Consider the following 57,671-nt stretch of genomic DNA (forward strand, 5'->3'; position numbering starts at 1 on the left):
GCTTACCACTTTCATCAACGGCAACGTAGTTGAATGTCGCGCCACAAACTTTGTAACGATCTCCGATACCATGATCAAGTACAGGCTTAACCCATACTTCTAGATCGATATTCATCGAGCTACGACCAATCTTAGTACAGTCACCATAAACACACACCACATCGCCCACTGAAACAGGCTGTTTGAACTCAATACTCGATACTGAAACAGTGACTATCTTGCCGTTAGAGATCTCTTTCGCCAGTATGCCGCCAGCAAGGTCAAGCTGAGACATTATCCAACCACCGAATATTTGCCCTGCCGCATTGGTATCAGAAGGCATCGCTAAAGTGCGAAGAAGTAAAGAACCAATCGGGTTCAAAGTTGATTGAATAGTCATTGTCGTACTCTTAATGGTATTGATTGTTTTATATAAAAATAGATGTGTTTACGAGACTCGCGGTGGTCGAATTTTTAATGTCGCCACCGAACACAAATAATCAGTGGCCAATGATCTCGAGTATCATTGGCCACTGTTAAATCGCATATTGATAATAATTATATCAAAAAGGGGATGAGGACTCATGCCCAAGGGTTATTTCTCGTCGGTATTTTTACCTGAGAGCTCTTGTTGCTTATCGTTTTCTGGAATTTGGTCTTTTTGCTGACGCGGTTCTTTTGACTCAAGCTGCTCTTTTGGTAAATGTTTATAGATATAAACGCCCGTTAGCAAGGTAAATGCAAAAGTAGCGATGAGAAGGCCAAACACTTTGAAGTTGACCCACACATCCAATGGCAGGTTGAAAGCAACGTAAACATTGAGGATCGCACACAATGTGAAGAACAGAGTCCAAGCCCAGTTGATCTTGCCCCATACCGCTTCAGGAAGTGAGATCTCTTTACCTAACATACCTTTAATTGCTGACTTGCCCATGATGTGACTGACCGTCAGACCAATCGCAAACAGGGCATAAACGATGGTGACTTTCCATTTTATGAAGTTGTCATCGTGCAAGAATATGGTCATGCCACCAAATACGGCAACCATTAGAAAGGTGATGATCTGCATTTTTTCTACTTTCTTGTAGATAACGTACGTCAGAACGATTTGAACAGCAGAAGCAACAATCAAAGCACCGGTCGCGGTATAGATGTCGTACATCTTATAAAGCGCAAAGAAAATAATGAGAGGAATGAAATCAAGGATTTGCTTCATGAGACACTGACTATCCAGTTAGTTGAGTTGCAGACAGTCTAACCAAAACTGTCTCGATGCTAAATAGCCCGAGACAATTGGGTGCCAATTAATTACATCTAACCGCTTATCGTGTTTGGCGAGCTCTAACAGGTTAACGCATTGACGAGGTTTGGTAGCGAGGTATTAGCTTCTTGATATCTTCAAGGTAACCTTCGCTCTTTAAGCTGTCTAAGGTGTTTTCGAGCTCTTGCTCACTCATGGCAAAACACGTCGATTTGCCTGTCGTTAGGTCGAGATACTCGTGATATTCACGTTCTGTGAAGTGGCCAATTCTGTCCATTAATAGAGTTTTAATTCCATGGTGAATCAAGCCGTAATACGTATGTCTTTGTAAGGTCATAGCCTATCCTCCGTGACAAGCTGCAGCGAAAATGATGCAACCTGCTGTATATTGGTTGGGTTATCTATGACAAAGCAATTCGAATGCCATTTTATCCAATTGAACAGAACAAGTTTCCTACAAAATAGAATTGAATTTCTTTTCAAACAGTTAAAGGAAGGTGCGTTCTGTTCTATGACAGCCAATACGTCACAGAGATAAAATAGTTTCATTTTGAGAATGTTGAAATTCTCAAAATGACGCTCGACTATCGCTTGTAGTACGTGCCTACCAATGATGAATGCCGTTAATCAACAAGCCAATCTACCAGAGTAGATAATGATGCATTTTGACGATTCTTGGGTTGCAGCAAGAAGTAACCATTTCCTGAGAAGACGCTGCCTTCACTCACTTTCACCAACCTACCTAAATCGATATCTTGCTTCGCTAGCGTGATATCGCCTATGGCTATCCCAAACCCTTGAATGGCAGCATTCATGGCTTGATCGAGCGTGGCAAACTGTTGGTTATTCTTGCTTGAAAGGTCGTGGCTGCCGATGTGTTCTAACCAAAGTCGCCAATCACTCTGCTCATTATTGGCGTGTAGCCAAGTGTATTGGGCAAGCTTGTGTGGCTTGATGATGGTCGACGCGTCACTTACAAGGTGGCTTTGCGTAATGCTTTGCGCTTGGCAAACGGGCGCCAGTTGCTCGTTGAACAAGAGTTGGCTGATAATCGATTGTTGGTTTGGCTTCTTACCATAGGTAATAACGGCATCAAAAGGGTCAAAGCTTGGCTCGAAAACGTGTTTTATTGTTGAGGTCAACTCTACATCGATTTCTGGAAAAGCTTGTTGAAATGACATTAGCTTGGGCAATAGCCAAGAGGTGATACAACTTGGTGCGTTGAGTTTGATCTTCGATGGAGAGCTGGCAACCTGATTAAGCGCTGATTGCAGCTGCTGAATGGTATTTTGAATCAGCGGAACTAACTCTTCTCCCTTAGGAGTTAATGACAGCCCGCGAGCATGTCGGTAGAAAAGGTCACATCCAAGGCTTTCTTCAAACGACAATACCTGACGGCTTACTGCACCTTGCGTAACATTGAGCTCATGTGCAGCGCGTGTAAAGTTGAGATGCTTAGCTGTAGACAAGAATGCGAGCAATGTTTTTGTGGAAGGGAGAGTTTTATTCATACATCACCTATGACTTTTTATCATGGCTATTATGTGATTATTTCGATTCATTTATCAATAGTGTTCTGTTTGAATGTAAATACTTAATCATCATTTGTGATTCAATATGTGTATAAATTGCATTTTTTGAATATAAAGGCAGTGGTGAAGACATTGTGATTTTGTGGAAGGGATAGCTTCTTGACATCTTTTATTGATAGCTTAGTACCTCAGGCTGTAAAAAAATTAATACCTTATCAATCGGCAAGAAGAATTGGTGGTGATGGACGTGTCTGGCTAAACGCCAATGAATTGGAAAGCTCGTTGTTTCAAGGAGAGGCGAGTCACAATCGATACCCAGACTTCTTACCACAAGATATTGCTAAGGCTTACCAAGGTTACTGTGGCACTGATGCAGCGACGGTTGCTGTTCGTGGCGCAGATGAAGCGATTGATTTGCTGATCAGAACATTCTGTAAGCCGGCGAGCGACAACATACTTATCTGTTCTCCAACGTATGCTATGTATGAGTTTTGCGCCGATGCATTGGCGATAAATACCTTGGACTCCCCATTGCAGGAAGACTTCAGCCTGAACGTCGCTGATATTGTGAATAAGGCGGAACTGGTCAATCTTGTCTTTCTTTGTTCACCAAACAACCCGACGGGCAATGTAATTCCAAAAGCCGACCTCATTGAGGTACTGGAAGGAACGGTGGGTAAATCGTTAGTCGTGGTTGATGAAGCGTATATTGAATTTGAACCTCAGACATCGGCTGTGAGCCTTATTGAGCGTTATCCGCATCTAGTCGTGATTCGCACTTTATCAAAGGCGTTTGGATTGGCTGCGGTTCGTTGTGGCTTTATCTTAGCGAGTCAAAATGTGATGCAGTATGTCGCGAAACTGGTTCCCCCTTATCCGATGCCAGATTGCTCATCTCAAATAGTGCTAGACGCATTGTCTGATGAACGAGTCTCGGTGATGGAAGATACGGCGTTAAAGTTGGTCGAATTACGTAATTGGTTTGCCTGTGAGTTAACTCAGTTTGATTTTATCGAGTCAGTTTACCCTTCATCGACGAACTTCATTTTGCTGCGTCAAAAACCTGGGCATCATATATTCAGCGTATTGGCGAAGGATGGCATTGTGACAAGAAACCAAAACCACGAACCTGCTTTGCGTAACTGTGTACGAATCAGTATTGGTAGCCAAGAGAGCATGCTAGAAGTGATAACGTCACTAACACGCTACCAAACCGAATTAGAAAAGAATCAACAAGGCAAACAATCTCAGCATAAAGAAACTCAATCTCAACTCGATAAAGATCATATCTAGGATGGCAATGATGAAAAAGATAATACTAGGACTCGCTTGTGCGGCCGCTTTACTTGGTACCACGGTGCAGGCGAAAGAAATCCGCTTGGCGTCAGACTTTACCTATCCGCCATTCAACTATAAAAACAGTGACGGTGTGCCTGTCGGGTTTGATATTGAGATAGCTGACGCTTTGTGTGAGCAAGCTAAATTAGACTGTACTTGGGTTTCACAAAGTTGGGACTCGCTAATTCCAAGTTTATTGGCGAGAAAGTCAGATGTGATTATGGCTTCGATGCGTATTACTGAAGAGCGTAAGCGCAAGATTTTGTTTACTGACAAGTACTACCAAACTCCAGCCGTGTTTGTTGCAGCTAAAAGCGTGGAGTTCAGCGTAGATGAGGCAGGCTTAACAGGCAAAACCATCGGTGTTCAGCAAGGTACGATTCACGATCGCTACGTAACCGACAAGTTTGGCGATGTGGCAAACATTAAGCGTTATACCGGCCAAGATGAAGTGTATTTGGATCTGCAAAACGGTCGTCTAGATCTAACCTTTGGCAATTCAGATCAACTTTCATTGGCTTTCTTAGATAAGAAAGAAGGTGAGGGCTTTGAATTCAAGGGTAAAGCGGTAACAGACAAAGCCTACATTGGCGAAGGTACGGCTTTAGCACTAAGAAAGCAGGATTCAAAACTGGCGAAACAATTCAATGCCGCGATTGAAGAGATTAGAGCAAACGGTACCTACGACAAGATAGCCTCTAAGTACTTCACTTTTGATATCTATGGCGCTGATTTGTAATTCGCCTAGCATCTGAAAGTAGAACACCAAAAAAATCCGAGGGCTGTGAGGCTCTCGGATTTTTTGTTTCTTAAAACTGTCATTATGGGTTTTGAGGTGTTTAAACTTGGGTGAACGATTGCGTTAAACAGAAGTTCCATATTGTTCAGTGCAAATTGGTGAGTCGAGACTGTGAATAAGATATAAGGTGCACTAATTAATAAAACTCTAGGTTATTCATGTTCCGCGCTTTTAATCTACTTTCTCTAATTATCCTGGCTTCTTCCGTATCTTTTTACGTTAAGGCTAGTGGTTCGATTACAATCGGAGTTCAAACCTCAGGATTTTCTCCGTACGTTGTTGTCCAAGAGGGGGAGGTTTCGGGATTATTACCTGAATTGACCGGTTTCTATGCAGAGCGTGAGTTGAATGGCTTGGAGTTTGTCGGTTTTCATTCGCCGTCGGATCTAAATAACGTACTTAAAACTGAACAAGTTGATGCCATTATTACGGCTGAACAAAATGTTTCTAGTAGCGGTGTTATTTACTCTAAACCTATCTTATCTAGTCGAATGGTTAGCCTAAGTAGTGAGCCTATTGAAAGCCACTTATTAATGAAGGGACGAAACCTAGCTTATTTTGAAGACTCGAGTAACGCGTCTTCTGTGAAATCGCTTCTCCCATTTTCTTCTTTTAAGTCATATTCATCCTATCAAACCGCGATTGCTGCTGTAGCTCGAGAGAACGCGTTAGCCATTGTTGATGATGGAGTGTTACTGCACAACAAGTTAATGAATAGCCCCTATGAGTTATTTTTGTCGGTCAACTTACATGATGGTTTACCCTTAAATAATTATGTTATTGCCTTGCTGGATACGACTGAAAATAGGAAGTTGCTGGGTATTATCAACAACGCTATAAACCAAGATAACTCAAGCAAGCTTGTTAATATTCGCAAAAAGTGGTTGAACGAAATACAAAGGCGTCTTCTGTTAGTCGTTAGTAAAAACAAGCTGCTATTAACTGAAAAAGAACAGCAGTTCCTGCTTCTTAATCCGAACATATATGTATCATCGACGGCAGACTCTAAGCCTATATCTTTCATGAATAGTGAAGGTAAGCCTGATGGTATTTCGATTGATATATTGAGTGAAATATCCCGACTTACGGGGTTAAACTTTATTTACGACAACGACCTCGATTTACAGGGTAACCAAGCTCATCCAGTTTCTCTTCCAGTAATTCATACTAAGGCGACACCTTCTACTGGTGACGATGAGCATCACCTCTATTCTAAGCCTTTCATGGTTGAGCCGTGGGCACTGGTTGGTAAAAGTGATACGAGTAAATTGGCGGTATTCGGTGAGTTAACGAAGAGCTCCGTTATTGGAACTATAAACGACAGTGTCGGAATAGAGCTTGTGAAACGCTATTGTGAGGCTTGCCCAATTAAGACCTATAGCTCTGAGTTGCTTTTGCTCGATGCCGTGGATACAGGAGAGGTAGACTCAGCGATGCTTTCGCTCTATTTAGCGTCTCCTCTATTACAGGGCCAGTATTCAGGGTACTTACGCGTAACAAGCCTGCTATCTAAAGACAACGATATTCCAGTCGCCTACAGTGTCGAAGCCGACCAAGAAGTGCTGAACAATATTATTAACAAAGCGCTGTTCGCCATACCTCATCACAAGTATCAGCAGATCAAGAAGCATTGGTTGGATGTGTCTTATGAATCAGGCGTGGATACGGCAGATGTTATCTTGGGTGCTGCCATTTTAATCTCTGTCGCATCGGTGCTCATTATGCTTGTAATGGCATGGAGCTGGAAACTAAGACGTGAAGTTGAAGATCGAAAGCGAACTGAATCCGCTCTCAAACATCAAGTGGAGTTCGAGCGTTCATTGTTGGACGCAATGCCGTTTCCTATTGTTGTGCGTAACTTGGATAACCAGATAATCAGTCTGAACAGTGCCGCGCAGCAGCTTACTGGTTTTGAGTTGATCGAAGGAAGCATCGTTAATAACTCCGATGAAGACACAATGATCCATCACGGGGTTGTTTTACCTCGCTTAGAAAAAGAAGTCGTTTCGCCGCAAGGCAGTAAACACTACGCGTATTGGAAGTGCCCTTATATCTCCAACGGGAATATCGAAGGCTCAGTGACCATTCTTGATGATCTTACTGAGCTTTACGAAGCGAAAAAAATTGCAAAAAGTGCCGATGACCGAGTACAGAAACTGGCGAACAATTTGCATGGCGCGGTTATACAGCATATTCAGCCCAAACGAAGTCTTCACGATATTGAATTCGTCTTTATTAGTAATGGGGTAGAGGAGCTTTTAGGGCTTACTCCTGCTCAATTGCGCCGCTCTCCAATTAGTTTTTTCGCACCGCTTAATGCTCAGGATCGTCGAACCTTAATTAAGAAGGTACGTAGTGGAAATAAAGAGGGAAAACTAAGCCTCGATATTGGAGTGAATATTGATAACCAAAACCGATGGCTCAATTTGCAGAGTAAGATTTCTGATCTTGGTGATTATTATGAATGGGACTCTGTTCTTACTGATATCACTGAGCTAAAACAACAGCAAGAAGAGCTAACACAAGCAAGACAAAGTGCTATCGCTGCCACAGAGGCAAAGTCTCGATTTTTGGCAAACATGAGTCATGAAATCCGAACTCCATTGGGAGGGATTGTTAGCTTGTTGGAATTGTCAGAGCAATATGAAGTTGATTATGAAGTTCAAAAAATCCATACAACGCTGAGCCAATCTGCGAATAACCTACTGCATATTGTTAACGATATACTCGATTTCTCGAAGATTGAAGCCGGTAAGCTGACCCTAGATTATCAGCCTGCAAGCCTAGATACATTGACTCTTAGAGTGACTCAGTTGCAGGCGAGGCAAGCTCACGCCAAAGGGTTACAGTTCAAATTTTGGTTAGACCCTGAGTTGAATGATTTAGTCTTAATGGATGACATTCGTATTGGGCAAGTTCTGAATAATTTGTTGAGCAATGCCATTAAATTTACAGAATATGGAACCGTAGGTTTAGCGGCAAAGTTACTCGACCTGGATGGTGAACAGCAACAAATTTGTTTCGAGGTGTTTGACAGTGGTATTGGCATCAGTGAAGAACACATTCGAAACCTATTCCAACCTTTTGTTCAAGCCGATGAAGGAACCACGAGGAAATATGGTGGTTCAGGCCTTGGTTTGACTATCTCGAAGCAACTTATTGAACAAATGGGTGGCAGTCTTAACGTAACGAGTAAGATCAACATTGGTTCAACGTTCTCTATTACGCTGCCGCTTAAAACGCTCGCTGAAAATAACAGAGCGGACATGAATGGCAAGGTGGCGCTACTTACCAAAACGTTCATGCAGCAATCTGAATTAGAGAACTATCTAACCTCTTGGGGTATTAAGGTTATTTCAAAGAATGTTCAGGTGACTAAAGAGCTCGCATACTGGGTCGATACCATTGAGCCTGATTTTGTGTTTATTCCTCATGAGCTAGATCAGAGCATTGATACGTTCGCCGAAAGCGTGCAGTTTATTTGTGTCAGTGAACAAGGAATGCTTTCGCCTGCTCCATGCAAATTGGGCTGGAATCTGTCAGCAAACCCATTGTTGCCTTCGCAGTTGATGCACTGTTTGCACAACTGTCCTGCGTTTGTGGAAGATGTTGTCCAAGATGATAATAATCTGAAATTGAGTACTGAGTCGCGCGAGTCTGCCAAACAGAATCAAAGACTTATCTTAATAGCGGAAGATCACCCAATCAATCAACAGATAATTCTTCAACAAATTGAGCAATTAGGTTTCCATGCCGACATGGTAGATAACGGCAAGGAAGCACTTGTTGCCTTAGATAATGAAGATTATGGGCTGCTAATTACCGATTGCCACATGCCTGAGATGGATGGCTACGAATTAACGAGGCAGATCCGAGTAAAAGAGCAGACCCAAAACCAACCTCGTCTTCCGATCATTGCGTTAACCGCAAACGCTGTGCAAGGGGAAAATGATAAGTGCTTTGAGATTGGTATGGATGACTTCTTATCAAAACCAACCAAATTAAGGGTGATTGGCGACACCATAATCAAACATCTTGATAAGGTGCAATCTGTTGTCGATAAGCCTTGTATTAGTTCCTCGGAGCCTAAAAGTGAGCCGAGCTCTGCTCCGATTGATCTCGCCAACTTAACCGAATTGTTTGGTGACCAAGATCTCGTCATGCAGATCATCACTGACTTTATCAAGAGCCATCAAGCTGACATGCCTCTGCTTCAAGCTGCGTGTGAACAGCGAGATCTCGAAGCCATTAAACAGGTAGCTCATAAGATGAAGGGAGCTGCAAAAATGGTAGGCACAGAGGACATTGCCAATCAATTGCAAACAATGGAATTGGTCTCCTTAAGTGACTTAGATGGTATTCAAGCACATTACGATAACCTCGAACAGCTGACGAACCAATTGAAGACTTATTGTTCAGAATCAATCAAACCATTTAAGGAGCTACCATGAACCAGCATGTTGTAGTGATAGAAGATCACCCTTTTCAATTGAATGTAATGGGGATGGTTTTAAAGAGTTTGGGTATGGAAAATATCCAACCTTTTGAATGTGGATATAAGGCTCTAGAGTTTATTGAAGCCTCTTCTGTCGATTTGATCTTATGTGATCTGAATATGCCGATGATCGATGGTATCGAACTCCTAAAACGCCTTGCTGAGGCCGATTTTCAAGGCAATATCATCATCACAAGTGCGGAAAGCAAAACAGTGCTCGATGCCGCAAGGAAGATGTGTAAAGCGTTTAACCTGAATTTGCTTGGTGTTCTTGAGAAGCCAATAGCAAAAGAGTCGCTGTCAAAGTTAATTAACCTTAACTCTACAAAAGAAGCGGCTGCTTCCAATTCTAATAGCGACATCGTTATTACGGATGAAGACATAGCAAAAGCGGTAAGCAACCAAGAGTTTATGTTCTATTACCAACCGATAGTGTGTATCCATAGTGGTGAATGGCGAGAAAGTGAATCGCTAATTCGATGGCAGCACCCTCGTTATGGCGTACTCAGCCCTTTTTTCTTTTTGTCTCGGTTACTTGAGTCAGGAAAAATGGGAGAGGTGATGAAGTATTTAATCAATCAAGCGATCAATGAGAAGTCATTTCTCGGAGAGCGGAGATTTGCAATAAACCTGACAGCTAAAGATATTATTGACGGTGATATTGTTGATTATATCTTCGCTTTGATCGACCAAGGTGAACTTGAGACAGAGCAGATAAAATTGGAATTAACAGAATCTGATTTAGTTGAAAGTGTCGCTCTTGCTTTAGCGTCCACCACGAGGATCTGCATGCGTGGTATTCCCCTGGCGATTGACGACTTTGGAACAGGTTACTCTTCACTCAAGCAATTAGATGACCTGCCATTTTCAGCACTGAAACTGGATATCGACTTTGTGAAAAACATTCAGAGCAGTCGTTCAAGCCATGCCATTGTTCGCGCTACTCTCTACTTGGCTCACTTATTAGAACTGAGTACGGTTGCTGAAGGGGTTGAGGATCATTCTCTTTGGATGGACATTCGTGAAATCAGTAATGTCGACACATTGGTTCAGGGCTATTTTATCGCTCGTCCAATGCCTGCTCGTAAACTATTAGAGTGGAAAGAAGACTGGGACAGAAAAATTAAAGAGCTGAACTTAATTAAAGAAATTAAATAAGCGGGCTTTGAACATAACGGTAAATTTGTTTAGTGAATGTGTTCGCTATTAAATATGAACAAACGTTACCATCAGCCACAACCAGCGCTAATGAAAAAACCTTATGCTATTGTCTCGCTATATCAACATTAAAGTACAGTTTATTGTACTGCTCTCAATAATATCTCTTAGCCTAGCTGCCATTATCTCGATAAATGTCTTTATTCATAATGATAATAGTCAGCGCCTAAAGCAGTTAGAGTCAAGTTACTACCCTGCACTTGAGCATGCGACGAAAATATATTCTCTTTTACCTAACGTGAAGCAACAGTTCGAAGCTGCTGTCGTGATGGAAGATGAGCAAGCTCTCGATTTTGCACGTCAAATTTCTTCTGAACTTCAAATTGAAGCGAGTCGTGGTGCCGATGTTTTACCTTCACAAGCGACAGCTTTTAATAAACTGTCACAACAACTAGCAAGGTACACGGATTCTGCGTACGCGCTGAGCGAAGATTTTATTAATCTCAATGACTCTTTCGAGAGCCTGACCTCCAGAGCGAACCAACTTAGCACTGAATATGATTCATTAGTTGCGTTAAGCGAGACGTTACGTGCATCCGCGAGTCAGAAGGTCGTAGACACTATCTTGCACTCTGAAAAAGCCGCTAACGACGCTGCTAATCAATCTATTTGGTTAGGTGTGTTCTTTTTGATGTCTGTTATTTCTGTTGGTTACGCAATATTCAAGTCGGTTATTAGCTCAATATTGCTTGTGACAGAAAAGATGAAGGCGATTGCGACAGGGGATGGTGACTTAACGGTACGCATCGACTACGCAGGAAAAGATGAGATATCAACACTTGTTGAGAGCTTTAATCAATTTATTGAAAAGCTACAAGGCATTATCGCGAGTACGTTAAGCATTGGACACGAGCTCGAGGTTGTCAGCGACAAGATTCGTAGCGAGTCGAATCAAACCTTGGCTCTAAATAGCACTCAACGTGATCACATCGAAGAGGTTACCGAGGCGGTCAATAACATCATCGACCTCATAGAACAAGTTGTTAACTTTGCATCGCATGCAGATTCTCAAGCACAAAAAGCCAACTCTAGTGCTCAAACAGGAACACAAGTGGTTCTTAAAACGAGTAAAGAAATTGAAGAGCTTGCGACAAACATCCGTGATACGGCCTGTAAGTTGAAAGAACTCGATCAGAATGCAAGCAATGTTGGCTCAATACTAAACACAATACAAAGTGTCGCTGAGCAAACGAATTTGTTAGCACTAAATGCTGCAATTGAAGCTGCGCGAGCTGGTGAACATGGCCGAGGCTTTGCTGTTGTGTCCGACGAAGTGCGCGTGTTAGCGAACAATACTCAACAATCCGCAACAGAAATTAATGCCTTGTTGGTCGACCTTAAGTCCGGCTCTAACGCTGCTGTTGGCGCTATGGACCAAGGCTTAGCGAGCTCGTCACAGGCGGTTGGAGACGCGCAAAACGCGGGTGACTATCTATTAGAAATTAGTGGCCAGGTAGAAGAAATTACCGAGCTCAACAAACAAATTGCAAGTACTACAGAGCATCAAGCTCGTGCTTCAAAACAAATCCACACCCATATGGATGATTTTAGACAGTGCTCTCATCAAGTGTCTCAGTCGACAGATCAACTCGAAGCTCTAAGTCACCAACTGAGTGGCATCGTTACAGAGCTGAGTAAATCAACATCACAATTTAAAGTATAACGGAGAACAACAATGACTAACTCCTCTTTTCGCTTATTGCCGTTAGCGGTAGCACTTGCGACTTCATTCGCTGCACACGCTACAGATGAGCAAAAATTGGCTGAGCTTGAAAACAAGGTCGCTATTCTTGAAGCAAAAGAACTAAATTCAGTCGCTGATAAATTTAGCTTCAATGGTTTTGCGTCTTTGAACATGCAACTTGGTAACAATAGCCATGGTTTCATGAAGTCACAAAACAAAGTACGCTTTGATGAAGGTTCTCTAATTGGTTTGCAAGGTGAGTTTGAAGTTAACGACTCTACTTCAGCTGTAGTGCAAATGGTTGCGCGCGGTAACAAGAAAGAAAACTGGACACCGGATGTTGAGTGGGCATTTCTAAGCCATAAAGTAACACCAAATTTGACAGTCCGTGGCGGTAAGCTACGTCTTCCTCTGTTCATGTACTCTGACTACCTAGAAGTGGGTTACGCTCAAACAAGCGTACGCGTACCTAGCGAAGTTTACGGTTCTGTGGTTCTTACTTCACTTACTGGTGGTGATTTCATCTATGACGTTGAGTTAGACGACAGCACAGTATCATTCCAAGGTTTCGTAGGTTCACAAAAGCTTTCAGCGTCTAAGCATAGCTACAATGCTGATACGCAGTTTGATGATATCGCTGGTGGTGTGATCAACTGGACAGATGATACTTGGACGCTACGTGCGGTTTACGCTCAAGCAGTAGTGAGCTCAACAACAAACTGGAACACAAACAACAAGTCTCTTCTAAACACAACGTTTAACGATGAGAAAGCGAAGTTCTACGGAATTGGTGGTCGATACGACAACGGTAACCTAGCGCTAGTTTCAGAAGTCACTCGTACCACGGTTGAAGGCTTCTACCACGATGTAGATTCTGCTTACCTAACAGCGGCTTACCGTGTGAACGAATTCACGCCTTACGTGACGGTTGCGCACATGGAAACGACGGATGATTCAGAGCGTAACAACCAAGTAAAACGTGCAGGTGCTAATTACAAACAAAAACCTACGCTATCAGCGGCTTATGCTTACGGTTCTGCTGTCAAGGTTGCGAGCAACATGAATATCCAGCGCACAACTTACAGCATTGGTACTCGTTGGGATTTCATGCCTAATATCGCGCTGAAAGGTGATGTTAGTTACCTAACTAACTTTGGTTCAACTAATGGTGGTGTTAACGCGTCTTACAAGAACGAAGACAACATCTTGTACACGGTTAAAGTCGACGCTGTATTTTAAGGAAGAGAATTATGTTTAAAAAAGCATTGGTAGCCGCTGCTCTTCTTAGCAGCATGAACGCTTTCGCTGGTTTGGTTGTTGTTGGTAATCCATCAATGAGTGAGCTGGACGCTTCAACAGTTAAAAAACTGTATCTAGGTAAAGCAAAGTCTCTACAGATTGAAGCGGTAGACTTGGAAGACGGTCACCCACTTAAGGGTACTTTTCACCAAGCAATTACAAAGAAGACAGAAGCACAGCTTCAAGCTTACTGGGCAAAGCGAGTATTTACGGGTAAAGGTCAACCACCTAAAGCTGTAGGTCAAGAAAGCTTAGCGAAAGACATGGTCGCTAGCTCTTCAAACAAAATTGCTTATATCGATGACTCTTTAGTTGATAGCTCAGTTAAGGTTCTTCTAAAACTCTAATCTTGAACTACATAGCACAAGAATGAGCTATAAAATAAAAGTTTGAGCTGCAAAGTAAAGGCTTTTCGTGTGGCGCTCTAATAGGGCGCCACTCTTACATTGGCTTACATACTGCTCGAACTCTCTAACTTACCGCTTACACTCGCTTGTCAATTCCCTATCCTATTGTTTCATAAGGCAATCTTGCTGGTTGTTTTTTGTTCTATTTTCTAAAAAATCCAAATTTTTTATATTTTTATTCATTTAGTTTGTTTGATATAAAAATGGGCATGTTGAGATTATTTGGTTGAGTTATAGAATGCGCGGGTAATATAAACAAATAGGTGAGGATACAATCTGATGCTAAATGACAAAAGAACAAAAATCTTGAGCTCAGCAGAAAAGCTATTTATTTCTCAGCCTTATAGTAAAGTTTCAATTCGGTCTATTGCTAAGTCTGCGGGTGTAAGCCCCGCGTTAATTCTTTATTACTTTAATAACAAAGAGCAATTGTTTGATCAGCTCATCGAAGAGCATACAAGTCGCTTTCAAGACCAGTTCTCAAAGTATCAGAGAGTGGATGGAATACAATTACAACACTTACTTTCTGAACTTATCGAGTTTTGGGAAGCTGCGCCTAACATCTTTTTATTATTCACTTTTGGCGGTAGCTCTTATAACTACGACAATGTTCAACGACTCAAAGAGTCTAAGTTTGGTTACACCTACAATAAGACTCTTGAAAATCTTCTTTATTTAGTTGATGGCTGTAACGAGTCAAACTTTCATTATTACCAGATGTTGGTTACGTCGTTAGTGTCTCAACCATATTTAGCAAGTAAGCAACAAAAATATAACAATGACAACTCTACGTTTAACCTTATGCAATACCAAGAGGTTATAGCTAGCTTATTTAAAGAAGAGACTCGCTTTGCTTATTAAATAACTGCTTATTAAATGAATTATTCGTAAGTTACATTTTGGGGTTTTAAGTCTTAACTCCTAATTCCTCAAAAACTGACACGAAAAAACGCCGCTCATTTGAGCGGCGTTTTTGTTTATGAGAAATACAGAAACAAATACTAATTGGTTTGATCCTTGAGTGTCTGGAATCCAAAGTAAATTCGCATGAACGTAGTTAGCCAGCACGCGGTGCCAAAGGTGTAGGCGATAACAGCAAAGTGTTGAGGCCAAATACAGAAGGCAATGAAACAGGCGATGGTTTCTGTGCCTTCGGTTAGCCCCGACATGTAGTAGAGAGACTTATGTTTATAGACTGGGTTTTCGATGCCTCGCTTGCCTGCCATAACCGCAAACGCTAAAAAGCTGCTGCCTGTACCGATAAAAGAGAAGATCAAAAATGCACCGGCAATGGCGTTGTGTTCTGGGTTCGCAATGACAAATCCAAAAGGTATCAGCGAGTAGAATAGGAAATCTAGGCTGATATCGAGGAAGCCGCCCGCATCGCTGATGCCTTGGATTCGAGCCAAAGCCCCATCAAGCCCATCACATACTCGGTTGAATACAATGAAACCTAGCGCCCATTCATATTGTTGAAATGCCAACGCTGCAAATGCTAAACACCCGACCAGAAAGCCAAATAAGGTGGTTTGATTAGCTGTGATACCAAATTGGTTCAGTAACTTAGCTGATTGGTTTAATGGCCACTTAATGACCTTGATGGAGTACTTATCCAGCATGATGACTCCTCCATGGCCAAGACAGCACTTGCGCCCCTTGAGGTACGTCAGCTTCGTCGTGCGTGACCATTAATGTTGGGATATTTGCTTTTGTCAGCTGTTCGAAGACCCAATCGCGAAATTGTGCTCTTAACTCTTGGTCTAACTTACTAAACGGTTCGTCGAGTAGGGCGAGCTTCGGCTTCGCCAATAACATACGAGTTAAGCTGATTCTTGCACGTTGACCGCCAGATATTTGATCCGGGAAAGACTCTGCCAAGTGAGTTAGTTCTATGTCTTTTAGTGCAGCCATCGCTTGCTGTTGACGAGCGGAGCCCTTAATTGAATTAGGCAGAGAGAACGCCAAGTTTTCCCATACCTTGAGGTGAGGGAACAACAAGTCATCTTGAAATAGAATACCGACTTCACGCTGATGTGAAGGCAGGTCATCCAGCTGAATGTCGTTCAAAATAACGGTGCCAGAATACGAAAACTCATCATTTAAGTGCCCAGCTACGGCGTCCAACAAGGTCGATTTTCCGCAGCCGCTCGGCCCCATCAAAGCCAATACTTGGCCTGATTCTAATGTTACGTTTAGCGCTGAAAACAGCGATACACCATCGTTTTTACGGATGGCGAGGTCGTTGAGGTGCAGACTCATTCGTTAGAAAACCTTTAAAAGTAAGACGGCGATATCTGAGTTGAAGTCGGCTGACTAATATCGCTAAAGAGAAAAAGAACAGAGGCAATAAGGCTTGCCAGATAGCATAAATTGCAGTCACCCTGCGGTCGAAACCACTGGTAAGGGCAACGGCTTCTGTGGTGATTGTGCTAATACGGCCCGCGCCGAGCATCAAGGTGGGTAAGTACTGAGCCAAACTTACGCTGATCCCGACCGCCCAAGCAAAGGCAATTGCGGGTAGCAAGATAGGCAGCTTGATGGAGTACCAACTCTGAAATGGCGATTTACCTAGGCTAAGTGAGGCTTTAATCAACCTATCATTGAAGCTTTTCCACGGGCCGTCCAAAGACAGATACACAAACGGGAAAGCAAAGAAAACATGCGCCCAAATCACCCAGAACTCATAAGCACTACTGCCAACGTAGAGTGTGGTGACCTGCATACCAAACAATACCGAGAGTTGAGGTATCAACATGGGAATCGCGATAATGAAGCCCGGAACTTGCCACTTGTATTTGATTCGGTATTCATGAGCAACCAGCGCGAGTAATAAAGCAACGGAAGCAGCAATAAGGCCAATCCATAAGCTTTGTCCGACGGTACTCATGATGCTATCCCACTCAAACTCCCAAAAACGCATGCTATAGCGACTTGGAAGTAAATCAGGGAAGCGCCACCGCTGAGCAACACTCCAAATCCCCATTAGCGGAATGATCAACAGTGACAATGTCGCAAGCACTGCGAAGATCGTTTTCCCTGGAAGGTTTGTACCTGTTCTGCCTGAATATTGCCAAGTTCGAAAGTACTTCAAAACCGCCCATTCGATTAAACGCGCTAAGGCGATGATCAACGAAGCCAAACCAAATAAAATGATGGCGCCAGCTGCAGCTCGTGGGAGTAGGTTAAGGTCTGGGTCGTTAAACCATTGCCATACTAAAACGGCAAAAGTTGGCGGGTTGGTTGGGCCAATGATCAGAGCAATGTCGACAACCGACACGCTATAGGCGAGTACCGCCAGCATTGGGAAGCGAAGCTTAGTAAACCATTGTGGGAAAATACACTTCCACCAGATCTGAGCACGGCTGTAACCGAGTGAGGCACTGACCTTAGTGATGCGTTCAACATCGATTTGTTGAAGTATCGATATGCTCATCAGCAATAAGAACGGGACTTCTTTGAGCGCCAACATGATGATGAGGCCAAACGCGTAAGGATCTTTTATCAGCAAAGCCAATTCAGAGCTTGTAGCTGATTCGCCGAGCAAGTGATGTACGGCTCTTGCGCCAAGCCCGGTTGGGCTAAATAGAAAAGCAAAGCCGATAGCGAAAGCCACATGCGGAATGGCAAGCATTGGCGATAGCGTTAACTCAATCTTTCTCCAAAACTTGTTTCCCCAAGAGGCTTGAAGAATACAAAAAGTCAGGAAGCAGGCGATATAGCTGCTTGCAATTGCTGACCCTAGGCTCAAACCAATAGAGTGCCAAGCCCCTTCCCATTGAAAGACTTGGTTAAAACCGTTGAGTGTTGGTTCCTTTAAACCTAGGGGCGGGATGAAACTCAGTGACGAGGCCACTACTCCCGCTACCCCAGGAATCGTAGGGACAATGCACACAGCTATAACAACAAAATATAGAGCGCGTAGCATGAATTTTAGTTACCGTATCGCTTAAGCCACTCTTTCTCGAGCGCGTTTTGCCAGCTTGGGTGTGGTTCATCAATTGATTTAAATTGTTGGGTGTTTTTAGCGCTACCTGTTAAGTACTTGCTGCTCAACACTGAAGGATCGCCCCAAACATTGAGGTCGCCTTTGCGTGATTGTGCTTCAGGGCTCAACAAGAAGTTGATGGTTACCTGAGCGCCAGCACTTGCATTAGCATTCCAAGGAATCGCAAGGAAGTGGATGTTAGATAGAGCCCCGCTTTTTAATGCATAAGCCTTGGTGGTTTCGGCTAATCGGCCACTCGCTTGTGCTGAATACACAGAGTTTGGATTAAAGGTAATGGCTAAATCGAGCTGACCATCATCCAGAAGTTGGATACTTTCAGATGTGCCTGCTGGGAATTGTTTGCCACCACGCCATGCCACTTTATGAAATTTATCTAAGTAAGCCCAAAGTGGTGCCGTAACTTCTTGGAAGTTGTCTTCAGACACAGGCTTAGCAAGTGCAGGGTTGTTGTCTGTTAGCTCAATCAGTAGAGACTTGATGAAGCTGGTGCCGTGAAATTCAGGTGGGCGAGGGTAGCTCAAGCGGTTAGGGAAAGCTTGAGCGTAGCTCAACATCTCTGAAAACGATTGTGGCGGATTGTGCAGCGTTTCTTGGTCATGGATGAACACAAGTTGTCCAACGCCCCATGGTGCTTCTAGGCCTTCTGTCGGTTCAGAGAAGTCGACATCAATCGGTAAAGATTTATCAACGTACTGCCAGTTTGGAAGTGATTCTGTGAATGGTCCAAACAACAGCGCGTTGTCTTTCATCGAACGGAAGTTTTCACCATTAATCCAAACGATATCGACACTGCCTTCGGTGTTCTTGCCTGCCGCCTTTTCTGCAAGTAAGCGAGTAGTGGTTTCGGCAATATCAGTGACTTTGACATGCTTTAAGGTAACACCGTAGTCACTCTGTAACTTCTTGCCTGCCCATTGTAGGTAACGATTGATCTCTTGGCTTCCGCCCCAAGCGTGAAAGTAGACAGTTTCTCCCTCTGCCTGCTGTTCAATTTGGTTCCAGCTATCGGTTGATGTTGCTTCATCAGCATAAATGGTTGCGCTGTATGCAACGGTTGCCATGATTCCTAACGTACTTACTATCTTGTTCATAAACTTTTCCATTTGGTAGTGAACGGGTAAGAGCATTGTATTTTCAAACTCCCTACAGTTATTCTATCTGTTTCTGAAATAATTTCTAATTCAACAGTAAATTCAATCAATTACTTAAGGGCTCTTACCATCCTAGCAACAGACCGTTGAACTGATGAATTTATTGCACTCAAATGATAGATTTTTTAGGTTTATTGGGGTTTGGTACGAAAAGTAAGCGATGCGTGTCAGTTTTTAAGGAATCATGAGTGTAAGAAAGCAATAAAAAAGGAGCCACTAGGGCTCCTTTAATCAATATTTGGTTTCGATGACGGATTAGTTTACCCAGTCACGAATTGTGTACGTTAGCGTGTGTACATCGTTTTTCAATACTAGCGTATCGTTTGTTAGTGTTACGTCGCTCCACTCGCTTAGAGTCGCTGAAACCGATTGTTCGATTTCCATCGCAGAGCCGTGACACATTTTCATGGTCATGCCCATTTGCTTAATGCGGAATTGACCGTCTTTTAGTTCGCCTTGACCGAAGAAGTTGTTACAACCAGCCATGCCGTTTGCCGTCATCTTTTCGCCGATCTCTAGACGAGGTGTCGCTTGGTGTTCGCTTTTCTCAATGTTCTTGCCATCAATTTGAGCAAGTTCCCAATTATGGTGCTGTAGATCGGTTGGTGTTACTTGCATCGCGTTATCACCTGTTGTTGTGCATGCTGCTAGCATCATAGGTAAAGCGGCTACTGCTAGTAATTTTTTTGAACTAAACTTCATATTATAAGGCTCCAAAGGAAAGAACGAAGTTACTGAATATGTGTAACTTGATGGGTTCAAAGTATAGTTTACAAAACACTATATGTGTCAGTATAAGGTCATAGTTTAGTATGGATTTAATCGGTCTGGCGACAAATTAATCGCTTATTTTTGAATTAGTAAGCTTAATTTCGATGTGTAAGGAGACAGGGTGGAGCAGTTAGAGTTTTTCCAAGTTCCAAGCCCTTGTGTTGGGGTTTGCTCAAGCGATGAAAAAGGCTATTGCCATGGCTGTATGCGCAAAAGAGAAGAGCGCTTTAATTGGATGTCGATGACATCTGCGGAGCAGTTGCATGTCATAAAATTATGCCGTCAGCGCTATAGAAGAAAAATAATGAAGCAAAACAACTTGGTTGGTAAGCCTGAAGAAGAAGAGGGAAACACAAGTCCCCAAAGAGATCTTTTCGGCTAAACAATAACTATTGAGTTTTTATTTAACTCCGAAGTAACTATTACTTTACATAATGGTTGGGGTGTAATATTAAGGTAGGTACCTTTGTACCAGAAGGAGTGGTGTCGGTATGAATAAAAAGGACGTGAAAATCAAAAAAAAACCAGTCAAAGCACTGGATAAAAAACCTATCGGGGCGAAAGATGACCCTGAAGAGAGCCCGCGTGATTGGCATTCGATGTCAGAAGAAGAGCGAATGGAAATCCTTTCTCACCTTTCGGACATGCCTTTTCAATAACATCACTGGTTCATCAGAGTCTTTCTCAATAGTCACATTTTCGTAAGCCAACAAGCTCTTAAATGAACGTCTTCTTAAACAAACATGTGATTCGCTTTCGTTACACCACGATGGTAAGTGCAAAATGTATCATCGGCCTCGGTGGTCTTACTATGAATCTTAATGTTGATGATGACTTCGACAGCCCCTGCATCGTAACAAGCTTGCTCAGCCTTTTTAACGATCTCGAGTAATTGGTTAAGCTCACCTTTCATTGTGGTTTCCATCGCACCAATTTGAAAAGGAACATCAGCTGCTTTCACTACTTCAATCGCTTTATCAACCACTTCGAAATTGTTGCCTTCTTTAACGCGAGGGATCACTTGGAAGGCAACCATCACTTCTTTTTCTCTTTTTAACTCAGACACTTTCTGCTTACTCAATGAAGGGAAATTGTTGCAGATAATAGGTTAATGCGGAGATAAATTCTACAGCGGTTATGCTGGCTTATTCGCTTATTCGCTTATTCGCTTATTCGCTTATTCGCTTATGAGCTTATTGCCTTTGGCCTACTTACTACCCCAGTGGTCGCTAACCCAACCGCCTATGTGCTCATCGAAATGACTGCCACTGAATCTGTGGTTGCGTTCAACAGAACAGTCACTCTCGTCTTTGTTATCTATTAGGTTTTGTATGTAGTTTGCCATCGGGTCATTGGAACACTGACGATCTCGGCGAGTTGCCACTTCCTTAATCAGTTGCAATCGATATGTAGAGCTAGCACGTTTCATTTCAATGACCTCCTGTTTTAGACACTAATAGAAAAATCTAGTTGCCAGATATAAGGGCGTCAACGTGATCAGAAAGTATTTTTTTTGAGCAACCAAGAATCAATACGTTGGCATCATAATTCATAAAAGTGTCATTTAACTTGGTGTGATTAAGCGGTCTTTTTCAGGTTTAGCTGTCAGTTTTTCTTTGAATAAAAAAGCCCAGTTAATACTGGGCTAATCGATTTTCTATGGTTATTTTGAAGAACTGGTTATCTCGAAGAATTTGGCTTGTTCTTAAATTGCTTAACACTCTTCTTTTTTGCCGTTCTGCGATTGGCCATTTTGTCTTTTGGTGGACGTTTCCTCGCTGTTGCTTCAGATGCGGGTTTATCTGTTACCGGAAACCCTTCTAATGACTGCAACGAAAGTGCTTTGTTGGTGAGAGTTCGAATTGCGTCTAAATGCTCAGTTTCACCGTGGCTCACAAGGGAAATTGCGAATCCAGTGCTTCCTGCTCTGGCTGTGCGTCCGACACGGTGTACGTAAGTGGCTGAGTGAGATGGCAAGTCAAAGTTAATTACGACAGGTAGTTGGTCTATATGTATGCCTCTAGCCATCACATCAGTTGCGATTAACACTCGTGTTTCACCATTTTTGAAACTTTCTAATGCTTGCGTTCTTTCTTCTTGGCTTTTGTTGCCGTGTAAGGCACTTACGCTAATTTTTGCTTTATTCAATCGCTTGGTTAGTGAGTCTGCATTGTCTTTGGCACTGATGAAAACCAATACCTGTGGCCACTGATGTTGGTTCAGTAACGCGATCAGTGCTTGAGGTTTGCTTCCCTTATTCACTAGGTAGAGCGTTTCTTCAATGGCTGAAACGACACTGTTCTCTTGGTGCGTCGTGATCTTCACTGGATTAATAAGAAGCGCCTCAGCCTGACTGACCAGCTCTTTTGGCAACGTAGCCGAAAACAACAGTGTTTGATGCTTTTTAGGAAGAGAAGAAATAATGGTTTGAACATCGGGCCAAAATCCCATGTCGAGTAAACGGTCTGCCTCATCAAGAACTAAAGACCTGCATTGGGTTAGCTCGAGCTTGTTCTCTTGAATAACGGCAAGTAGGCGGCCAGGAGTTGCGAGCACGAGTTGTGGCTTTTCTAACAATTGCTGTTGCTGGCTATCTATATCAACTCCACCAGTCAGTGTCACTGTTTTGATATCAAGTGCGGTTGCGATGGGTTCTAGAGCTTTAGCTACTTGAGAGGTAAGCTCACGGGTTGGAACAATGATGATCGCTTGCAGTTCGTGAATTGCAGCATTGATGTTATTTAATACAGGTAAGCCAAACGCCAATGTTTTCCCACTGCCTGTTTGGGCTAAGGCGAGAACGTCTTTGCCCGAAACAATATGGGGAATAGCCGATTGCTGCACCTCTGTAGGAGTCTGGAGGTGGGTGGGGATCGCAGCAAGAGTTTGATCGTTTAGAGTTAGGCTATTAAATGACATAAATGAACCAAGTATCAAAAGGGAGGTGGAGTCTAACAGGGCTATAAATGTTAGAGAATGAGTTTTGCAGTGTTACAAAGTAAACGGGCGAATTATACACGTTAAATTTAAGCGTTATCCATACAAGTGAACTAGACAAGCATAAGCTAATAAACGTTTGGCATATTGTAATGGTGTTGAATGGACGTACAATATCCGCCCTAAAACGATCAAGTATGATTAGGAAGCTTTAAGGAAATGAGAGCGAAATGAGTTGGGAAAGTATCTGGCTGTTTATTGTCATCGTGTTTTTTATTGCCATTATTCCAGGCCCAAATGCTCTGTTGGTATTGAGCACGGCTTTAACCCAAAGAAAGCTGTTTGCGTTTATTAACGTGTTGGGTGTGTCATGCGGGTTCTTTTTTCATGCGTTTGTTTCTGCGAATGGTATGAGCTTACTGTTATCTCAGACCCCAATGGCGTTTGAAGGGCTTAAGTGGCTGGGCGTCTTGTACTTAATCTGGCTTGGTTATAATCACTTTCGTGCGGCATTGCGAGCTCAAGAGGGCGTGCTTGCTGTGGTGAGCGCATCGGGAAGTAAGCTTTATCATCAATTTGTGAAAGGGTTATTGACCAACTTACTCAACCCTAAAATCGTTCTGTTTTACCTCTCAATATTCCCTCAGTTTGTTTCTACGAACAACATTGTATCCGACAGCTTAATGTTGGGCGCGATACAGGCGACAGTGGTTGCTACATGGTTTTTGGTTGTCATTCTGATGGCTGATACGTTTAAGAGGTTGTTAACTCAAAAGCGCACTTCTCAATGGATGAACATTGTGTGCGGGTTGTTGTTTGTTGGCTTCAGCATTCAATTGGCGCTGTTTCAGCTTTAGGGTTCATCGCTAACAATCGAGCTCCTAACATATCCGACTCACATCTCACTTTTTACTGAATGCTCAGCAATCCTTGTTTCTCTGCATAAATCTCTAAAGCATTAGCTCGTAAAGTCGATATAATAATCAGCTATCAATTTGTTGAATGTGTTCGTTCAAAATCCAATTGAAGCTAAAAGCTATTGCTTGACCGAATAAACAGAGACAGGGAGTCACAGATGAGTGAAGAGTCATTCACCCAGAAACGCAAATATTACCGCTTGAAGTACCCAAAAAAGGCACGTCCAGTGATGCGAATTAAGGATGAGCTTTTTCATGTCAGTGAAGTGTCTGAAAAGGGTGTGCGCTTGATGATGCGTAATATCATTCCTGTTTATCGAGGCTTCTCAATGGCAGGCAGCTTAAGATTGCACGATAACAACACCATTGATATTAGTGGTGCAGTGCTGCGACAAGAAGGCGATGAAGTGATCGTTCAGTTGTTACAAGGACCAAGCTTCAAAGATATGGTGTCAGAACAAAGACACATTAGGCAAAGGTACCCGGTGTTTTTTGCTAGCCTCAGAGTGGCATAGAACGCATTTAAAGTTAGATGCCTTAAAACCCAAGTCACTCATTTAGATCCGATATTAAAAAGCCCAGCACTTTCACAAGTGCTGGGCTTTGCTATATGTGTAAGCAAACTAACGATACGGACAAACTAAGGCGCTTAGTCTGTCTATGGTTCGTTTTATAGCTCGTCTACTGTTGCCCAAACCGCTGCTAGCATGTCGTGACCAAATGCAACGCTACGCTCTGGAGACCAACCGTACAGTTCGTCAGCGTGGCTGATGTGATCTTTAAATGGCATCTCTACGGTGTAAGCCAAACATTTGAACTGTTCGCCGATCCAGTTTGTGCCGACCGTCATATTCGCTTTGCCCGGCTCGTCTTTATCGTAACCAAATTCATCTTGGAACTCTGGCGTGATAGTCAGAAGCGCTTGCTTGAAGTGATTCTCTAGTTTTGCAATGCGCTCGTTGTATGAAGGTGTACCTTCGCTGCCCGCTACAAAGTTATACGGGATTGCTTCGTCGCCGTGAATGTCTAGACATAGGTCAACACCAGTCTCTAGCATGCGCTCGCGAACAAGGAATACTTCTGGGCTGCGTTCCATAGAAGGTGACTGCCATTCACGGTTTAGGTTAACGCCAATACCGTTAGTGCGTAGGTGACCACGGATACTGCCGTCTGGGTTCATGTTAGGTACAACGCGGAATACAACGCTGTCTAGAAGTGAACGACCAACTGTGTCTGTTTCATCAAGCAAGCGTTGCAGCAGACCTTCGATCAGCCATTCAGCCATGGTCTCGCCCGGATGTTGGCGACCAATAACCCAGATGTTTTTCTTCTCTGCACTAGGCTCACCGATGGTTAGCAAAGTGATGTCGTTGTTATCTAACGTATGGCCCAGAGTTTCTAGCTTACAAGCAGGGTGCGTTTGAGCACTGTGCAGAAGATCTTGGTGACGATCGTATGAATACGGCGCGAAGTACGCGAAGTACATTGAATCGTGTTCAGGAATGATATCAAAGCTTAAAGTGTCGCCATCGAATTGAGATGGAATGCGGAACCACTCTTCACGGTCATACGATGCAACCACATCATAATCTTTCCAGCCTTCAGGGTAGGCAGATGTTGCCAATTGGCCGATTTCAAAGTGGTGAGCTTGTTGAGCTTCACTTTCTAAGCGGAAATGAAACCATTGTGCAATTTCAGTTTGATTATCCGCTGGAATAGTTAGTTGAATGTTTTGTGGTGAATCTGCTGAAACGACGTGAATGTTGCCGCTTTCGAAGTTGCTGAAAATTTTCATTGTAGTTTTTATCTCGTAGTTGAGTTGCCGTAAGATTAGCACACTTTTTTTCGAGCAAACCACTAACTAAATCGTAATGAGATGTTATTTCAGCTATCTGTTTTTTAGCTGCCTACTTTTAAATCGACAGCTGTTTAACGGTTAACTTTGAGCTATCGACGCTGGCAAGTCGTGCAACCACGACAGGCTGATCGTGTGTAGCGATCCAGCTTACTGCGTTGCACCTTACAATAGGCATTTTTCAGCGCTCTTCTTCCAGAAAACCAATCATCCGGCTTTGACAGGATCAGATAACCATTGAAGCGCTTTACAAGCTCTATTCTATTTTGCTCGATGAACTTGCTATCAAATCCAATTTCAAAGTAATCAAGCGCTTGTTCAATCGAAGTAAAACTCGCTATTTTTTGTTGGAATTCTGATTGGTTCATGGGGAGTTGGTTTGTGATCTGGTGGCAACTATTGTACCGAGTTCACGATTTGTTTTATTGATTTTAGTTATGACTTACCTGGGGTTGAACCGTAGACTTTCTTAACTTGAAGTGATCTTTTAAATTCTTTGAGGATTATAGATAAAGTACTAACGAACAGTAACAACTACCCAGCCAGATAGGGGAATCAATGAATCGAATCAATCCAAAGAAACTACTTCGCAGTAAATGGACGGCCGTTAGCCCAGTGAAGAAAGAAAAGCACTTTATGATCACGGAGGTCGAATTCGAAGAAGGGGAGGTCATTCGTTGCTTAATAGAAGCGGTGATGACCAAACGAGAGGAAGCCATCAATTGGCGGGATTTGACCGACAAAGATCATTGGCTTCCTGGTTGGAAATAAAGGTGTGAAGTCAGCACCTGAAGTAAGGACAATAAAGCCCAGATCTGCCAGTTTTAACTGCCAGATACCGTGCGTAATTGCCAGTACTTGAGCCCCTCTAACACACCCTCAGCGTGTGTTGCTCTGCTGGTATACACGTTGTCTCTATCCGATAGGTGAGCGACCTCAGGGTAATGATTAGCCACCAAGATCGAGTTTACGCCCTCTATGGTCAGCATAGAGGTGTCGTTAGCTGAATCACCCGCTACGCACACTTCATCAACGCTCAAATCATGTTGTTTGAGCAGGTGATGAATCGCAGTCGCTTTGTTGACGCCCTTCGGTGTGATGTCCAAATACCAATCGTGAGAGTAGGTGAGGTGTACATCCAATCCGTGTGACTCCAAGCTTGATTCAATTAGCTCGTGCTGAGAGTCAGACAGTTTTCCCTCAAAGGTAATCTTGTAGTCGCCTTGATGGTTCTCTAAGCGTTCCCCCATGAAATCGAGCGATGCAAGTGCAGACTCAACCTTCGACTTGTTCCAATACGCTTCTAATTGATTATGCCAGGTGTGATCCGGCGTTTGGGAGTGGTCGTGGTGAATTCTGGTGCCCACATCGCTGATAATACTGTGTGGTTTCGGGTAGTTATCCGACGCTAAACCCACCCTAATAGAGGGTAGAGTTCTTCCCGTCGCAATGATAAATCGGATATCAGATTGCTCAGTTAAGTAGTCAAATAACTGATTAACCCCATGAGAAGATCCCCCATCTAACGTCCCATCAAAGTCACATATCAGCATTTTTATCATTCGAGTTCCTTGCTTGTTTCACTAGTCATAGTGGAAAGAATATCCATTTCTTCTATAAAGAATGGCTCAGCAATGAGCACTCTACAAGTTGTCTGTTGGCTTAGATAATCGGCATTCAATAGTTTGCAGCAAGCATCACACTCGGCGTTATGTTCTGGATATCAAAGATCATTCTATCAATCGAAACGATACCTCATTGGGTACGTTCCTAGCGGCTTTTTGTACCTTTTTACGGTGATTTTTTACCCAAATATTTGTTTTGGTCTGGAATATTGAATGCTTCTTTTCTTCGTTGGCTTTATGCAGAACCTCCTTTGTATATAGACAAAGGCAGCAGGAAGTTTTGGCTCTAGCAATAGAGTCAATCTCCGGTTTTGAAATGATGCCAAAATCATCACTAAATAGTTTGTATTCGAATTATTTGTACACGAACTATTTGTGCATGTTCTTGGTCTATTTGGCCTATTAATTGTTCTGATGTGAAATAAATATTCAATAATCCATCAGTAAGTAATACATAATGTTGCAGATGCCACTTGTGATTTAAATTTCTTTATTATCAATATTTTGCTTTATTTTTGTTTGGTATTTGGCCTTTATTTGGGTTGGGGTTTTAACGGTTTTGTATTGGATTTACAGGACGATGCCCCTTGATTTGTATGGGTTAATTGCTTAGAGTGCTAATCGTTTTTCGGGTTTAAATAACCATTTTAAAGTTTAAACAACCGTTTTTAAGTTTAAATAATCGGTTTTGAGTTTAAATAACTATTAGTTTAGATAACTAAGAAAGGATTAGATTACATGGATCCCATACTGGAAGTTAAGGGACTGTACAAGGTGTTTGGTGAAGACACCGATCGTGCTTTTACGATGATCAATGAAGGCGCGAACAAAGACAAAGTTTTTGAAGAAACAGGTTTAACGATTGGCGTTAACGATGTTTCTCTTAGTATTCAAGAAGGCGAGATTTTCGTCATAATGGGACTGTCAGGTTCTGGCAAATCAACCCTGGTACGTCTTCTTAATCGCTTGATCGAACCTACCAAAGGTAATGTGCTTCTTCGAGGCAAAGACATTGCCCACATCTCAGAAGGTGAACTCCGCGAAGTCCGTCGCAACAACATCTCCATGGTTTTCCAAAATTTCGCATTGATGCCTCACATGACAGTGATTGAAAACGCTGCGTTTGGTCTTGAACTAGCGGGTGTTGAAATCGATAAGAGAAAACAGTCAGCATTTGAAGCGTTGGAACGAGTCGGTCTCGGGCCGTATTCAGAATCTTACCCTGATGAATTGTCTGGCGGTATGAAGCAGCGTGTTGGTTTGGCTCGTGCCCTAGCATGTGACCCAGATATTCTGTTAATGGACGAAGCATTTTCTGCACTCGATCCTTTGATTCGTACTGAAATGCAAGATGAGCTGATTCGTCTTCAAAATGACGACAAACGAACCATTGTTTTCATCTCCCATGATTTGGATGAAGCGATGCGAATCGGTGACCGCATTGCCATTATGCAAAACGGTGAGGTGGTTCAAGTGGGTACCCCAGACGAAATTCTTAACAACCCAGCGAACGATTATGTCGAAGCTTTCTTCCGCGGTGTGAATGTAGCAAGTGTTCTTACTGTGAAAGACATTGCACGTAAGAAGCCAGCTGCGGTATTTAAAAAATCAGAACATGACGGCCCAGCGTCGGCTCTACAAATATTGATGGATAACGACCGTGAATACGGCATTGTTGTTGAGAAAAGCAGTCGTTACTCCGGTATCGTCTCTATTGATTCCCTTCGTAAAGCACACAAAGAGAACAAATCACTGGCCAGTGCGCAGCTCGATGATGGCCTAACGCTGAACCCTGATTTACCAATCAATGACGTGCTTGGCCTTGTTGGTGGTGTGCCTTACTCAGTTCCTGTTGTGGATGAGCAAGGTAATTACTTTGGCGTGGTAACTAAGTCACGTTTGCTACAAACATTGGATAAGGGGTAGATCATGTCGTCTGAACAAACAAATAATGACCCATGGTCACAGTCTGCTCCTGCTGCTCAGCCATCAAGTGATCCTTGGGGTCAAGCCGCTGACACTTCACCATCGGCAGATTGGCTAAGCAGTGAAACCGTAGAAACCATTCCTTTTGACCCTCTTAATCCTTTTGCAGAAGCCGTTCTGCCTGTTGATACTTGGGTTGAGTCTGGATTGAATTGGCTAGTTGAACACGGACGACCATTGTTTCAAGCAATTCGTGTACCTATCGATTTCATTCTAAGTTCATTTGAAACGGCATTGGTGTCTACGCCAGCCCCATTTATGCTCATCATTTTGTTCTTGGTGGCATGGCAATTTTCAAACCTGAAACTGGGTGTTGCTACGGCAGTATCTCTTACTATGATTGGTTTGATTGGCGCTTGGTCTGAAGCGATGACTACGCTTTCACTGGTGATGACATCTGTATTCTTCTGCCTGTTGATAGGTTTACCTATGGGGATATGGCTCGCCCGAAGTAACACGGCGGCTAAATTCGTTCGCCCAATTTTGGATGCTATGCAAACAACGCCAGCCTTCGTTTACTTAGTACCCATCGTAATGTTGTTTGGTATCGGTAACGTTCCAGGTGTGGTAGTGACCATTATATTCGCACTGCCACCGGTGGTACGTTTAACCATTCTGGGTATTCAGCAAGTACCGGAAGATCTGATCGAAGCGGGTCACTCATTTGGTGCCAGCAAAAAGCAGATGCTTTACCGAATTCAACTACCACTTGCACTGCCAACCATCATGGCGGGCGTGAACCAAACACTGATGTTGTCGCTATCTATGGTGGTTATCGCATCAATGATCGCAGTAGGTGGTTTAGGTCAAATGGTACTGAGAGGTATTGGCCGTCTAGATATGGGACTGGCCGCTGTTGGTGGCCTAGGCATTGTTATTCTTGCAATCCTACTTGACCGCATTACCCAAGTTCTTGGGGTAAATGCAGGTAATACAAAATTACGCTGGTATCACATGGGGCCTGTTTCCCTTGTGCTAAAAGCTTTAAATCGCGGTAAACAATCAGAACTACAACTAAGGAAAAACACCAATGAATAATTCATGGAAGAGTAAGCTAGCCGTTGGCATCGTTTCGACACTGGCTGTATCAACGAACGTGTGGGCTGCAAGCTTACCGGGTGAAGGTGTATCAGTTCAGCCTGTTCAATCTTCAGTTGCTGAAGAAACGTTCCAAACACTGATTGTTAACCGTGCTTTAGAAGAGCTTGGTTACGATGTGAAATCAACACAAGAAGTAGACTACAACGTAGCTTACACCTCAATTGCAAAAGGTGACGCGACGTTCCTAACAGTAGGCTGGTTCCCACTACACGCTGATAAATACAAAATGGCGGGTGGCGATGACAAATTCTACCGTGAAGGCCAATATGTAAGTGGTGCCGCTCAAGGTTACCTAATCGACAAGAAAACGGCTGAAAAATACAACATTACTAATATTGGTCAGTTAACCGATCCAAAAATCGCTAAGCTGTTTGATGCTGACGGTGATGGTAAAGCAGACCTAACAGGCTGTAACCCAGGTTGGGGTTGTGAGATGGTCATCGAACACCAAATTTCTGCATTCAAATTGGACGATACCGTTACTCATAATCAAGGTAACTATGCCGCGATCATCGCAGATACAATTTCTCGTTACCAAAAGGGTGAATCAATCCTTTACTACACGTGGACACCTTACTGGGTAAGTGGCGTATTGGTGCCTAACGAAGATGTCGTTTGGTTAGAAGTTCCTTTCTCAGCACTTCCTGGCGAGCGTTCGAACGTGGATACGACGTTATCTAACGGCAAAAACTACGGTTTCGAAATGAACTCAATGCGCATAATTGCGAACAAAGAGTTTGCTAAGAACAACCCATCAGCAGCGAAGCTTTTCGAAATCATCAAACTTAACATCAATGATGTAAGTGCCCAGAACATGATGATGAGTAAAGGTAAGAACAGCTCTGCGGATATCGAAGCGCATGTAAACGGTTGGATTAAAGCGAATCAAAGCACGTTCGATGGTTGGATTGCAGAAGCGAAGAAAGCGGCACTATAACGGTTGTTTTTCGTAAGCAGTCGATAACCGGCTGGAATAAAAAGAGAAGGCCGGTAGTCTGATTCAGACTATCGGCCTTTGTTTTTCTAGCGACATAACTATTTTTTAGCGACATAACTACTGTTATCGCATTATTTTTTAAAGCCGCTTGTTCTTTTAAAAGCGAGCAGGCTAGCGTTCGCCTTGAACCTCAAAATCATCGCTGACTAAACGAGCGCAACCATCTGCTTCTAGTGCCCAGTGCTCACGATGCACAACACCAAACGCTTTGTTCATTGTCCAACTAGCCGTCAAAATGTAGCCGCCTTCTGGGTGCTCTTCCCACGTAACGTCTGTGTAATCAACGTCTTTGAAGCCTTGGTCGATGATGTTTTGCCAAAATGCTTGAATCGCTTCTCGACCTTCAAAAGTGCCAAATGGGCGAGCTTCCATCACACAAGCCTCTGTGTATTGATCTGCACAACCTTTCGCATCTTGGCTGTTGAATGCTTTTTGCCACGCGTTAATGCCTTGCTTACATGCTTCTAATACTTGGTTGTTTAACATTGCTTTTCTCCATAACAGTCTTCTTTCAAACACTGTGTCTTTGATTTGGGTGTCTCGATAAGTTGGATTCAGTTTAGTCTTGGAAATTGAATTGAAAAACAGAGATAATAGAAAATACTGTATGTAAAAAGAGAACAATAAAATGAGTAAGCTAAAGCAGATGTCGATTTTCGCTCACATCGTAGAGCAGGGTTCAGTATCAGCTGCGGCTGAAAAGCTTGAGTTGTCTAAGTCCGTCGTTAGTCAGCACCTCAAAATTCTGGAACAAGAGTTAGGGGCTTCACTTCTCAAGCGCACAACACGCAGACAAACTCTGACTAGTATGGGTGAACGTTTTTATTTGAGTTGCAAAGACATCAACGTGATTGCTGACTCGGCTTGGGATATGGCCAAAGCTGAGCTAGAGGAGCCACAAGGTCGAATTCGTATTACTGCACCGAATGCTCTTATGGACTTGCTCGTCGCCCCTGTTGTCGCAGAGCTAATGAAGCAATATCCCAAGCTAAAACCCGAGTTGATAAGTGATGATCAGCACTTAGATTTCATGGAACACGATATTGATCTCGCAGTACGAGTGGGGAGTTCTCGTGACAGTAACTTAAAGCAAAAACGTTTGGGCGAGTTCAAAGACGTGTTGTGTGGCGTTGAAAGCATGCGTTCTCGTGAGCTTGAATCTATTCCTTACATTGCTAACTCATGGCAAGGTAAGCAAGTCTCTCATCACTTTACTTCTCGAATAGATCAAGACTTTATTTACCAACAACAAGCAAGCTGCACCACTAACTCATTTCATAGCTGTCTTGCCTTAATCAAATCAGGCGTTGGCATCGGTGTGATCCCAGACTTTTATCTTCATCAGCTATCAAATGAAGTGGTCGACATCATGCCAAGCTTCCAGTTGCCTACCAATACGGTTTATGCATTAACCCCATTTACATCAAACACACCCCTGTCCATCAAACTGTGCGTCCAAGCGTTAGAAGAGAAGCTCAAGCAGAGTTTTGTTTAAAACCAATTCGATAAGTCAGCGATCTAGTCAGAGGGCTGCAAAGCAAATTTGGCAAAAGATTAGCCTGAGTAACAGTACAAAAACGTTACCTGAGCAGGTCAAAGGTATCCTCAAGCAAGAGTACTTACTTACTCAGTGCAAAGGTCTTAACGAGTTAAGAACGTATGTTGAAGAGTCGATATGTACGTATAACGAGATGAGGCCAATCTGAGCCTAGGTATGCATACACCAAATAATACACAAAAAGCCAGTAACTTGCGTTACTGGCTTACTAAAAGTCGTCAATCTATTTTAGGACTAGACACTGCTATCTAAAGGTTAACAATTACTACAAGTCCTATATGGTAGCTTCGGCTTAAGCTTGTAGTGCATTGACTGAACCTGTATCTCCTGGATGTCTAGTTGTTAGGGTAACCAGGAAACTTAGCTTTAAGTGCAGTTCGAGTCGGGAAGTACTTCTCCATAAATTTAACCATTGCAGGGTCGTTAGCCTGTAGCTCGGTAAACGTAGCTGAACTTAATTCTTGCGCACTGTAGCCTTTATGGTTTAAGTCGTAGTATGAATATAGAGAGTAGGCTAGATATTCTTGATCGTATGATTCTGCATCCAAATCAGCTTTGACAATCGTAGAGTCTTTTCCATTAGGAAAATATAAGCCTGCTTGAATGGCTTTTTCATTGAGTTCATCTAATTCTTTTTGCATCACTCCCCATTTTGATGACGGTGACTGCATCGCGAGATTCATGATGCCGTAATCGTGTACAAAGTGAATTATCTCTTCAAATGCAGCGTCTCTTTTTGTCACTAAACCCGGTTTATTTTCGCCTGATGTTGTATCTGTTGTCTCTGTTGCAAATAAATCTTGGTAACGGTAATTCTCATCTAAGAAGTCACTCACATCTCTCTCTGACCAATCTTTGTCGTAAAAGAATGCCATTGTCGCTTTGCTGTCGTAAATCGCTTTGGTGACTTCTGCCGGGAAGTGCTCCAGGTAGTACTGCATAATTTTCTTAACGTGAGCTACTTTGTCTTCTGAATTTTCTAGCGATTTGTCTTCAATTAGAAGAGGGATCTTATAGCCATGAGCTTTAACACAAGTCTGCTGCTTTACTCCCGCCTTGAGTAGATCGCCCGTAGCATTTGAGATCACGGAGCAGTCATTAGTTGATACCAGGTTGAATGCTTCTGAACCGTTTTGAGCGAAAGAAGGAACGAATTGAATACCATTACTCAAAGTATCATCAACACGAACGTAAAGGTTCATCGGTCTCATTTGTTTCAGGTTAAACGTTACGCCAACATTATCTTTAATGAATTGTTTATCAATACGAACAGTGTCGGCCTTTTTCCATTGAACAATATTCTTGATGTTGCTTTCAACCTCGGCGATAGCAAGCTTTTCAGGTGTCGTCGTCGAATTGAAATTTTCGTAATAGATAGTGAAATTTTCGACCTCGTATTTTTTGCCTGCAGAGTTTGTTGCGGTTAACGAGAAAGTGATATCAGCATCGCTTTGGGTTTTGTAATTACGCTCAGGAATACCGTGAACTTGTGCGAAATAGCCGCTCGTTTTTTTTTCAGAACTATACTGAGTGATATCAATGTTTGTATTTTTTTCCGCACCCAGTTTCATTGACTTCACGCTAAAATGCAGTGAGTAGCCGTTTCCTAGGGTTGCAACTGAACTTGAGCTGGACGCATCAATGATGTTCTTAGAATTGTTTGAGCTGCTTGTATTACTTGAGTTGCTGTCACTGCCACCGCAAGCGGTAAGCATTGTTGCTAAAACTAAAGTTGGAATAGTAAATTTATTCATCATAGGAAACCGACTATCTGCGAATTATAAGGCCACCATAGTACAATAAATCGTCTTTTTTCTTTGTAAGCATGTGTAAATTCCATGTGCTTATAAAGGTATAGAATGGATAAACAAAAAAGCCTGAGTATAAACTCAGGCTTTGAATGGTTTTCTTTATAACTTATGAGGAGCTAGATTGCCTGGCGAAGTTGGAAGTAACGTCCTGCTTCGTTCAACAGTGTCTCGTGAGAGCCGTTTTCAACAATCTCGCCTTGTTCAATCAGAACGATAGAATCCATCGATTCCAGACCAATCAAACGGTGCGTAATGAATATAACCGTCTTGCCTTCGAAGTGCTTCTCGAACAGCGCCATGATGCTCTGCTCGGTTTGCTTATCTAAGCCTTCTGTTGGCTCATCAAGAAGCAGGATAGGTGCATCATGAAGAATGGCACGTGCGATACCAATACGGCGCTTTTCACCACCAGACAGTTGACGACCACCGTCACCCAACCAGCTATCAAGACCGTCATTCTCAAGCAGCTTTTCTAGACCAACGTCTTTAAGGATGTTAGCTAGGTGCTCATCGTTGGCATCTGGTTTCGCAATCAACAAGTTGTCACGCAAAGTACCATTTAGAATGTCGACACGCTGGCTTACCACACTGATTGATTCACGAAGCTGTGACTCATTCCACTGTGTCAGTTCAATACCCGCGATAGAGATGTAGCCCTTTTTAGGATCCCAGTAGCGAGTCAGTAGTTGAATCAGAGTCGACTTACCTGAACCCGTTTGACCAACAATCGCAACCTTGTGTGTGGCAGGGATCGTTAGGTCAACAGCGTTCAGAACACTGCGCTCAGAATCAGGGTAGTTGAACGTCACGTTTGAGAACGTAATATCAAGCGGCTTGTTGATGTCGAGTTTCTCTTCAGCAAACTGAACTTCAGGCTCAGACAGAATCACTTCATTTAAGCGACGCGCTGAAGACAGAGTTTGACCTAAATGCTGGAACGCGCCCGCAATAGGCATCAGTAGTTCAAAACTTGCCATGGTTGCGAATGCCATGAGCGCGATGAACGGATCTGGTGCATTACCACCCACACCGTCTGCGGCAAGCCAAAGCATAAGAACAAGCGTCAAACCGTTGAACAGCATCAGTGCAGCTGACGCCATACCGGTTAGGTTGGCATTCACAAACTGATTCGCCATCAGCTTCTGCTGTGTTTCTAGAATCGCATTACGGTAACGTTCTTCTGCACCGAATAGAGTCAGTTCGCTGTAGCCTTCAATCCAATCTAGTGTGGTCACACGAAGGTCTGCTTTGTTCTGTGTCAGTTCACCGCCGTTACGTTTACCTAGCTTGTAGAACAAGATTGGCCAAACCAACAGCATGATCAGAAGGATAGAACCTAAGATCAAACCTAGTGAGCTATCGAACCACATCAAGAACAGAGTCAGGAAGAAAATACCGAACACACCAACCGTCACTGGGCTTACTAAGCGTAAGTACACGTGGTCCATGGCATCGACATCGGCAACCAAACGGTTGAGTAGGTCAGCATCACGAAGGTTTGAGATACGACCTGGGATCAGCGGAGCCAGCTTCTTGAAGAAGAAGATACGCAGATCAGTTAATAGCTTGAATGTCGCATTGTGGCTGACAACACGTTCACCCCAACGACCCGCAGTACGGCTCATCGCCAAACCACGTACACCGCCGCCCGGCAGCATGTAGTTGAAGGTTTCACGTGCAATCGTAAGGCCTGCAACCGCAGAAGCTGAAATAAACCAACCCGATAGCGTTAACAAGCCGATAGAAGCCGACAGAGTAGCAAAAGCTAATAGCATGCCTAGCGACAGGCCAAACCAATGCTTTTTATAGAGTTTTAGGTAAGGCAGTAAATCACGCATCTAAATTACCCTTATTATCTTGTTGAGCTAAGTTCGCGTTCAGCATCTCTTCAAACAAACCACCCGCAGTCGAAAGCTGAGAGTAATGACCTTGTTCAACCAGACCCCCATCACGCATAACCAGAATATTGTCGACTGATTTAAGAGGAGCAAGTTGGTGCGTCACAAGCAGGGCAGTGCGGCTTTCAATATTACTATTGATGCCTTTCATCACTAACTGTTCGCTTCGAGTATCTAGGCTGGCAGTGGGTTCGTCTAACAACCAGAACTGGCCATCTTGAATCATTGCGCGAGCCAAAGCCAAACGCTGAGATTGACCAACAGACAGGCCGCCAGAGCGATCAGAAATCATGTAATCCAAGCCGTGCTCGTTAACGAACTCGCTAGCAAATGATTGCTCAAGTGCATTCTCGACAACTTGGTCAGCAATATCGTGCTTACCTAGGGTGACGTTGTCACGAATGCTGCCGTGCAACAACAATGGGTTTTGACCAACCCAACTAATGGTTTTACGCCAAGAGGCTAAGTCGAGGTCACGCAATTCAATGCCATTGATTTTCAAGCTTCCTTCATAAGGCATGAAACCAAGGATGGCATTGATCAAACTTGTTTTACCCGCACCACTTGGGCCAACTAACGCAGTTGATTGGCGAGTGTTCAGTGCAAATGAGATAGGGCCAACTAATTGAACACCTTCAGGGCTTAACACTTTTAGGTCGGTAGCTTCAATATTGATGCCTTGAGCCGGATCGAGCTGAGTGTTGCCTGATTTAACCTTAGTGATGTCGGTTTCTAGGAACTCGACAATACTTTCAGCTGCGCCAACCGCTTGTTGCTTCGCGTGGTAAAAAGTACCTAAATCACGCAGAGGTTGGTAAAACTCTGGCGCCAAGATAAGGATGAACAAACCAGCGAATAGCGTAATGCCAACACCGTAGTGACCGAAGTTAAGCTCACCGATGTAGGTGAAACCAAAGTAAACAGCCGTCATCGCGATCGAGATCGACGTGAAGAACTCAAGTACCGCAGAAGACAAGAAAGCGATTTTCAATACATCCATGGTGCGCGTTCTGAACACTTCAGATGCACCTTTAAGTACTTCTGTTTCAGCGTTGGTGCGGTCAAATAGACGGATAGTCGTCATTGACTGCAAACGGTCGTAAAAGTGACCAGACAGGCGCTGCAGCGCTTTGAAGTTTTTACGGTTTGCATCGGCCGCTTTCATACCAACAAGTGCCATGAACATCGGCACCAGTGGAGCTGTAATCAAGAAGATCAGTCCTGCAGCCCAGTTTACTGGGAACACCACAACCAAAATAATGAATGGAATCATTACCGACAGAGACATCTGAGGTAAGTAACGAGAGAAGAAGTCTTGCATGTCTTCTACTTGTTCTAGCAACAGCGTTGCCCACGTACCGGCAGGTTTACCTTTAATGTAAGCAGGGCCTAACTCACGTAACTTATCAAGGATGAGTTGCCTTATGTAGACCCGGATCTGTTCACCACAGCGATAACCTGCGATTTCACGTCCCCATGTACAGCCAGCACGGCCAATGACCGATAATGCCAAGCCTGCGAAATGACCAACCAGTTCAGATTTATCGACATTCTCGATGATCAGCTGGTGAAGAATAGAGGCGAGAAGAGCTGCTTGAGCAATTAAGAACACGCTTGAAAGTACGCCAAGGCTAATCGCAATCATAAGCCAGCGTTTCGCTAACTTACTCTGTTGCTTAAGCCACTTGTTCAAGCTGCGTTGTTTTTTCTTATCCATTATGAAGGCTTAATGATAATTATTATTTGTTGAGGGCGGTTAGTATACAAAAGAAAGCCCAGTGGATATACCACTGGGCTCTAGGGATTTACAACAAAATGTGATGACGCCCTGCATCTACTGAGGCGAGAGCACCGATAATCAAATCTGCAATCTCAGATTTACTTATCGTTAAGGCCATCTAGGAAGCGTTCAGCATCCAGTGCAGCCATACAACCTGTGCCAGCAGAAGTGATTGCTTGGCGGTAGTTGTGGTCCATTACATCACCTGCAGCGAACACACCTGGGATGCTGGTTTGTGTCGCGTTACCTTCAAGACCAGACTGAACAATGATGTAATCATCTTTCATGTCCACTTGGCCTTTGAAGATTTCAGTGTTTGGTTGGTGACCGATAGCAATGAATGCGCCCATTACTTCGATGTCTTCTGTCTTATCAGACTGAGTATCTTTAATACGAACGCCGGTTACGCCCATGTCGTCGCCTAGAACTTCGTCTAGCGTGCGGTCAGTGTGAAGAACAATGTTGCCGTTCTCTACTTTGTCCATTAAACGTTTCACTAGGATTTTTTCAGCGCGGAACGTGTCACGGCGGTGAACAAGGTGAACTTCAGATGCGATGTTAGATAGGTAAAGTGCTTCTTCAACAGCGGTGTTACCACCACCAACAACCGCTACTTTCTGGTTGCGGTAGAAGAAACCATCACACGTTGCACAAGCAGAAACGCCACGGCCTTTGAATGCTTCTTCAGACTCTAAACCTAAGTACTTAGCTGATGCGCCCGTTGAGATGATCAATGCATCACATGTGTACTCACCAGAATCGCCTTTAAGACGGAAAGGGCGGTTTGATAGATCGACTTCGTTAATGTGGTCGAACAGGATCTCTGTTTCAAAGCGCTCTGCGTGCTCTTTCATGCGATCCATTAGTGCTGGACCCGTTAAACCTTCAGCATCACCCGGCCAGTTTTCCACTTCTGTAGTGGTTGTAAGCTGACCACCTTGCTGCATACCGGTAACCAGTACTGGGTTTAGGTTTGCACGAGCAGCGTAAACTGCAGCTGTATAGCCAGCAGGGCCAGAACCAAGAATCAATAAATTACAGTGCTTTACGTCGCTCATGAGGACTCCGAAATTGAAATTGTTTTTATTTATAATCGCTTAGGATTGTATGGAAAATATGGAGGCAATAAAAGTGTAAACAAGGGCTGAAGTGTAATTAATCGTTATACGTTAGAACATAACCGAACTAAATGATGGTCTTGTAATCCTGTGTCTTAGATCAATAGCGATAAGTCAAGGAAAGTGCTCTTGCAAACAGCTATGCATATTGCTCACTTTTAGGGTCTTCTTGATCATGGTGTTTCTATAGCAGTATTTACTTTTTTGCGTATACATTGATGAGTAGAAAAACAAGAGAACCTGAATCCTATGTTTTATTTTAAAAAGTTTGCGTTAAAAGACGCTGTAAGAACTCATCAAAATTAGCGTGCAGATAAGCGACCACAAGACGCACTTTTAGTATGAACGGCATGATTACAAACAGGTGTAATGTTGGTTAATACTTGAACTGTTGAGTGTTTCTCAGTTGTTATTTTTTTGTATGTGTTATTATTGACATTTATATATTGCGCGGAATTATTTGAACTCTATGCAGATTCTAATCCTTTTTATCAATGTGTTTATTGTGTGCCTGAATTCGGTTTTTGCTTCTCCGCTGCAGGTCAGCGGGGAACAATCTGTGTTAGCTAATGAAGCTGTAAGATGGTATGAAATGCCTTTGTTATCTGATCCAGTCGATTTTCCCATATTAAAAAAACACATTGAATCCTCTCCAAGGATTGAAACGATATTTGGTGGTGAAGGGGCGTTTGGGTTGAGAGTTGATTTGGCCAACTCCGATATCAAGTCGTCACAACAAATAGTTACACTCCGTGCAAACTATTTGGATCAAGGTTGGGGTTACTGGCAATCAACAAATGGTCAAGTAAGGCGAATACTTGATTTTGGCCAATTAAGTAACAAGAGTATCTTGCATCTGCATAGGCAAAGCTTCCCGTTAATATTGAATGCGGAGGAATCTGGAACACTTTGGCTCTACTTGGAAGCAAAGAAATTTCCAAAGGCAGTTAACTTCACTCTTCAACCTGAATATCCATTTTATATTCACGTTTTCCGCAACAATACGCTCACATTAGCTTCTATTACTGTCATGCTAACGTTGGGAGTTTTCGCTCTTTTTTGTTACTTTCAAACTAAACATCCAGTCACACTGGCTTGTGCTGGTTATGTTGGGCTACATGGCCTGGGATGGTTCGCCGCTTCAGGCGCTTGGGGGTACTTATTACCAAGCCAAAGCTGGAACCCAGTTTATTTTGGAATGGTATTGTTTCCGTTTGCGGTTGCTTTTTCTTGCTATTACACAAGATTATTGTTTGGATTTCCGCAGCATTTTATTCGTATTAATCTTACCTTTCAGGCCTTTAGTTGGCTGTGTGTCATTATCGGGTTTATTAATGTCTTTGCCCCGTTTTCGTTGACTTTTTTTATGTCCCATTTGATTGCGGCAATCTGGGTGCCGACAATGATAGTGACTGGCGTATTGATGGTTTATCAACGAAACTTTGTCGCTAAATATTATTTGATCGGTGGTCTTTGTTATGGCACGGCTTTGGTATATTACATTTTTGCGCATTTTGCACCATTGCCGACTCAGAGATCGACAGAAGTCATCGTTGTTGTTGCATTAGCGATAGATTGTACCTGCATTTTATTGTCACTGACTGAATGGTTGCGGATTCAACAACATCAACATCAGAAAACCTATATCCAGTCGAGGGTGGATAGTTTAACGGGGCTTGGAAACCGGCTGGATTTTAATGATGCGAGTAAACAATTAGTACATCATTCCTATTGTATCGTCTTCATCGATTGTGATGGCCTTAAATCGATTAATGATACTTATGGTCATGATGAAGGGGATCGCTTTTTAGAATACACCAGCCGCATGATGTGAGAAAAATTTACAGATCTTGGAATGGTTTATCGAGCTGGTGGCGACGAATTTATCTGGTTGTTGAAAGTGGATAAAGAGAAACAAGTTGAGGCTCTCTATTCTCAGATTGAGCTTAGAGTGACTCAGGTGGAAGAGCAAATTCGCAGTGCTGATTGGCCTCAGTCTGGCCTCAGTTTTGGAAGCGCATCTAGTTTTGAATGTGTCAATTTTTCTGAGTGTTTGAGCTTAGCTGACCAGCGAATGTACCAGCAGAAGCGCTCGAAGAACGGTTTTAAAAATCAGTCCAGTGAAATTGAGTGTTAGCTAAATTCCCTATTTTCTAAGTGAATCGTTTTAAGTCTAGTTAACTTATTTTCGTTTTGATTTTTGGTGTAAATGTCACCAAAGGTGGCTCTTTTAGCAACCAACCTTTCAAGCTTGCTTACCCTCTCATCTGTTTTGTGTAGAACATTCCCAATCATTATAGTCGCCTATTTTTAACGAATTCTAAGTTAGGACATAAAGGCAGACCATCATATTCCAAATAAACGCATCATTTATAATTGTAGGTTTTATTAGAAAGCACTCTATTTGAGGGCGGCCGAGTTCCCCCCGAACTCGACCTGTTCCAGACGCGCAAGCAAAGGCGTTTGGTTTCTGGCTTGTTCATAAATCAACCAATTTCAGATTGTTGTGTAAATAATCAATAGCTTGGCAACTGATAGGTAGGTCGTATTTCATTGTGCAAAAGCATAGAAATGAATGATGGAGAGCGTGGTGCCTGAGTTCATGCAAGAAGGCTGGCGTATTGAAGTGAAAGGGCCGACACAATATGAAACTTGTCTTTCTAGTTAATAATATCGTTATTGTTCAAATTGTAGGTATTTATAACTGGCTAGTGGAGTGTGCTAGTTTCAAGAGTTGGTCACCTTTTGTTCTGGTGTTATACACTGCTTTTTATTTCTATATTGGATTTAGTGTCTGAATTATTAAATCTGACGGGATAAATGATTGTTTAATGTTGATTTGGCAAGATCTTCAAGTATCCTTTATGTAAATAAAACGTTAAATATCGAAAGTTAATTAACAATCATTAAGGAGTAGATGATGTTACATGCTCACGAAAATACCCTACATATTACCCACCTCAGTAACCATGCAGTTAAGGAGTTGTCACCATCATTCTCTAAGCTACCAAGCACAGAGCATGCAGATGGCCAGTTTCGATTGAGAAGGTACTCGGTGGTTCAATTCAGTAATGGACAAGTCGTTGAGCAAGACAAACATAACTTTGTTCAGTCTGAAAACATTAATCACTTTCAAGGTGACGTTGTTCGCCAGTTCGAGCCGATTGAAGCTAATATTCTAAGCAGTGAAGGCATGCAAGAAATGTGTGAACTGTTTATTGAAACTAACGGACTTGAAGACGGGCAAGAAATCGAAATCCATCAAATCCGTATTGCCGCAATTTTTGAAGAAACTCAGGTTGCTCCAGAAGGTGTGCACCAAGACGGTTTTGACCATATCGCTTTAATCGGTGTGAACCGACACAACATTGTGGGTGGCGAAATCATGCTGTATCAAGACTCACATGAAGCGCCATTCTTTAGAAAGGTGCTCGGCGATGGCGAGGTTGCGATGTTGGCAGACAGTAAGCTTTGGCACAATGCACAACCGATTCGTACCATAGACCACGATGAGATGGGCTATATGGATGTGTTTGTTCTAACGGCTAAGGATGCGCGCAATGTCCTTCACTCTTAATGATGTACGCCAACAGTTTAGTGCTTTAGGCCAATATCATAACGGCAAGCCTGTGACCTTTTTTGATGGTCCAGGTGGATCTCAGGTGCCTGAGAATGTTTTAGCTTCAATGACCGAATACCTAGGGCATTTCAATTCAAACCTAGGCGGCCACTATTTTTCTAGCCAAAAGACCACAAGCTTAATGCAGCAAGCGCGAGAAGCGGCGCAAGCACTGCTTAATGCGGAGTCTTCTGGCAACGTTGTGTTCGGCGCGAACATGACATCTCTGACCTTCCAATTGAGCCGAGCGATCAGCCGCGATTGGAAAGAGGGCGATGAAGTTATCGTCACGGCGTTAGACCATTACTCAAATGTATCGAGCTGGCAGCAAGCGGCAGACGACAAAGGCGCGATCGTTCGCCAAGTTCGCGTAGACGAGTCGGATTGCAGTTTGGATATGGCGCATTTTGAATCGCTCCTTAACGAGAAAACCAAGCTGGTCGCGGTGACGTTTGCTTCGAACACCACTGGCTCGATTGTCGATATGGCGAAAGTTATCGAGCTTGCACATCAGCATGGTGCGCAGGTTTATGTCGATGCCGTTCATTACGCACCGCATCATTTGATTGATGTTCAGCAGCTGAATTGTGATTTCTTAGCGTGTTCAGCGTATAAGTTCTTCGGCCCACATGTGGGCATTGCTTATGTTGCTCCTCAATGGCTGCATACGTTAAAGCCTTACAAGGTTGAGCCTGCAACCAATATCGGACCAGGTCGATTTGAGACAGGTACGCAAAGCTTTGAAGGCCTTGCCGGTGTGATTGCGGCGGTAGATTACTTGGCGCAGTTAGGTGTTCCAGCCGATTCATTGCGTTCTCGTTTAGAGCAAAGTTACGCGCTGTATAATAAGCATGAAAGCCAACTCAGTGAGTATTTCCTTAAGCGCTTATCCGATCTTGAAGGAGCAAAGCTCTACGGGAAAACCGAGTTTGATTCGAACCTAAGAACCCCAACCTTTGCGATTACCTTTGATGACCATTCTCCAGAGTTCATCGCTAAGAAGTTGGGTGAGCATAATATCTGTGTGTGGAATGGACATTTCTACGCATTAGGTTTGGTGAAACAGTTGGGTATTGAAGAGCAGGGCGTGGTGCGTATTGGTTGTATGCATTACAACTCGATTGAAGAGATCGACTTGCTGTTCAATGTGCTTGAAGGGATCTTGCGAAGTAACTAGCGAGAAGCCATTAGCAAGAAGTAATTAATAAGAAGTCACTTGCCTTTGCTGTTTGTGCCTTTAGATCGAAAAAAGAGCATGCTTCTCTCAAGAGTATTGAGTAGGAAGCATGCTCTTTTTATTTGATTGAGCTTATTTGATCAACGTCAGTTATTCGAATAAGCCCTTGATTTAACTAAGACAGGTGCTTAACCAGAGTTGCACCTACAGCGTGCGCGCTGGTTGGGTTTTGGCCAGTAATCACTCGATCATCAACAATCACAAGCTCTTGCCAAGGTTGAACCTTGTTGAAACGCGCTGCGCTGCGAGCAAGAGACTCTTCCAATAGGAATGGGATGTCGTTGATGGTGCCAAAATCGATTTCTTCTTCACGTGTAAAACCAGTCACCGATTTAGAGCTCAATAGCTTCTCGCCATTGCTTAGAACAATCGGAAGCAGTGCTGCTGGGCCGTGACATACTGATGCGATCACACCACCATCTTCATAATGCTTAGCTGCAATCGTTGCGAATTGCTCGTCGGTTGCTAGGTCAGAAAGTAGGCCGAATCCACCTGGGTAGAAGATGGCATTGTAGCTTTCTACGTTTACTTGGCTTACAGGAATCGTGTTGTTAATACGGTTCTGGAAGTCATCGTCAGCTAAGATCTCTGCGTTTACTGAATCACCTTCAATATCGGTTCCATACAGTGGACCTTTACCACCCTTGATAGACGCGATGTCGTACTCAAAACCCGCAGCAATAATCTCTTTCAGTGCATGAGTCAGTTCTGGAGCGTAAGTACCGTTCGCTTGGTCTGTATCGCCTAATGTTGCGTGGTTAGTTACAGGTATTAGTATTTTTTTCATGATTCGTTCCTTTGAGCACGTTTGTTTGGTTTCAGCGTCGTTGTTTAGTCATCCGCGTTTTTAAGACAGACATCAGTGTTTTTAATAGAGATACCGCTGCTTCGTTACCTGTAATACTAGTAGTAAACCATTTGAGTGATAATATGCCGAATAGGCAAAACATTATTGCTATATAGCAATAGTCAGATGTGAATTAGTCGAATGTGAATTCGTTAGACGTTAACAGGTGAAGTATGGATAGCTTTGAAGGGATTAATGAGTTTGTTGCGGTAGCCGAATGTCACGGCTTTTCTGCAGCAGCAAAACAGCTGGGTTGCAGTACCAGTCATGTAAGCCGCCAAGTCTCAAGGTTAGAAGAGAGAGTGGGCGTGGCGTTGCTGGCGCGTTCAACACGTATGGTGAGTTTGACCGAGTCTGGGCATACCTATTATCAGCAATGCAAAGATCTGGTTATCGGACTGCAACAGGCGAATGAACAAGTCACATCTCAACAAGCTCAGCTTAGCGGTACGTTGCGTGTGAGTGCGGCGGGTGCGTTTGCCGAGAATCATGTCGCAGCAGCGCTGATGGAATTTGCCAAAGACCACCCTGATCTCACCATCGAAATGAACTTCAATACCAACATGGTTAACTTCATCGAAGATGGTATCGATTTCGCGATTCGTTATGGTCGACTCGATGATTCTGGTTTGGTGGCAAGGAAGCTGGTGGATCGTCCGATGGCAGCGGCCGCGAGTCAGGATTACATCGATCAATTTGGTTCTCCAACCCAGCCAGAGCAGTTGAAGCTGCACAGTTGTATTATTGCCAACAGTGATCAGTGGCTGTTTGAGAAAGATGGAAAACCGTTAAACGCGGTGCGCGTACATGGGCGTTGGAAAAGCAATAATTCGAGTGCGGTACTGAAAGCTTGTGAAGAAGGGCTTGGCATTGTTTATCTTCCCAAAAGCAGCTTCAACGGAGGTCTTGCCAATGGAAAACTGGTGCCAGTATTAGAAGAGTATTGGGGAGCAGGAACCAGCAGTTGGGTCGTATATCAAAACCGCCGTTTTTTACCCCAGAGAGCACGGTTAGCGATCGACTTCCTAGTCGCTTACTTTTCGGATTGGAATGAATAACCGACAAGGTTTCAAGCTAACAGCCAACAAGATAGAAGTGAATAATGAACGGATTTGAAAAGAGTTGTGATTAGCGCTAGCTACCTATTTGAAAGCGGAAAACAGAAAAGCTAATGCTTACATAGATATACGTTATCTTTTTTTGTTTTTTGACGCGAGTAATAGGATTGAGATACTTGTCTACTTTTAGTGACTCGTGTTAGCGATAGAATTGTAGAGAAGCCTGTAGCAGTACGATATACTAGATACCATATTAATGCCCCTAACGCGTGAAAGATTGTGTGGAAGCGTTGGCAGGATGTGTTGTTATGCTCCAGTTTGTGGAGTATAGCGAGAGTGCGGAGTTGGCAATGTCTTCAATAAATTTCGAATCCACGTACGGTGTAATAACTATTCAAGATATGAATGTAGTTAGTGTTGACGCTAATTATGCTCGCATCTATGGATACCAATCACCCGAAGAACTACTTACTAATATAGATAGCTTCCTAGATCTAATCTCAGAAGAATACCATGTTTTAGCCTATCAAAATTACCTTGAAACGATCAGTGGTCAACGCGATCCGCAGGTCCACACCTATGTTAATGTTGATCGCAATGGTCGAGAGTTCACAGTGTTCTCTATTGACCATGTGACAGAGTGGCAAGGTCGGCCTGCACTGCAAGTCACGGTGATCGACCTTTCCCCTGCGATCCAGCTACAAAATGCGGTGCGTGAACAAGATAAGATGTATCACGATATGATCATGCAATCAGGGCAGGGCATCTTGGTTCACCGAGAGTTCAAACCGCTGATGGTCAATCAATCGTGGGTTAAAATGCAAGGTGGTTCTTCCATAGAAGAAGTTTTAAAGCTGGACTCTATCCTTACATTGGTGCCAAAGCAGAATACGGATGGCATCAGTAAGCACTATCAAGCGATCGTGTCGGGTGAATTGTCGGGAACCAGCACTGTGGTTGAAAACATTGGGTTCGATGGCATTCATCGATTCTTCAATATTTACGATAATGCGATTACTTGGCAAGGTCAGCCGGCCGTTCAGGTTGTGCTCGAAGATGTGACTCCAAAGGTGATGTTGGAAAAGCAATTGGTTCATCAAGCGAATTACGATGAAATGACTGACTTACTCAATCGCAGAGCGATTTATGAGTGGTTAAGGGAACATATTGCCTCTGATACTCATGTCGTCAGTATGCTGCTTGATATCGATGACTTCAAATCGATCAATGATACTTACGGCCATATGGTGGGCGATGAGGTTATTTGCGCATTGGCTAACATTACTAAACGTAATGTTGAGAGCGTGGGTGGTGTGGCAGGCCGCTGGGGTGGAGAAGAGTTTATTCTCTTTATTCCCAATGCGTCACCTAACGTTTCGCGAGAAGTTTCTGATCAGATCCGACAGCAATTTAATCAGGTCGAGTTCAAAGTGGGCGAACAGATTCGTTTTAATGTGAGTGTGAGTATCGGAGTGAGTGATAGTCGATCTTGCGAAGGGAAAGTGTCCATCGATGCACTCGTCAACCTCACAGACCAATCGTTATATCGAGCCAAAGCGAATGGAAAGAACTGCGTGTGCGGAGAATTGTTTGTCAGCGATATAAGCCAAGCATTACCGCACTAGACGACTTCAATCTATTGAGTAAACTCGATCAATTTAGCACACCCAATCAATTTAGAAGCATAAAAAACAAAGCTAACTAGGGTGTAACCCCGTTATAATGTTTGGTCATGATACAAAAATGCCCTCAAGCAATTGCTGAGGGCATTTTAGTTTTAGCTCATCAAAGCCGTTGGCTTACTAAGCAGAAACTTCTACTTCGTAAGAGCCAAATTTACGGATGTTAATCACACCAGTATCCAAGATAAGGTATTGGCCTTTGATACCTTGCAGCACGCCAGATACTTCAGGGTTCTTGTCTAAGTTATGAGAAACAATCTTCACCGGGTGTTGCTCAACTGGGTAGCTGAGTGAAGTGATGTTCTCACTAAGAATCTCGATTGCATCGTCGCCAAACTTCGCTCTGATCTCTTGAATCTTATCTTCTACTAGTGGCAATAGTTCTTTGGCTTTTTCTACCAACTCCATATCGTCACCGTCGCCTTTTAGCAACGTGCGCCAGTTGGTTTTGTCGGCAATGTGTTTTGCTAACTCAACTTCAATCAGGCCAGAAATCTGACGTGTTTTTACCTTCAAGATCGGCAGGCCTTGAGTGGCACCTTGGTCAATCCAACGAGTAGGAATTTGAGTGTGACGAGTGATACCCACTTTTAGGCTTGATGTGTTCGATAGGTAAACGAAGTGATCAACCATGCAGTTCGCTTCGCCCCATTCAGGTTCACGACACGTGCCTTCATCGTAGTGGCAAGTTTCTGGCTTCATGATGCACATGTCGCAGCTTGCTAGCTTTCTCATGCACACAAAGCAGTGGCCTTGAGAGTAGCTTTTCTTGGTTTTCTTACCACACGAGCAGCAAAAAATATTACCGGTGTGAGTGAGGTTGATGGTTTTACCAATCAGAGGGTTTAGCTCTACAAACTCTTCACCGACAGGTAAACGGTAGGTAACCGCACCATCAAGCGAAGCACTCATTTTCTTGAGTGTTCCTTTTGCTAATAAAGACATGACATTACTCGTTGTATTTTGATTATTATTTCGTCGACTCGGACGCTCTGTAAGCAGGCGCTACGGTTAACGATGATTATGCGATGAGTATAACAAATAGAGTCCGTTTTTATACGCAATATTACTTGATTATTGCGATGGATAATTGATGAGTAAACGCTCGCTCAAAATTATGGTATGACATTTTGTTCAGGCGTGATATAACGTTTTTTAGTAAATTATTGGCATTAAGATCACTAATTTACCTAACTTATTTTCTATCGTGAAATCCCAACTATAGGGACCTTAAGCCGGAAGCTTAGACGTGAAGTGGATCCATAAAATAGTCATCTTTTTAGTTATCACGACGCTGGCGATTGTCCAGTATTACCGTGTGAGCGGAAATCGTGTGATAACGGCAATTACGCCTGATAAATATGAATTTATTGCGACCAGCGATCAGGTGGATAGGGGCGTCAGTACGTCCCAATTATCTTATCAAAATGGCCAGTATATTCTCGACTGTGAGCTTAAAGAATCTGAGTATCCGTGGCCTTATTGCGGCCTATCGATTCGTATCAACCCAGACATTACCACTGGCCTTGACCTTTCGCAGTACCACACCTTTAGAGTCAATATTGATTACCATGCGGAGGCCGATTCTAGCGGTCGTTTGCGAACTTACCTGCGTAATTATAATCCTGCTTATTCGGTTCCAGATGATGAGTACACACACAAGTACAACGGGATGGAGTTCTCTCCAGGAATCGATGGTGGCGTGATCGAGATCCCGATCAAAAACTTGCAAGTCATGACGTGGTGGTTAGCGGATAACGAGATTGCGTTAGAGCATTCAGCCCCTGAGTTTTCAAATGTGAACATGGTTGAGTTTGCTACTGCTTCTGGTGCTAAATTAGGTCACCATCGGATAATTATTCGAAGTATTGAGTTTGAGGGTTCGTATATTTCGGCTGAAAGCCTGTTCCTGATCTTGCTGTTTATCTGGGTGGGTACCGGCACTGTGTTCCTGCTTTCAGAATTACACCGCTCAAGAAAACGTATGGTGCTTGCAGAGAAAAGACATCATCACTTAAAGAACGTCAATCGAGCACTGAGAGAGCAAAACTTTGAGTTTTCAGAAAAGGCTCATCGTGATGAACTGACTGGGATACTCAACCGACACGCGATTCGTGATTGGCTAAAAATGCAGTCTCAGCAGGTAAAGCAGGGGCATGGAAAGTTGAGTATGTTGTATCTCGATATCGACTACTTCAAGAGCGTCAACGATAAATACGGACACCAAATGGGTGATCATATTTTACGAGAATTCAGCATGGTGGTCGGCAGTTCGATCAGCGCGACAGATAAATTGGTGCGCTGGGGCGGTGAAGAGTTCATTGTTTTTTGCCCGGAGACTGAGGCTGGTGAAGCACAGAGAAAGGCTGAGAAAATACGACTGTTGGTCAGCCAACACCTTTGGGTTCATGGCGATCCACTCACTTGCAGTATCGGCATTGCCGAGATGAAGCAAGAGCGGGTGACAGAGACCATTGCCCGCGCTGATGAAGCCTTATATCAAGCGAAGCATTCAGGGCGTAATCAGGTGGTCTTGAGCCACTAACCTGAAAATTGTTTTGATTAGCTTATAAGCCACACGCGCACATGTGACGTGTGGCGTTTTTATGGTTCTTATCCCAATAGCCAAAACAAAAAAGGTGGCGCGGGGCCACCAAAAGGGAAAAGCGTTTCTTGTTTCTAGATGCCCGTTTAGCTGGTTTTGTTAGTTAAACTGATCTTGCTAGTTAAACTGATCTTGTTAGCAGAGCGGGCATTTTTGTACTGGTTGAACCGGGGGAAGCTGCAACCAGTTTTGGGAAGCTCGACTTTTAAGGCGTTATCCTTACCAGAAGATCCAAGCAAACAGAGTCAGAACTAGGATACAAACGAGGTTCAACACCATACCGACTCGCATCATTTCTTTTTGTTTGATATGACCAGAGCCAAATACAATCGCATTAGGTGGTGTCGCGACTGGTAGCATGAAGGCACAAGATGCGGCAATCGCAATCAGTGCAGATAAGATAACAGGTGACATACCCAGCGCTTCAGCAATGGTCGCGAATACCGGGACAAGCAATGCCGCACTCGCTGTGTTACTCGCAAACTCCGTTAGGAATACCACGAACGCTACTACGGCTAGAATCGTAAGAAGTATACCTGCTGTTTCTAAAAATCCACTTAGTGAGTGTGCTAGGAATACGCTGGTTCCGGTCGCTTTCAGAATGTTACTTAAACAGATACCGCCACCGAACAGGATAAGTACACCCCAATCCGTTGTCTTCTCGACATCTTTCCATTCAACCGCTCTAGAAGCGCCAAGCAGTACAATGGCACCAATCGCTACCAAGCTATCAAACTTAGAGAATCCGCCAATCATTGCGTTGATTGGTTTTCCGAATATCCAAAGCGTTACGGTTAAAAGGAAGATAGACAGTGTGATTTTTTTGCTGTTTGTCCACTCTACAGGAGCGTGGTCTAGCTCAAATTTATGGTCGAGCTTTGGCTTAGTCATCACGTACAGGACAACCATTGTGATTGGCAATAAGATCATTGAGATAGGTAGACCTAGCGCCATCCACTCTGTGAAACTTAAACCAACTTCTGCAGCAGCAATGGCGTTTGGTGGGCTACCAACTAAAGTTGCGATGCCACCAATCGATGCACAGTAAGCGATGCCTAGTAGCACAAATACATAGGTGTTACGGTCTTCACTTTGGTCAACTTTGTTCATGATGCCTAGTACAAGAGGGAGCATCATTGCTGTGGTGGCGGTGTTTGAGATCCACATTGATAAGCCCGCACTCACACCGAACAGCATGAACACGGCGACCGACATTCTGCCTTTTGCTATCAGCAATACTTTGTCAGCTATCGCTTTATCCAGCTCTTGCTTGTTCAGTGCGGCTGCCAACGCGAAGCCACCCATGAATAGGAAGATGATGGGATTCGAAAAGTTAGCCAGTGCTGCGGGTGTGTTGAATACACCAAACAAGACAGCCAATAGGGGAACGAGCAAAGCGGTGATGCTGACGTGGATAGCTTCTGTTAACCATAGAATGGCAACGAACACGAGAATACTTAAACCTGTATTCACTTGCGCTTCGAATGGCAGGGAATTGAGCAAAACTGCAAATAGCGTGAAATTACCAATTAATATCATGCTGTTGCGGGTAAACAACCAGTGTTTCAGTGTAGTAACAAGTGCCGTCATAAGACGCTCCTTTTGTTTATCCTCGTTTTATTGGTGCACGACTTCGTTGAGCGGTGCTTATTATTTTCGAGGTATATAGACTTGATGTAGGGTCAGACTTTGTTGGGAGAATGTTACTCAAGTTAATAAAGGAGTGTTGGTGTGTTTTTACTTAACAATGGGGAAGTGTGAGGCAACAAATTCAAAATGTGTAGTTTTCTACACATCGGTCTCTGCTGGTTCTAAAATAGGGCTTACTGAAGGAGTTGCAATCGGATTTTCAGTAGGGTTTGCATTGGGGTCTGCTATAGGATTTACATTGGGGTCAGTAATAGGGCTAGGAATCGGCAATGATTCTGGTTTTGGACTGGGTTGGATCGGCTCTTTAGGGCCAAGGAATTTTGGCGTAGTACCAATAATATACAGATCAAGAAACGCTTTAGTGCGCGCAAATACTTCACGTAAACGTATGGTTTTTCCTGAGTGGTTAGTCGGACCTGAAACCGCCAAACATTGGGCATGAATATCGTAAGAGCTTGCGATTAATAGCGCTCTTTCACAGTGGAATTTCTGAGTGATGATCAGGAAGTTATCGGTATCGAATATCTTTTTGGCGCGAACAATCGAATCTAGGGTTCTGAACCCCGCATAATCTAGATTGATGCGTTCATCGGGGACACCCGCTTTTAACAAGTCGCGTTTCATCGTCCACGGTTCATTGTAAGAGCGATGAGCGTTATCGCCACTCAGTAGAAATTGGTCCACTTTTTCACGATCGAACAGCTCAATCGCGGCTTCGATTCGGTGTTTATAATAGTCGTTGAGTGTTCGACCCAAATATTTGCTCGTGCCAAGCACAACGGCGACCTCAAGCTCGGGCACTTTATCTATATCGTAGATGATGCGATCTTCTGCTTGCCATGAAACCCAATAATCAATCGCAATAACCGCAGCGCTGCCTACTAAGAACACGAGGAATGCGCCAAACAGAAAACCTTGCAGTTTTTTGTAAGCTTTTAATAAGTAGCTACGGAAAATGTGAGAATCGAATTTCACTCTCGGTATGGTCCTTTGGCTGAACATTAATTTTTGAGTGCTCGATAATACCAAATAAAAATGAGAAAAATCAGCTAAAAAGACAAGACAGTGTAAAGAAAAAAGCCCCTGCAATTGCAGAGGCTCATATAAGAGTCGTTAACGCTCTTTATTCAACGCGCAGTACGCTTTATTGAGAGCGCAGTACGCTTTATTCAGAGCGTAGCACGTTTTATTAGAACGCAGTACGCTTGTAGCGACGGTAAACTGGCTGCCAGAAGTGCTGGTCAATCGCTTGTTGTAGTGCTTCTTCAGTGATCTCTAGTGCAACACCCTGCTCAATCGCTTTCTTACCAACGGCAAGAGCAATCTTCTTAGATACGGTGTGGATCTCTTCCAATGGTGGAAGTAGCGCACCTGAACCATTGATAGCAAGTGGAGAACACGTAGCAAGCGCACGGCTTGATTCCATCAACATTTCATCAGTGATACGTGACGCATTCACAGCCAATACACCAAGGCCAATGCCTGGGAAGATGTAGCTGTTGTTACACTGAGCGATTGGGTAAGTGGTGCCGTTATGAGTTACTGGCTCAAATGGGCTACCTGTCGCAACCAGTGCTTGGCCATCAGTCCAACGAATAATGTCGTTTGGAGTTGCTTCAACACGGCTTGTTGGGTTTGATAGTGGGAACACGATAGGGCGTTCACAGTGTAGGTTCATCTCTTTGATGACTTCTTTGCTGAACAGACCTGGAGCACCAGATACACCAACTAATACGGTTGGTTTCGCGTGGCGAACAACGTCTAGTAGAGAGAAACCAGTGCCGTCGCTTTCCCAATCTTTGGTGTTCGCGTTGGTTTGAACTAGACGCTGTTGGAAATCAAGCAGGTTTTGCATACCTTCCTGTAACAGACCCCAACGGTCAACCATGTAAACTTGAGAGCGTGCTTGTGCATCGCTGATACCTTCAGACACCATTTGAGCAATGATAGCTTCAGCAATACCACAACCAGCAGAACCCGCACCCAAGAAAGTGATGCGTTGGTCTGACAGTTTGCTGTTCGCTGCTTTACACGCTGCAAGTAGAGAACCAACCGTTACAGCGGCTGTGCCTTGGATATCATCGTTGAAACAACAGAGGCGGTTTTTGTAACGCTCAAGCAGTGGCATTGCGTTCTTTTGTGCGAAATCTTCGAATTGAACTAATGCATCTGGCCAACGGCGTTGAACCGCTTGGATAAATTCTTCAACGAATGCATCGTAGTCAGCACCTGTGATACGAGGATGACGCCAGCCCATGTACATTGGGTCTGCAAGACGTTGAGGGTTGTTTGTACCCACATCGAGCACGATTGGTAGCATGTAAGCTGGGCTAATGCCGCCACAAGCTGTGTACAGTGCTAGCTTACCAATTGGAATACCCATGCCACCGATACCTTGGTCTCCCAAACCAAGAATACGCTCACCATCCGTAACCACGATAACTTTAACGTTGTGGTTTGTCGCATTGTTCAGTAGGTCATCGATACGATCGCGGTTCGGGTATGAGATAAACAGACCACGGCCACGACGGTAAATATTTGAAAAGTTCTCACATGCTGCGCCAACCGTTGGCGTGTAAATGATAGGCATCATTTCAGAGATGTGGTTTTGAACTAAACGATAAAAAAGCGTTTCATTAGTGTCTTGGATGTTACGAAGGTAGATATGCTTATCCATATCACTTTCGAAGTTACAATATTGCTTGTATGCACGTCCTACTTGCTCTTGGATTGTTTCGGTTGTTTCCGGTAACAAGCCTTCAAGGTTGAAAGAACTGCGCTCTTCAGCAGAGAATGCGCTGCCTTTGTTTAGAAGAGGGGTACTTAGTAGAGCAGGACCAGCATAAGGGATATATAGAGGGCGTTTATCGTTGTTCATTAGATGCCTAATATGGGAGAAAGGGTAACCGAAAAATGATAACGGTTTAGTTATTCAATTGTAAATAGTTTACCTCCGATCTTTGCAAACAAAATGATATTCTTACCCATGTCCCACACTTATCGAATTTTAGCACCATAATTCGTTATACTTTGCTCACACTTTTTCGCGACGCCTCTTTTTTATGTCATTACTGCCCATCGATGCTTATCAAAACGTATTTCACGAACAAATCGCTAATTCTCACCTAGTAGTAGAAGCTGAAACCGGATCGGGTAAATCAACGCGTTTGCCACTTTGGGCTTCTCAGCATGGACGAGTGCTGGTGGTGGAACCAAGACGTATCGCGTGTACGTCATTGGCTAAATATCTCGCCCTACAATCGGGCGAAAAGCTTGGTGACAAAATTGGTTATGCGATCAAGCTTGAGTCTGAATATAACGAGCAAACCGATGTGGTTTTTGTGACGCCCGGTATCGCGTTGCGCTGGTTATCAGAAGATGGACTCGCAGGCTTTGATGTCATCGTTGTCGATGAATTTCATGAAAGGCGCTGGGACATTGATCTGCTGGTGGCCATTCTCAAACAAAAAGCGAGCCATCGCTTGGTAATTACGTCCGCCACCATTGAAGGGGAACGTCTTGCTCATTATTTAGATGCGAGTCGAATAAGCTGTGAAGGCCGCACTTATCAAGTTGAGATTGAACACAGGGCGAATGAATCCAGAACACTGCCAGATATTCGACACCTAGAGCAACGCATTGCTGAAGAAGTGAATCATCAACTGATCGCTTCACATGGCGATATCTTGGTTTTCCTTCCGGGTAAAAAAGAGATCGTGCAATGTGAACAAGCTTTGGCAAAAAATCCAGATATCCAAGTGGTGAAATTGCATGCGTCAGTCAGTGATACAGAGCGAGATTTAGCGTTATCGGGTCGTAATATCGATATTAATGCTAACGGTTATGGCCTGAGAAAGATCATCCTTGCGACCAACGTTGCAGAAACTTCGTTAACCATTCCTGACATTGGCGTGGTGATAGATTCAGGATTAGAAAGGCGCACCGTTCAACGAAATGGCAGAACCACACTGATGCTTAAATCCATCTCACGAGCCAGCGCCAAGCAACGCGCTGGCCGAGCGGGTAGAGTGATGGATGGTGTTTGTGTGCGTCTATATGGTGAGCATGCGGCGTTAGAGTTGGTCACACCGCCTGAATTGCAGCGTGAAGAGCTGATCGAACCGATGTTGGCCGCGGCCTGTTGTGGTGCTCCGCTTGAGAGCTTGTCTTTCCTTGATCCTATTCCTGAAAAATCACTAAACAGTGCTACTCAAACCTTGCTGACGATGGAAGCGATTAACGCCGACCATCAAATTACCGAGCATGGCAAAAAGCTGTATCCGTTGCCGATTGATGCTTTGTATGCCGATATTGTTACTCGAATCAAAACCAAAGCACTCAAAGAAGCCATGGTCGATCTCACGGCAGCGTTGTCTGTTCCGGCTCGCTTATATCAGTTGCCTAGCAATGCAGAACATTTGGAAGCACTCGCTCAACGAGAAAAGGAAGGGTGTGATTTATCCCTGTTGATTCAGATCGTTCGCGGTCGCGAATATCCGAATCTAGAAATCGACCAGCAGGCATTGAATGAAGCACAAGGACTGGCTAAGCAAATGCGTGAGGTGTTTGAACTTCCTCAATTAGAAGTCGCGTCCCGTTTCCTGCGTATTGAACTGATTGACACCATGATTAAGCTGCACCCTGAGTTAGTGTTTGTGCGCAGACTGAAAAGGAAAGAAGCCTTTGCCAACGGAGTGTTAGAGGTAGTACTCGGCCGTCAGAATCGTTTCCCGGACAATGCACAAGCGATGTTGGTGTTAGACACTCATAGTTTGCCGGGAAGAGGCGTTAAGCAAACACTGACCTTAGCGACGGTCACGGCCCCCATTCCTCTTGAGCTTATCATTGATGCTGAACTAGGAGAGTGGGAGCAAGGTGAAACGATTGTGAATGATGACGGCGTCTATACTGGGATGGCGTTGGTGTATGCCGGCCGCACGATCACGACCAAGCTCGTGGCAGCGGAAGGGCAACTATCGTTAAAGCCGATCGTCGATCTTGTATCGAATGGGGTTCAACTTCCGGGTTTTTCACAAGCTCGCACTCAACAAATCAAACATTGGCAGCTGTATGTGAAACTCGGTCTCGATGAACAAACCCAATACACACCAGAAATTGAGAACATTAACTTTGAGCTATGGTTAATAGAGCAGCTTGAAGTGTTAGGTGTCACTGATGTGAGCGAATTGGAAATGTTCGACCATGCTGATATTCCATTTGATGGTATCCCGACTTGGCTCTATTCAGAGTTTTCGGAAAAGTACCCGTTTGCATTGAGCCTTGCCGACTTGCAACTCGATGTAGAATACTTGCCCGCACGAAAGCTGATTTACGTTCACTATCAATCGGGTAGCCGAAAGTTATCGCCAAAACGTTGGGAGCTCCCGACATGGTCTGGCTGGCGTATTCAGTACAAAAAAGCGAGTCGGATAATTGATATCAAATAGATG

At 43.6% G+C, this 57,671-nt stretch carries 48 protein-coding genes and 2 pseudogenes (1 of these 50 only partly in view); 25 read left to right on the forward strand and 25 right to left on the reverse strand.

All coding sequences use genetic code 11. The features are described from left to right. The 4 genes from yciA to K08M4_RS05750 form a co-directional block, all read right to left on the reverse strand. Window positions 1-379, reverse strand: the 5' portion of a protein-coding gene (gene yciA / locus K08M4_RS05735; protein ID WP_086049158.1) for an acyl-CoA thioester hydrolase YciA. Its footprint begins 20 nt before the window's first position; the window shows 379 of its 399 coding nt (coding positions 1-379); the start codon lies at window positions 377-379; its stop codon lies off the left edge, out of view. A gap of 195 nt (window positions 380-574) precedes the next feature. Then, entirely contained in the window at window positions 575-1,195 is a 621-nt protein-coding gene (locus K08M4_RS05740; RefSeq protein ID WP_086049159.1) for a septation protein A, read from the reverse strand. Between the two features lie 133 nt (window positions 1,196-1,328). Then, entirely contained in the window at window positions 1,329-1,577 is a 249-nt protein-coding gene (locus K08M4_RS05745; RefSeq protein ID WP_017069991.1) for a hypothetical protein, read from the reverse strand. 286 nt (window positions 1,578-1,863) lie between these two features. Further along, window positions 1,864-2,751, reverse strand: coding sequence for a LysR substrate-binding domain-containing protein (locus tag K08M4_RS05750; protein WP_086049160.1), 888 nt, complete (start codon window positions 2,749-2,751; stop codon window positions 1,864-1,866). 180 nt (window positions 2,752-2,931) lie between these two features. On the opposite strand from K08M4_RS05750, the gene hisC reads away from it, so the two are divergent. The 8 genes from hisC to K08M4_RS05795 all read left to right on the forward strand — a co-directional run bounded on the left by hisC (window position 2,932) and on the right by K08M4_RS05795 (window position 14,873). Next, window positions 2,932-4,065, forward strand: coding sequence for a histidinol-phosphate transaminase (gene hisC, locus K08M4_RS05760; protein WP_086049161.1), 1,134 nt, complete (start codon window positions 2,932-2,934; stop codon window positions 4,063-4,065). 10 nt (window positions 4,066-4,075) lie between these two features. Beyond that, complete coding sequence (locus K08M4_RS05765; protein WP_086050388.1) at window positions 4,076-4,849, forward strand: ABC transporter substrate-binding protein; 774 nt, start codon at window positions 4,076-4,078, stop codon at window positions 4,847-4,849. Window positions 4,850-5,067: 218 nt separating this feature from the next. After that, window positions 5,068-9,360, forward strand: a complete 4,293-nt coding sequence (locus K08M4_RS05770) for an ATP-binding protein (protein ID WP_086049162.1) — start codon at window positions 5,068-5,070, stop codon at window positions 9,358-9,360. Continuing rightward, complete coding sequence (locus K08M4_RS05775) at window positions 9,357-10,562, forward strand: EAL domain-containing response regulator (protein ID WP_086049163.1); 1,206 nt, start codon at window positions 9,357-9,359, stop codon at window positions 10,560-10,562. The genes K08M4_RS05770 and K08M4_RS05775 overlap by 4 nt, the downstream gene beginning before the upstream one ends. 103 nt (window positions 10,563-10,665) lie before the next feature. Next, window positions 10,666-12,285 carry a methyl-accepting chemotaxis protein gene (locus tag K08M4_RS05780; protein WP_086049164.1) on the forward strand — a complete coding sequence of 540 codons (1,620 nt, stop codon included), beginning with the start codon at window positions 10,666-10,668 and terminating at the stop codon, window positions 12,283-12,285. A gap of 12 nt (window positions 12,286-12,297) precedes the next feature. Next, entirely contained in the window at window positions 12,298-13,545 is a 1,248-nt protein-coding gene (locus K08M4_RS05785; RefSeq protein ID WP_086049165.1) for a hypothetical protein, read from the forward strand. Window positions 13,546-13,556: 11 nt separating this feature from the next. After that, the gene (locus K08M4_RS05790) at window positions 13,557-13,952 is read left to right on the forward strand and encodes a phosphate ABC transporter substrate-binding protein (RefSeq protein ID WP_017104256.1); all 396 of its coding nucleotides are present in this window, start codon (window positions 13,557-13,559) and stop codon (window positions 13,950-13,952) included. 366 nt (window positions 13,953-14,318) lie between these two features. Then, a complete protein-coding gene (locus K08M4_RS05795; protein WP_232460224.1) occupies window positions 14,319-14,873 on the forward strand; it encodes a TetR/AcrR family transcriptional regulator in 555 nt (184 codons plus the stop codon). A gap of 140 nt (window positions 14,874-15,013) precedes the next feature. Here K08M4_RS05795 and K08M4_RS05800 read toward each other — a convergent pair whose 3' ends face one another. From K08M4_RS05800 to K08M4_RS05820, 5 genes are all read right to left on the reverse strand, one after another. Continuing rightward, window positions 15,014-15,631 (reverse strand): CDP-alcohol phosphatidyltransferase family protein, encoded by a 618-nt coding sequence (locus K08M4_RS05800; protein ID WP_086049167.1) that lies wholly within the window; start codon window positions 15,629-15,631, stop codon window positions 15,014-15,016. After that, window positions 15,621-16,271 carry an ATP-binding cassette domain-containing protein gene (locus tag K08M4_RS05805; RefSeq protein ID WP_012603669.1) on the reverse strand — a complete coding sequence of 217 codons (651 nt, stop codon included), beginning with the start codon at window positions 16,269-16,271 and terminating at the stop codon, window positions 15,621-15,623. The genes K08M4_RS05800 and K08M4_RS05805 overlap by 11 nt, the downstream gene beginning before the upstream one ends. Further along, entirely contained in the window at window positions 16,237-17,937 is a 1,701-nt protein-coding gene (locus K08M4_RS05810) for an ABC transporter permease (protein ID WP_086049168.1), read from the reverse strand. Before K08M4_RS05810 ends, K08M4_RS05805 begins: the two co-directional genes overlap by 35 nt. 5 nt (window positions 17,938-17,942) lie before the next feature. Beyond that, a complete protein-coding gene (locus tag K08M4_RS05815) occupies window positions 17,943-19,109 on the reverse strand; it encodes an ABC transporter substrate-binding protein (protein WP_086049169.1) in 1,167 nt (388 codons plus the stop codon). Window positions 19,110-19,424: 315 nt separating this feature from the next. Next, on the reverse strand, window positions 19,425-19,871 hold the full coding sequence (locus K08M4_RS05820) for an META domain-containing protein (protein ID WP_009846444.1): 447 nt from the start codon (window positions 19,869-19,871) through the stop codon (window positions 19,425-19,427). A 190-nt stretch (window positions 19,872-20,061) separates the two neighbouring features. On the opposite strand from K08M4_RS05820, the gene K08M4_RS05825 reads away from it, so the two are divergent. Both K08M4_RS05825 and K08M4_RS22070 read left to right on the forward strand, forming a co-directional pair. Further along, entirely contained in the window at window positions 20,062-20,322 is a 261-nt protein-coding gene (locus tag K08M4_RS05825; RefSeq protein WP_017109882.1) for a DUF1289 domain-containing protein, read from the forward strand. Between the two features lie 109 nt (window positions 20,323-20,431). Beyond that, on the forward strand, window positions 20,432-20,599 hold the full coding sequence (locus K08M4_RS22070) for a hypothetical protein (protein ID WP_017109881.1): 168 nt from the start codon (window positions 20,432-20,434) through the stop codon (window positions 20,597-20,599). A 74-nt stretch (window positions 20,600-20,673) separates the two neighbouring features. Here K08M4_RS22070 and K08M4_RS05830 read toward each other — a convergent pair whose 3' ends face one another. The 3 genes from K08M4_RS05830 to K08M4_RS05840 all read right to left on the reverse strand — a co-directional run bounded on the left by K08M4_RS05830 (window position 20,674) and on the right by K08M4_RS05840 (window position 22,859). Then, window positions 20,674-20,976, reverse strand: a complete 303-nt coding sequence (locus K08M4_RS05830) for a thiamine-binding protein (RefSeq protein WP_086050389.1) — start codon at window positions 20,974-20,976, stop codon at window positions 20,674-20,676. A 171-nt stretch (window positions 20,977-21,147) separates the two neighbouring features. Continuing rightward, a complete protein-coding gene (locus K08M4_RS05835; protein WP_065103807.1) occupies window positions 21,148-21,369 on the reverse strand; it encodes a hypothetical protein in 222 nt (73 codons plus the stop codon). A gap of 251 nt (window positions 21,370-21,620) precedes the next feature. Next, entirely contained in the window at window positions 21,621-22,859 is a 1,239-nt protein-coding gene (locus tag K08M4_RS05840) for a DEAD/DEAH box helicase (RefSeq protein ID WP_086049170.1), read from the reverse strand. Between the two features lie 248 nt (window positions 22,860-23,107). On the opposite strand from K08M4_RS05840, the gene K08M4_RS05845 reads away from it, so the two are divergent. Next, complete coding sequence (locus K08M4_RS05845; RefSeq protein ID WP_086049171.1) at window positions 23,108-23,734, forward strand: LysE family translocator; 627 nt, start codon at window positions 23,108-23,110, stop codon at window positions 23,732-23,734. 218 nt (window positions 23,735-23,952) lie between these two features. Continuing rightward, a complete protein-coding gene (locus K08M4_RS05850) occupies window positions 23,953-24,309 on the forward strand; it encodes a hypothetical protein (RefSeq protein WP_017109877.1) in 357 nt (118 codons plus the stop codon). A 155-nt stretch (window positions 24,310-24,464) separates the two neighbouring features. On the opposite strand, the gene K08M4_RS05855 is transcribed toward K08M4_RS05850, so the two are convergent. Beyond that, the gene (locus tag K08M4_RS05855) at window positions 24,465-25,589 is read right to left on the reverse strand and encodes a M14 family metallopeptidase (RefSeq protein WP_029223162.1); all 1,125 of its coding nucleotides are present in this window, start codon (window positions 25,587-25,589) and stop codon (window positions 24,465-24,467) included. Window positions 25,590-25,741: 152 nt separating this feature from the next. Continuing rightward, entirely contained in the window at window positions 25,742-26,017 is a 276-nt protein-coding gene (locus tag K08M4_RS05860) for a nitrogenase-stabilizing/protective protein NifW (protein WP_086049172.1), read from the reverse strand. A gap of 190 nt (window positions 26,018-26,207) precedes the next feature. Between K08M4_RS05860 and K08M4_RS05865 the strand changes: the two genes are divergently transcribed. Further along, the gene (locus K08M4_RS05865; protein ID WP_017105704.1) at window positions 26,208-26,420 is read left to right on the forward strand and encodes a TIGR02450 family Trp-rich protein; all 213 of its coding nucleotides are present in this window, start codon (window positions 26,208-26,210) and stop codon (window positions 26,418-26,420) included. Window positions 26,421-26,473: 53 nt separating this feature from the next. On the opposite strand, the gene K08M4_RS05870 is transcribed toward K08M4_RS05865, so the two are convergent. Beyond that, window positions 26,474-27,211: an HAD-IIB family hydrolase gene (locus K08M4_RS05870; protein WP_086049173.1), complete on the reverse strand. Its 738-nt coding sequence runs from the start codon at window positions 27,209-27,211 to the stop codon at window positions 26,474-26,476. Between the two features lie 801 nt (window positions 27,212-28,012). On the opposite strand from K08M4_RS05870, the gene proV reads away from it, so the two are divergent. From proV to proX, 3 genes are read left to right on the forward strand one after another with little or no spacing between them, the layout of a single operon-like run. Then, the gene (proV, locus tag K08M4_RS05875) at window positions 28,013-29,200 is read left to right on the forward strand and encodes a glycine betaine/L-proline ABC transporter ATP-binding protein ProV (RefSeq protein ID WP_086049174.1); all 1,188 of its coding nucleotides are present in this window, start codon (window positions 28,013-28,015) and stop codon (window positions 29,198-29,200) included. Between the two features lie 3 nt (window positions 29,201-29,203). Continuing rightward, on the forward strand, window positions 29,204-30,298 hold the full coding sequence (gene proW / locus K08M4_RS05880; RefSeq protein ID WP_086049175.1) for a glycine betaine/L-proline ABC transporter permease ProW: 1,095 nt from the start codon (window positions 29,204-29,206) through the stop codon (window positions 30,296-30,298). Further along, window positions 30,291-31,298, forward strand: a complete 1,008-nt coding sequence (gene proX / locus K08M4_RS05885) for a glycine betaine/L-proline ABC transporter substrate-binding protein ProX (RefSeq protein ID WP_086049176.1) — start codon at window positions 30,291-30,293, stop codon at window positions 31,296-31,298. Before proW ends, proX begins: the two co-directional genes overlap by 8 nt. Window positions 31,299-31,469: 171 nt before the next feature. Here the strand turns inward: proX and K08M4_RS05890 are convergent, their stop codons facing one another. Further along, complete coding sequence (locus K08M4_RS05890; RefSeq protein ID WP_086049177.1) at window positions 31,470-31,844, reverse strand: YybH family protein; 375 nt, start codon at window positions 31,842-31,844, stop codon at window positions 31,470-31,472. A 142-nt stretch (window positions 31,845-31,986) separates the two neighbouring features. Here K08M4_RS05890 and K08M4_RS05895 point away from each other — a divergent pair, with 142 nt between their 5' ends. After that, entirely contained in the window at window positions 31,987-32,853 is an 867-nt protein-coding gene (locus tag K08M4_RS05895; RefSeq protein ID WP_086049178.1) for a LysR family transcriptional regulator, read from the forward strand. A gap of 85 nt (window positions 32,854-32,938) precedes the next feature. Continuing rightward, window positions 32,939-33,168, forward strand: a pseudogene (locus tag K08M4_RS22230) (hypothetical protein); the annotation flags it as partial. Window positions 33,169-33,251: 83 nt separating this feature from the next. Here K08M4_RS22230 and K08M4_RS05900 read toward each other — a convergent pair. The 4 genes from K08M4_RS05900 to trxB all read right to left on the reverse strand — a co-directional run bounded on the left by K08M4_RS05900 (window position 33,252) and on the right by trxB (window position 39,463). Beyond that, the gene (locus tag K08M4_RS05900) at window positions 33,252-34,673 is read right to left on the reverse strand and encodes a hypothetical protein (protein WP_086049179.1); all 1,422 of its coding nucleotides are present in this window, start codon (window positions 34,671-34,673) and stop codon (window positions 33,252-33,254) included. A 170-nt stretch (window positions 34,674-34,843) separates the two neighbouring features. Further along, window positions 34,844-36,565, reverse strand: a complete 1,722-nt coding sequence (gene cydC / locus K08M4_RS05905) for a heme ABC transporter ATP-binding protein/permease CydC (RefSeq protein ID WP_086049180.1) — start codon at window positions 36,563-36,565, stop codon at window positions 34,844-34,846. Then, window positions 36,558-38,342: a heme ABC transporter permease/ATP-binding protein CydD gene (cydD, locus tag K08M4_RS05910; protein ID WP_086049181.1), complete on the reverse strand. Its 1,785-nt coding sequence runs from the start codon at window positions 38,340-38,342 to the stop codon at window positions 36,558-36,560. The genes cydC and cydD overlap by 8 nt, the downstream gene beginning before the upstream one ends. A 161-nt stretch (window positions 38,343-38,503) precedes the next feature. Beyond that, entirely contained in the window at window positions 38,504-39,463 is a 960-nt protein-coding gene (gene trxB, locus K08M4_RS05915) for a thioredoxin-disulfide reductase (RefSeq protein WP_050052961.1), read from the reverse strand. Window positions 39,464-39,992: 529 nt separating this feature from the next. Here trxB and K08M4_RS05920 point away from each other — a divergent pair. The 3 genes and pseudogenes from K08M4_RS05920 (at window position 39,993) to K08M4_RS05930 (ending at window position 44,319) form a co-directional block, all read left to right on the forward strand. Next, window positions 39,993-41,660 (forward strand): annotated as a pseudogene (locus tag K08M4_RS05920) (GGDEF domain-containing protein). Window positions 41,661-42,443: 783 nt separating this feature from the next. Next, window positions 42,444-43,100: a 2OG-Fe dioxygenase family protein gene (locus tag K08M4_RS05925; protein WP_086049182.1), complete on the forward strand. Its 657-nt coding sequence runs from the start codon at window positions 42,444-42,446 to the stop codon at window positions 43,098-43,100. Continuing rightward, complete coding sequence (locus K08M4_RS05930) at window positions 43,084-44,319, forward strand: cysteine desulfurase-like protein (protein WP_086049183.1); 1,236 nt, start codon at window positions 43,084-43,086, stop codon at window positions 44,317-44,319. Before K08M4_RS05925 ends, K08M4_RS05930 begins: the two co-directional genes overlap by 17 nt. A gap of 175 nt (window positions 44,320-44,494) precedes the next feature. On the opposite strand, the gene K08M4_RS05935 is transcribed toward K08M4_RS05930, so the two are convergent. Next, the gene (locus tag K08M4_RS05935) at window positions 44,495-45,166 is read right to left on the reverse strand and encodes a type 1 glutamine amidotransferase domain-containing protein (protein ID WP_086049184.1); all 672 of its coding nucleotides are present in this window, start codon (window positions 45,164-45,166) and stop codon (window positions 44,495-44,497) included. Window positions 45,167-45,399: 233 nt separating this feature from the next. Here K08M4_RS05935 and K08M4_RS05940 point away from each other — a divergent pair, with 233 nt between their 5' ends. Beyond that, on the forward strand, window positions 45,400-46,284 hold the full coding sequence (locus tag K08M4_RS05940; RefSeq protein ID WP_086049185.1) for a LysR family transcriptional regulator: 885 nt from the start codon (window positions 45,400-45,402) through the stop codon (window positions 46,282-46,284). Between the two features lie 401 nt (window positions 46,285-46,685). Beyond that, a complete protein-coding gene (locus tag K08M4_RS05945; protein WP_086050390.1) occupies window positions 46,686-47,909 on the forward strand; it encodes a sensor domain-containing diguanylate cyclase in 1,224 nt (407 codons plus the stop codon). A 177-nt stretch (window positions 47,910-48,086) separates the two neighbouring features. On the opposite strand, the gene K08M4_RS05950 is transcribed toward K08M4_RS05945, so the two are convergent. After that, complete coding sequence (locus tag K08M4_RS05950) at window positions 48,087-48,911, reverse strand: DUF2797 domain-containing protein (protein WP_086049186.1); 825 nt, start codon at window positions 48,909-48,911, stop codon at window positions 48,087-48,089. Window positions 48,912-49,215: 304 nt separating this feature from the next. On the opposite strand from K08M4_RS05950, the gene K08M4_RS05955 reads away from it, so the two are divergent. Beyond that, window positions 49,216-50,511, forward strand: coding sequence for a GGDEF domain-containing protein (locus K08M4_RS05955; protein ID WP_086049187.1), 1,296 nt, complete (start codon window positions 49,216-49,218; stop codon window positions 50,509-50,511). A gap of 279 nt (window positions 50,512-50,790) precedes the next feature. Here the strand turns inward: K08M4_RS05955 and K08M4_RS05960 are convergent, their stop codons facing one another. The 3 genes from K08M4_RS05960 to K08M4_RS05970 form a co-directional block, all read right to left on the reverse strand. Continuing rightward, window positions 50,791-52,161 carry an SLC13 family permease gene (locus K08M4_RS05960; RefSeq protein WP_086049188.1) on the reverse strand — a complete coding sequence of 457 codons (1,371 nt, stop codon included), beginning with the start codon at window positions 52,159-52,161 and terminating at the stop codon, window positions 50,791-50,793. A gap of 198 nt (window positions 52,162-52,359) precedes the next feature. Beyond that, window positions 52,360-53,196 (reverse strand): ElyC/SanA/YdcF family protein, encoded by an 837-nt coding sequence (locus K08M4_RS05965; RefSeq protein WP_086049189.1) that lies wholly within the window; start codon window positions 53,194-53,196, stop codon window positions 52,360-52,362. A 214-nt stretch (window positions 53,197-53,410) separates the two neighbouring features. Then, window positions 53,411-55,099, reverse strand: a complete 1,689-nt coding sequence (locus K08M4_RS05970; protein ID WP_076678874.1) for an NAD-dependent malic enzyme — start codon at window positions 55,097-55,099, stop codon at window positions 53,411-53,413. A 184-nt stretch (window positions 55,100-55,283) separates the two neighbouring features. On the opposite strand from K08M4_RS05970, the gene K08M4_RS05975 reads away from it, so the two are divergent. Then, window positions 55,284-57,668 (forward strand): helicase-related protein, encoded by a 2,385-nt coding sequence (locus K08M4_RS05975; protein WP_086049190.1) that lies wholly within the window; start codon window positions 55,284-55,286, stop codon window positions 57,666-57,668. Window positions 57,669-57,671: the final 3 nt, after the last annotated feature.

It is taken from the genome of Vibrio syngnathi (assembly GCF_002119525.1).
Classification (GTDB): Bacteria; Pseudomonadota; Gammaproteobacteria; order Enterobacterales; family Vibrionaceae; genus Vibrio; species Vibrio syngnathi.

Bases quoted from the DNA above. Each gene is read 5' to 3' on its own strand.
- K08M4_RS05740 (WP_086049159.1), bottom strand. From the start codon at position 1,195: ATGAAGCAAATCCTTGATTTCATTCCTCTCATTATTTTCTTTGCGCTT.
- K08M4_RS05745 (WP_017069991.1), bottom strand. From the start codon at position 1,577: ATGACCTTACAAAGACATACGTATTACGGCTTGATTCACCATGGAATT.
- K08M4_RS05750 (WP_086049160.1), bottom strand. From the start codon at position 2,751: ATGAATAAAACTCTCCCTTCCACAAAAACATTGCTCGCATTCTTGTCT.
- K08M4_RS05765 (WP_086050388.1), top strand. From the start codon at position 4,076: ATGAAAAAGATAATACTAGGACTCGCTTGTGCGGCCGCTTTACTTGGT.
- K08M4_RS05770 (WP_086049162.1), top strand. From the start codon at position 5,068: ATGTTCCGCGCTTTTAATCTACTTTCTCTAATTATCCTGGCTTCTTCC.
- K08M4_RS05775 (WP_086049163.1), top strand. From the start codon at position 9,357: ATGAACCAGCATGTTGTAGTGATAGAAGATCACCCTTTTCAATTGAAT.
- K08M4_RS05780 (WP_086049164.1), top strand. From the start codon at position 10,666: ATGCTATTGTCTCGCTATATCAACATTAAAGTACAGTTTATTGTACTG.
- K08M4_RS05785 (WP_086049165.1), top strand. From the start codon at position 12,298: ATGACTAACTCCTCTTTTCGCTTATTGCCGTTAGCGGTAGCACTTGCG.
- K08M4_RS05790 (WP_017104256.1), top strand. From the start codon at position 13,557: ATGTTTAAAAAAGCATTGGTAGCCGCTGCTCTTCTTAGCAGCATGAAC.
- K08M4_RS05800 (WP_086049167.1), bottom strand. From the start codon at position 15,631: ATGCTGGATAAGTACTCCATCAAGGTCATTAAGTGGCCATTAAACCAA.
- K08M4_RS05805 (WP_012603669.1), bottom strand. From the start codon at position 16,271: ATGAGTCTGCACCTCAACGACCTCGCCATCCGTAAAAACGATGGTGTA.
- K08M4_RS05810 (WP_086049168.1), bottom strand. From the start codon at position 17,937: ATGCTACGCGCTCTATATTTTGTTGTTATAGCTGTGTGCATTGTCCCT.
- K08M4_RS05815 (WP_086049169.1), bottom strand. From the start codon at position 19,109: ATGAACAAGATAGTAAGTACGTTAGGAATCATGGCAACCGTTGCATAC.
- K08M4_RS05820 (WP_009846444.1), bottom strand. From the start codon at position 19,871: ATGAAGTTTAGTTCAAAAAAATTACTAGCAGTAGCCGCTTTACCTATG.
- K08M4_RS22070 (WP_017109881.1), top strand. From the start codon at position 20,432: ATGAATAAAAAGGACGTGAAAATCAAAAAAAAACCAGTCAAAGCACTG.
- K08M4_RS05830 (WP_086050389.1), bottom strand. From the start codon at position 20,976: ATGGTTGCCTTCCAAGTGATCCCTCGCGTTAAAGAAGGCAACAATTTC.
- K08M4_RS05835 (WP_065103807.1), bottom strand. From the start codon at position 21,369: ATGAAACGTGCTAGCTCTACATATCGATTGCAACTGATTAAGGAAGTG.
- K08M4_RS05840 (WP_086049170.1), bottom strand. From the start codon at position 22,859: ATGTCATTTAATAGCCTAACTCTAAACGATCAAACTCTTGCTGCGATC.
- K08M4_RS05845 (WP_086049171.1), top strand. From the start codon at position 23,108: ATGAGTTGGGAAAGTATCTGGCTGTTTATTGTCATCGTGTTTTTTATT.
- K08M4_RS05850 (WP_017109877.1), top strand. From the start codon at position 23,953: ATGAGTGAAGAGTCATTCACCCAGAAACGCAAATATTACCGCTTGAAG.
- K08M4_RS05855 (WP_029223162.1), bottom strand. From the start codon at position 25,589: ATGAAAATTTTCAGCAACTTCGAAAGCGGCAACATTCACGTCGTTTCA.
- K08M4_RS05860 (WP_086049172.1), bottom strand. From the start codon at position 26,017: ATGAACCAATCAGAATTCCAACAAAAAATAGCGAGTTTTACTTCGATT.
- K08M4_RS05865 (WP_017105704.1), top strand. From the start codon at position 26,208: ATGAATCGAATCAATCCAAAGAAACTACTTCGCAGTAAATGGACGGCC.
- K08M4_RS05870 (WP_086049173.1), bottom strand. From the start codon at position 27,211: ATGATAAAAATGCTGATATGTGACTTTGATGGGACGTTAGATGGGGGA.
- proV (WP_086049174.1), top strand. From the start codon at position 28,013: ATGGATCCCATACTGGAAGTTAAGGGACTGTACAAGGTGTTTGGTGAA.
- proW (WP_086049175.1), top strand. From the start codon at position 29,204: ATGTCGTCTGAACAAACAAATAATGACCCATGGTCACAGTCTGCTCCT.
- proX (WP_086049176.1), top strand. From the start codon at position 30,291: ATGAATAATTCATGGAAGAGTAAGCTAGCCGTTGGCATCGTTTCGACA.
- K08M4_RS05890 (WP_086049177.1), bottom strand. From the start codon at position 31,844: ATGTTAAACAACCAAGTATTAGAAGCATGTAAGCAAGGCATTAACGCG.
- K08M4_RS05895 (WP_086049178.1), top strand. From the start codon at position 31,987: ATGAGTAAGCTAAAGCAGATGTCGATTTTCGCTCACATCGTAGAGCAG.
- K08M4_RS05900 (WP_086049179.1), bottom strand. From the start codon at position 34,673: ATGATGAATAAATTTACTATTCCAACTTTAGTTTTAGCAACAATGCTT.
- cydC (WP_086049180.1), bottom strand. From the start codon at position 36,565: ATGCGTGATTTACTGCCTTACCTAAAACTCTATAAAAAGCATTGGTTT.
- cydD (WP_086049181.1), bottom strand. From the start codon at position 38,342: ATGGATAAGAAAAAACAACGCAGCTTGAACAAGTGGCTTAAGCAACAG.
- trxB (WP_050052961.1), bottom strand. From the start codon at position 39,463: ATGAGCGACGTAAAGCACTGTAATTTATTGATTCTTGGTTCTGGCCCT.
- K08M4_RS05925 (WP_086049182.1), top strand. From the start codon at position 42,444: ATGTTACATGCTCACGAAAATACCCTACATATTACCCACCTCAGTAAC.
- K08M4_RS05930 (WP_086049183.1), top strand. From the start codon at position 43,084: ATGTCCTTCACTCTTAATGATGTACGCCAACAGTTTAGTGCTTTAGGC.
- K08M4_RS05935 (WP_086049184.1), bottom strand. From the start codon at position 45,166: ATGAAAAAAATACTAATACCTGTAACTAACCACGCAACATTAGGCGAT.
- K08M4_RS05940 (WP_086049185.1), top strand. From the start codon at position 45,400: ATGGATAGCTTTGAAGGGATTAATGAGTTTGTTGCGGTAGCCGAATGT.
- K08M4_RS05945 (WP_086050390.1), top strand. From the start codon at position 46,686: ATGAATGTAGTTAGTGTTGACGCTAATTATGCTCGCATCTATGGATAC.
- K08M4_RS05950 (WP_086049186.1), bottom strand. From the start codon at position 48,911: ATGTCTTTATTAGCAAAAGGAACACTCAAGAAAATGAGTGCTTCGCTT.
- K08M4_RS05960 (WP_086049188.1), bottom strand. From the start codon at position 52,161: ATGACGGCACTTGTTACTACACTGAAACACTGGTTGTTTACCCGCAAC.
- K08M4_RS05970 (WP_076678874.1), bottom strand. From the start codon at position 55,099: ATGAACAACGATAAACGCCCTCTATATATCCCTTATGCTGGTCCTGCT.
- K08M4_RS05975 (WP_086049190.1), top strand. From the start codon at position 55,284: ATGTCATTACTGCCCATCGATGCTTATCAAAACGTATTTCACGAACAA.